Genomic DNA, 54166 nt, shown 5'->3' with positions numbered 1-54166 from the left:
CGCAACGAAGCCTTTTCAAAACGGATGCGCGTCATCCGGTGGCGGAGGTTTGCCCGGAGAAAAAGCACTGGCAACGCGGCGCTCGTTTGCAGGAGCCGCGCGGCGGGAGGAGACACCCAATGCGCAGCTTCGAAGGTCGGATGTTCCTGATGACTCGCACAAACACAAAGCAAAGGAATTTGACATGACGAACCCCTTCAACCGCCGCCAGATCGTGAAGACCGGCGGCTCGCTGATCGTGCTGGGCGCCGCGGGCGGCGTTGCCAGGCTGGCCGCCGCGCAGGACGGCAACACCGTGAAGCTCGGGCTGCTGCATTCGCTCTCGGGCACCATCGCCATCGCCGAGGCCTCGCTGGTCGATGCCGAAAAGCTGGCCATCGAAGAGATCAACGCCGCCGGCGGCGTGCTGGGCAAGAAGATCGAAGCGGTGGTCGAAGACGGCGCCAGCGAGAACCCGGTGTTCGCCGAGAAGGCGCGCAAGCTGCTCGAGCGCGACAAGGTCGCGGCCATCATCGGCTGCTACACCTCGGCCTCGCGCAAGGCACTGCTGCCAGTGCTCAACCAGGCCAAGGGCCTGCTGTTCTACCCGACCTACTACGAAGGCCAGGAGCAGGACAAGCGCGTGTTCTATCCCTCGCAGGAAGCCACGCAGTCGGTCATTGCGGCGGTCGAGTGGATGGCGCGCGAGAAGGGCAAGAGCTTCTTCCTCGTGGGCTCGGACTACATCTATCCGCGCACCTGCAACAAGATCGCCAAGCCGGCCATCGCCAAGGCCGGCGGCAAGGTGGTGGGCGAGGAATACGCGCCGCTGGGCCACACCGAGTTCTCGTCGATCATCAACAAGATCAAGGCCGCCAAGCCCGACTGCATCTACAGCACGGTGGTGGGCGGCTCCAACGTGGCGCTCTACAAGCAGTTGCGCGCGGCCGGTCTCGATGGCGCCAAGCAGGTGCTGCTGTCCACCGTGGTGTCGGAAAACGAGATCGAAGGCATCGGCAAGGACAACGCCGCCGGCTACTACGCCTGCATGGGCTACTTCCAGAGCATCAAGTCGCCGGCCAACGAGAAGTTCGTGAAAGCCTTCAAGGCCAAGTACGGCCAGGACCGCGTGATCGGCGATCCGATGGAGGTGGCCTACAACTGCGTGTACCTGTGGAAGGCGGCGGTGGAGAAGGCCAAGTCCTTCGAGGTCGACAAGGTCACGGCCGCCGCGGCTGGCGTGGAACTCGACGCGCCCGAAGGCACGGTGCGCGTGCACGCTACCAACCACCACGTGTGGAAGAAGGTGCGCGTGGGCCGCGCACGGCCCGACGGCCAGTTCGACATCGTGTGGGAATCGCCGCAGTTGGTCGAGCCCAACCCTTTCCCCAAGGTCTGAGCCGGACGCCGACATGAACTTCGACATCGCGGTGATGCAGGTCTTCAACGGCGTGAGCCTGTTCACCATCCTGCTGCTGATGGCCATCGGGCTGGCCATCGTGTTCGGCCTGATGGGCGTCATCAACATGGCGCACGGCGAGCTGATGGCGCTGGGCGCCTACATGACCTACCTGGCGGCGCGCTTCTTCGAGCATTTCGCGCCGGGCTGGATGGACCTGTACCTGTTCGCCGCGATTCCGTTCGCGTTTGCCGTGACCTTCGCGTTCGGCTATGTGCTGGAGCGCGGCTTCATCCGCTTCTTCTACGACCGGCCGCTCGACACCCTGCTCGCCACCTGGGGCCTGAGCCTGATGCTGCAGCAGGCCTACCGCTCCATCTTCGGCGCACAGGAAGTGAGCGTGCCGCTGCCCTCGTGGCTCGCGGGAGCGTGGGAGCCGACGGCGGGCATCCAGCTGCCGCTCACGCGCATCTTCATCGTGGGGCTGACGGCCATCGTCGCGGTGGGCGTGTACCTTTTGCTCTATCGAACGCCGTGGGGGCTGAAGGTGCGCGCGGTGACGCAGAACCGCGCGATTGCCGGCGCGGTAGGCATCGACACCCACCGCGTCGACGCGATGACCTTCGCGCTGGGCTCCGGGCTTGCGGGCATCGCGGGTGCGGTGTTCACGATGATCGGCTCGACCAACCCCGGCACCGGCCAGCTCTACATCGTCGACTCGTTCATCGTGGTGGTGTTCGGTGGCGTGCAGAGCCTGATCGGCACCGCGCTCTCGGGCTTTGCCATCGCGCAGTCGCAGACCTGGCTCGAATACCTGATGAGCGGCTCGATGGCCAAGGCCACGATCCTGCTGCTGGTGATCGCGGTGCTGTACTTCCGGCCCAACGGGCTGTTCGCAACGCGGTCGAGGAGCTGACGGCATGGGCATGAAGCTTTCTCCCCAACGCAAGAGCGACCTCGTCGGCATGGCGGCCGTGTTGCTGCTGCTGGCCGTGGTGTTGCCGCTCACGCTCGACCCGTTTCGCCTGAACCTCGTGAGCAAGTACCTGGCCTTCGCATTCGTCGCGGTCGGCGTGGTGCTCACCTGGGGCTACGGCGGCGTGCTGAGCCTGGGCCAGGGCATGTTCTTCGGCCTCGGCGGCTACATGATGGCGATGTTCCTCAAGCTCGAAGCCTCCGCGCCCGAGCTGCCGGACTTCATGGTGTGGAGCAGCGTCGACCAGTTGCCTTCGTGGTGGATTCCCTTCCACTCGCTGGGCTGGACCGTCGTGGGCGTGCTCGCAATTCCGGCGGTGCTGGCGTATGTGTTCTCGTACGCGATCTTCAAGCGGCGCGTGAGCGGCGTGTACTTCGCCATCGTCACGCTCTCGCTGGCGCTCACGCTCACCGTGGTGGTGATCGGCCAGCAGGGCGACACCGGCGGTGCCAACGGCATCACCGATTTCCGCACGCTGCTGGGCTGGGACATCACGGGCGACGATGCCAAGCGCGTCATGTACTTCGTCGAGGTTCTGGCCATCGCGCTGGTGATGGCGGTGTCGCTGCTGATCGTGCGCAGCCGCTTCGGCAAGATCCTGATCGCCATCCGCGACCGCGAAGACCGCGTGCGCTTCAGCGGCTACAACACGGCGCACATGAAGGCCTTCGTGTTCGCGGTGGCTGCGGTGCTGTCGTCCATCGGCGGCGCGTTCTACAGCCTGCAGGTGGGGCTGATCGCACCGGGCGTGATCGGCGTGGTGGCCTCGGTCGAGATGGTGATCTACGCGGCGGTCGGCGGGCGGTTGTCGATTCCGGGCGCGGTGATCGGCGCGCTGCTCATCGGCTTTCTCAAGTCGTACCTGTCGGAGACCTTTCCCGAAGGCTGGCTGTACTTCCTCGGCGCCGTCTTCATCCTCGTGGTCTGGGCCATGCCCAACGGCCTGGCGGGCCTGGGTCAGAAGCTGCTGGCGCGCCGGCGCGGTGCGGAGGCTGTGCCATGAACGCCACGATGACCCTGCCCCACACCAGCATGCCGCAGGCAGCCACCGGGTTCTCGCACTCGAACGAGCAGATCCTGCGCGTGGAAGACCTCACCGTGTCCTTCGATGGCTTCAAGGCGGTGGATGGCCTGAGCCTCTCCGTCGAGCGCAACGAGCTGCGCGTGATCATCGGGCCGAACGGCGCGGGCAAGACCACGCTGCTCGACATGATCTGCGGCAAGACGAAGCCGAGCGCGGGCCGTGTGCTGTTCAACGGCCAGGACCTGGGCCGCCTGAACGAATACGAGATCGTGCGGGCCGGCGTGGGCCGCAAGTTCCAGACGCCCTCGGTCTACGAAGACCTGACGGTGCTGGAGAACTTCGAGATCTCGCTGCCGCGCATGCACGGCCTGCTGCAGTCGCTGAGCTTTCGCCGCACGCCCGCGCTGCGCGAGCGCATCGACGCGATGGCCGAGCAGGTCTTCCTGAGCGAACGCATCGGCCACCGCGCGGGGCAGCTCAGCCACGGGCAAAAGCAGTGGCTGGAGATCGGCATGCTGCTGATGCAGGAGCCCGAGCTGCTGCTGCTCGACGAACCCGTGGCCGGCATGAGCCCGCGCGAGCGCGAGCAGACCGGCGACCTGCTGCGGCGCATCTCGGCGGGCAAGTCGGTGGTGGTGATCGAGCACGACATGGACTTCGTCAAGCGCATCGCCCACCGCGTGACGGTGCTGCACCAGGGGCGCGTGCTGAGCGAAGGCACCGCCGCCCAGGTGCAGGCCGACCCGCGCGTGATCGATGTGTACCTCGGCCATTGAGAGAAGGAGAAAACACATGCTCGAAGTCTCCGAACTCAACGTGGCCTACGGCGAGTCGCAGGTCATCCGCGATGTGTCGCTGCGCGTCGCGCCCGACGAAGCGGTGGCCATCATGGGCCGCAACGGCATGGGCAAGACCACGCTGTTGAAATCGCTCATCGGCCTGTTGCCCGCGCGCGGCGGCAGCATCCGCCTGGGCGGTGCCGACATCACGAAGCTGCCGAGCTACCAGCGCGTGGCACACGGGCTGGCCTTCGTGCCGCAGGGGCGCATGGTGTTTCCGTTTCTCACGGTGGAGCAGAACATCCTGTCGGGCGCCGCGAAGTCGGGCCACCGCACGGTGCCCGACTACCTCTACCAGTTCTTCCCGGTGCTCAAGGACATGAAGCAGCGCCGCGCCGGCAACCTCTCGGGCGGGCAGCAGCAGATGTTGGCGATTGCGCGTGCGCTGATCTCCGAGCCGAAGGTGCTGATCCTCGACGAGCCCACCGAAGGCATCCAGCCTTCGATCATCAAGGAGATCGCGCAGACGCTGAACGTGCTGCGCGCCGAGCGCGGCTTCGCCATCGTGGTGTCGGAGCAGGTGCTGAGCTTCGCGCTCGACCTGGCCGACCGCTTTCTCGTCATCGACCGCGGGCGCCTCGTGCACGACGAAGCGCGCGCCACGCTCGACCAGGACAAGGTCAGGTCTTTCCTGACTGTGTGAGTCGTTTTCCCCTCTTCCCTTCAACCACCCTTCAGGAGCAGCGTCATGAGACATGGTGATATTTCGAGCAGCAACGATTGCGTTGGCGTCGCGGTCGTCAACTACAAGATGCCCCGCCTGCACACCAAGGCCGAGGTGCTGGACAACGCCCGCAAGATCGGCGAGATGCTGGTCGGCATGAAGCGGGGCCTGCCGGGCATGGACCTGGTGGTCTTCCCCGAGTACTCCACGCACGGGATCATGTACGACACCAAGGAGATGTACGACACCGCCGCCACCGTGCCCGGCGAAGAGACCGAGATCTTCGCGGACGCCTGCCGTCGCGCCAACGTGTGGGGCGTGTTCTCGCTGACCGGCGAGCGCCATGAGGAACATCCGAACAAGGCGCCCTACAACACGCTGATCCTCATGAACAACAAGGGCGAGATCGTCCAGAAGTACCGCAAGATCATGCCGTGGGTGCCCATCGAGGGCTGGTATCCGGGCGACTGCACCTATGTGAGCGAAGGCCCCAAGGGCATGAAGATGAGCCTGATCATCTGCGACGACGGCAACTACCCCGAGATCTGGCGCGACTGCGCGATGCGCGGCGCCGAACTCATCATCCGCTGCCAGGGCTACATGTACCCGGCCAAGGAGCAGCAGATTTTGGTGTCGAAGGCCATGGCCTTCATGAACAACACCTACGTGGCGGTGGCCAACGCGGCGGGCTTCGACGGCGTGTATTCGTACTTCGGCCACTCGGCACTCATCGGCTTCGACGGCCGCACGCTGGGCGAATGCGGCGAGGAAGAGATGGGCATCAACTATGCCGAGCTGTCGATGGGCCTGATCCGCGATGCGCGCAAGAACGGCCAGTCGCAGAACCACCTGTTCAAGCTGGTGCACCGTGGCTACACCGGCACCATCAATTCGGGCGACGGCGACAAGGGCGTGGCAGCCTGCCCGTTCAACTTCTACACGCAGTGGATCAACGACCCCGAAGGCACCCGCGAGAGGGTGGAGTCGTTCACGCGCACCACCGTCGGCACGCCCGAGTGTCCGATCGAGGGCATTCCGAACGAGCCCGCGAAGCATCGCTGAGCAAGCGAGCGCGCAACCCATGGACTGCGAAATCTTCGACCTCGGCGACGTCGTGCTGCAGCGGGGCGCGACCCTGCGCAATGCGAAGCTGGCCTACAAGACCTACGGCACGCTCGACGCTGACAAGAGCAACGTGATCGTCTACCCGACCTGGTACTCGGGTCAGCACTACGACAACGAATGGCTGATCGGCCCCGGCATGGCGCTGGACCCGCAGAAGTATTTCATCATCGTGCCGAACATGCTGGGCAACGGCCTCTCATCGTCGCCCAGCAATGCGCCGGAGCCCTACAACCTGGCGCGCTTTCCGAACATCACGCTCTACGACAACGTGACGCTTCAGCACCGGCTGGTGACCGAGAAATTCGGCATCGAGCGCATCACGCTGGTGGTGGGCTGGTCGATGGGCGCGCAACAGACCAACCAGTGGGGCTGCCTGTACCCGGACATGGTGCAGCGCATCGCGCCCTTCTGCGGCTCGGCGAAAACGGCGCCGCACAACTTCGTGTTTCTCGAAGGCGTGAAGGCGGCGCTCACGGCCGATGCGGCGTGGAACAGCGGCTGGTACACCACGCCACCGAGCAAGGGACTGCGTGCGGTGGGCCGCGTGTACGCGGGCTGGGGCCTGTCGCAGCCCTTCTACATGCAGGAACTGTGGCGCGAGCTGGGCTTCAGCTCGCTCGAAGACTTTCTGGTCGGCTACTGGGAAGGCTTCTTCCTGCAGAAGGACGCGAACAACCTGCTCGCGATGCTGTGGTCCTGGCAGAACGGCGACATCAGCGACAACCCGGTGTTCAGCGGCGACTTCAAGAAGGCGCTGGGCGCCATCAAGGCGCGCGCGATCGTGATGCCCGCCGAGCGCGACCTGTACTTTCCCGTGGCCGACAACGAATGGGAGGTGTCTCACATGCCGAACGCCGAGTGCCGTCCGATCCCGGGCGTGTGGGGGCACTTTGCCGGCGGCGGCAGCAGCCCGGTCGACACCCGCTTCATCGACACCGCCCTCAAGGAACTGCTCGCCACGCCATGAACGCCGCCGTCCCAGATCCGCTTGCCAGCTACCGCATCGAGACCGAGCCCTTCTACCGGCCCGCCGGCAATGAAGTGGCGCTCTACCAGCAGGCCTACCGCCACCGCATGCCGTTGATCCTCAAGGGCCCGACCGGCTGCGGCAAGACCCGTTTCGTGGAGCACATGGCGTGGTCGCTCGGGCGGCCGCTGGTCACGCTGGCGTGCAACGAGGACATGACGGCGTCGGACCTCGTCGGGCGCTACCTGCTCGATGCGAACGGCACGGCCTGGCACGACGGGCCGCTGACGCTGGCCGTGCGCCACGGCGGCATCTGCTACCTCGACGAGGTGGTGGAGGCGCGGCAGGACACGACGGTGGTGATCCACCCGCTGACGGATGCGCGCCGCATCCTGCCGCTCGACAAGAAGGGCGAACTGGTGCGCGCGCACCCCGACTTCCAGCTCGTGGTGTCGTACAACCCCGGCTACCAGAGCAGCGCGAAGGACATGAAGCCGTCGACGCGGCAGCGCTTCGCGGCCCTGGAATTCGACTACCCCGACAGCGGACTCGAAGCGGAGATCGTCGCGCACGAGGCCGGCGTCGGGCTCGATCTGGCCGCGAAGCTGGTGGCGATTGCGCGCTGCTCGCGCGAGCTGAAGCACCGCGGGCTCGACGAAGGCGTGTCGACGCGCATGCTGATCTACGCCGGCGTGCTGATCCGCGACGGCGTGTCGCCGCGCGACAGTTGCGACATGACGATGACCCGTGCGCTCACCGATGACCCCGACATGGCGAGCGCGCTGCAGGGCTTCGTGGCCGCGCAGTTCGGATGAGCGACGGGCACGCGCTCACGTTCGAGGCGCTGGGCCTGCTTGCGCGCGGGCTGGCCGGTGTCGATGTGGAGGTGCAGCCGCTGAGCGCTGCATCGCCTGCGCGGGCCGTGCTCACGCCGAAGCAACTGCTGTTGCCCGAAGGCAGCGATGCCCGCCTGCGCCGTGCAATGGTCGCGCATGCGGTGGCGCATCTGCGGCACTCCGTGCCCGCGCGGCCGACGCGCACGCTCAAGCCCATGGGTATCGCGGTGGTGTCGGCCATCGAGGATGCGCGCGTCGAACATCTGCTGCGCCGAGATTTCCCCGGCGTGCATGGCTGGTTCGTCGAAGCGCTCGCGCCGGTGCCCGATGCATCGGACCTGAGCTTTGCCGCGCTCATCGCGCGCATGGACCGCCTGCTGATGCTGCCCGCGTGGCAGGACGACAACCACTGGGTCAACAAGGCACGCCGCCTGTTCGACAAGACCGTGGCCTCCGCAGGGCTGGAAGACTACGACGCCTTCCGCGCCATCGCATCGATCCTGGCCAACGATCTCGGCCAGATGCGCGTGCGCTTCGATCCGCAGCACTACGCGGTGCCGGCGCCCTGGCGCGACGACAACAGTTATCTGTGGGACTTCGGCGAGACCGAAACGCCGCCGGACGACGCCGTCGCATTGCAGCAGTCAGGCGCGCGACCGCCCCCACCTTCCAATGCCACCGGCGACAACGCCGGCCCACCACCCGAAGGCGGTGCCGAACTGGAACTGGGCCGCTACAGCTACCCCGAATGGGACCGCAAGCAGGAGCGCCTGCGGCCCGACTGGTGCACGGTGATCGAGAAGCTGCCGGCGTGGCAGGGCCTGTCGTCGATGCGCGAACAGCCTGCCACCAACAACGAGCGCCTGACCCCGCTCACCCTGCCCCGCGCGCGCCATCTCGACCGCACCCATCGCCTGCGCCGACAGTGGGAAGGCGACGACGTCGACCTGAACGCCGCCATCGAGGTGCTGGTCGATCGTCGCCTGCGGCTGCGGCCCGATCCGCGCCTGTTCATGCGCCCCGGCAAGGCGCCGCGCGCGACCAGCGTGCTGGTGCTGCTCGACCTGTCGGAATCGGTGAACGACGCGGGGCAGGGCCAGTCGCGCTCGCTGCTCGACATCGAGAAGCAGGCCGCGCTGCTGCTGGCCGCGGCATCGAATGCGCGACAAGGCGCCGACCGGCTGGCGATCCATGGTTTTTCATCCAACACACGCGACGAGGTTTATTACTACCGTTTGCTCGAATTCGGCAAACCGCTCGAAGCCCCCTCGCGCGCCATGATCGGCGCGGTGCGCGGGCGCTATTCCACGCGCATGGGCGCCGCGCTGCGCCATGCCGCCGCGCACCTGCACACGGAGCCGGTCGGGCAACGCGCGATATTGCTGGTGACCGATGGCGCGCCCTCCGACATCGACGTGCACGACCCGCAATACCTGATCGAAGACGCCCGCATGGCCGTGGCCGAAGCGCGCGAGGCCGGCGTGCGCACCGCCTGCATCGCGGTCGACGGTGCGGCCGATGCGTACGTGCGCCGCATCTTCGGCTGGCGCAACTATTGCATCGCCGACGACGCGCGCAGCCTGCCGGTGCGGCTGGCGCGCATGAGCGCACGACTGGCCGCCGCAAACTGAGGAGAATGATGCTTCACACATCCAGGAGACACCCCAGTGGCTGACAAGGACCCCATTCGCGTCGGCATCCTTTACTCGGAAACCGGCGTCACCTCGACCATCGGGTTGTCGCAGTTGCAAGGCGCGCTGCTCGCCATCGAGGAAATCAACGAGGCCGGCGGCGTCGACGGCCGCGAGATCGTGGCCGTGCGCCACGACCCGCAATCGAACCCCGCGCGCTACGCCCAGTTGGCCGAAAAGCTGATCGTGCAGGACCGCGTCAACGTGATCTTCGGCTGCTACATGTCGAGCAGCCGCAAGGCGGTGATTCCGGTGATCGAGAAGTGGAACAAGCTGCTGTTCTATCCCACGCTCTACGAGGGCTTCGAGTACTCGGGCAACGTGATCTACACCGGCGCCGCGCCCAACCAGAACAGCGTACAACTGGCGGAGTTCATGACCACCAACTTCGGCGCGCGCGTGTACCTGATCGGCTCCGACTACATCTACCCCTACGAGTCGAACCGCATCATGGGCGAGCTGGTGATGCAGCGCCCCGGCAGCGAGAAGCTGGGCGAGCGCTATGTGGCGCTGGACGCCACCGAGAAGGACTACCGCGCAATCATGGACGACATCCGCGACAAGCGGCCGGACTTCATCTTCTCGACCGTGGTGGGCGATTCCACCGCGAGCCTGTACCGCGCGTACGCCGAGGCCGGCTTCGACCCGAAGGCGATGCCGATCGCGAGCCTCACGACCTCGGAGGCGGAGATTTCGCAGATGGGCCATGGCGTGGCGACAGGGCACTTCACGGCGGCGCCGTATTTCCAGTCGATCGACTCGCCCGCCAACCGGCGTTGCCTGACGCGGTTGCGCGAGCGTTTCGGCGACGGCTGTGTGCCCAACCTGTGCTGGGAGGCGTCGTACTTCCAGATGCACATCTTCGCCAATGCCTACCGGCAGTCGGGCAGCGATGGCATCGCGGAGATATTGCCGCACATCCTGGGCAGCGAGTTCGATGCGCCGCAGGGCCGCGTGAAGATCGATCCGGCGAACCATCACACCTGTCTCTACCCACGCATCGGACGGGTGGACGCACACGGGCAGTTCACCATCGTGCGGCAGGCCACGCGCGCGGTGTACCCCGACCCTTACCTTGTCACCCATTCGCTGGGCGACTGGACGGCCAAGCTCGACACGCTGGAAGCCTAGGATGAAACCTTGTTCTTCCGTTCTTCGCGTTGTGTTTGGAGTGCGTCGTTCAGGGCGCTGCTGTTCAGGGCGACACTCACGCCGACACGGTGCTCTTTTTCGCGAATGTCCCCCGCTTCGCTCCTCCTTTATTTCGCGAAAAAGAGCCCCGTATCGACGTGAGCGTTGGACAGAGTGGTTGTTGATCAGCGATACACCAGCAGCGTGCCCTGTGCGAATGACGCCAGGTGCTCCCCGCAGCGAAATAAAGGAGGAGCGAAGCGGGGGACATTCGCGGAGGGGAGCACCTGGTGTCATTCGCACTCGCCCCGAATGTCCCCGCATTGCGGCCCCGTGGGAGGCTTGAACGTGGACGGCACAGCGCCCAAAAGGCACACCCTCAGGGTGACACCGCCGCAGTTGAAAGAACTGCGGCTGCTGAAGATCGCCGTGATCCACCCCGACGACGCGGACGGCCGCCAACTCACGCAGCAGCTGCAACGCATCGGCTGCCAGGTGCAAGCCTTCTGGCCACCAGTGCAGGTGCTGCCCGAAGGCATCGATGTCGCCTTCATGGCGGTGCAGCCCGACTTCATCAACCTGCGCTTCGAGTGGACCCAGAGCGAGGATGCGCCCGCAATCATCGCCGTGGTGACCTACGAGAACCCGACCATCGTCGAGGCCGTGCTGGAGATTGGCGCCAAGGCCGTTCTGCCCTCGCCGGTGCGCTCGTTCGGGTTGCTCTCAGCGCTGGTGGTCGCGCGCGAGGCGCACAAGGAAAGTCGCTCGCTCGCGCGGCGCCTGCGCAAGATCGAGGCCAAGCTGCTCGGCGTGCGGCAACTCGCCGAAGCCAAGGCCGTGCTGATGAAGACGCACAACGTGTCCGAAGGACAGGCTTACGACCTGATCCGCGAACAGGCCATGAGCAAGCGCACCACCATGGAAGAGATTGCCGCAGCCATCGTCAACGCCAGCGAGATCCTCTCGCTGGGCGTGCGCAAGCCCGGCCAGGGCTGAAGACTCCGGACCGGCATCAGAGCTGGCGAAAAGTCGTCAGCACCTTCAGCACACTCTGCGTGGCGCCGTCGAGCGTGGCGCGCTGGCGGTGCGCAATACCCAGACGGCGTGTGAGCTTCGGCGTGATCGGCAGCACCTGCACGCGTTCGTTGAGCGCCGCGTCGGCCGCCTTCTGTAGCGGCAGCAGCGCGGCGCCGTAGCCGGCGGCCACCAGACTCTGGATGGCGGCGTCGTAGTTCAGCTCGATGCGGGCGCGCGGAGCGAAACCGGCCGCGGCGAACCACTCCATCGACAGCCGGTACATGTGGGTGGTCGCATCGTTGAAGATCAGCGGCTGCGCCGCCAGCCACGCCGGCGTGACGCGCTTCGGCGCCTTCCAGCGCTGCGGCACGAAAGCCATCATGGCCTGGTCGCGCCACGGCGTGACGACCAGGTCGCGCTGCGGCGGCTGCGGCATCGCGACCAGCCCGATGTCCAGCGTGCCGGCCGCCAGCCGCGCCATCGCATCGTTGGAGCCGAGGATGCTGACCTCGACGTCGATGCCCGCATGCACCACGCCCAGCGCTTCGAGCACCTGCGGCAGCAGGTCGACCACCACACCCGTCGAAGTACCCAGCCGCACGCGGCCGGTGCGGCCTTCGGCCTGGCGCTTGACGGCATCGACCGCCTCGTCGGTATCGCGCAGCAGCTTGCGCCCGCGCTCTACCAATGCTGCGCCGGCCGCGGTGGGCGTGACGCGGCGGTTGCCGCGCACCACCAACGGTGCGCCCAGGCGCGATTCGAGTTCGCTGATGTGCGGGCTCACCGTAGGCTGCGCGAGGTGCAGCGCCTTCGCTGCCGCCGAGAAAGTGCCCAGGTCGGCAATGGCGATGAGCGTGCGCAGCTGGTCGAGGTTGAGTTGTCGCATCAGGAATGCTGATTGAAGGGTTCAGAAATCTCAACTTCCACAATAGCATGCAGCGCCGGAAGATGAGCGCTCCCCAACCAGGAGCCCATCGTGACCGCGCCGACGCACTCGCCTTTCCCTCAACGCCTGATGCACGCCCTGCGCCGCTGGCGCCGTCGCATGGTGGAGCGCCGGCGCCGTCGGTCGGACTCCGGATACCTGGCCGGCATGAGCGACCACGAGCTGCGCGATCTGGGCATCGGGCGCAGCGAAGTGCAGGAGCTGCTGGACCGCCACCGTTGACGAAATCCGGCGCACTCCTTCAGGCAGCGCGCCAAATTTGAGGTTCAATCCGGGGCGTGCCCAAATCCGCAGCCCCCGCCCTTCTTTCCATCGAACTCACATCGCCGCAATCGGTCAACGGCCGGCGCGCGGCGTTCCAGTCGCTCTGGCTGCTGGTGCGCATGCAGCATGCGCACGACGCCGAAGGCGGCCTCGTGCGGCTGGCCGACCTGCGCGGCGAAGTCTCCGACGCGAGCACCCTGCGCATGGTCGTGAGCCGCGCGTTCCGCGACTTCAAGACCTGGGACATCGAGGTCGGCTGGGGCGAGGACACACAGCGCGAACCGCGCTTCCTGAACGCCGAGCGGCGCAGCCAGGGCCCCTTCTGGCTGCCGGCCGCCGAGGCAAAACGCGTGCGCATGCTGGTCGGTGGCCGTGCGGCCACGGCGGCCGAGGTTGCATCCTTTCTCGGGCTGCGTTCCCGCAAGGCCCGTGCGGCTTCGCCCGGCTCGCCGCCGCCCGACGCGGTGCACCTGCAGGACGCCGCCTTCTGGAAGCAATTGGTCGCCTCGCAGCAGGCGGCGCGGCAAGGCCGGCTCATGGCGCCCGTAGCAGGCGGCGACGCGAGTGGCCAGCCGGCGAGTGCGCTGGAGTCGATCCGCCTGGCCGGCACGCTGGCCGCCACCGACTTCCAGCGCGCGCTGGTCACGCTCAACGAGGCGATGCTGTGGCGCCGCCTCGGCGACAACGAGCAGGCGCGGCGCCGCCTGCAGGCGCTCAAGAAGCAACGCCTTGCGCACCATGTGGCGGGCAACGATTACCTGGGTGCGATGGAATGCATCGTCTCGGCCTGGTGCGCCTACACGGCGCGCGACCTGCCGCTGGCGCAATCGCTGCTGAGCGGCATGGCCGAAGATGCCGCGCGCGGGCTCGTGCTGCGGCATCACCCCGACGTGCGCTTCGAGTGGTGCAACCTGTGGGCGCTGGTGTGCCGCTCGCGCGCGCTGGGGCTGTCCGCCGACGACAAGCCGATGGCCGCCACGCTCGCCGAAGAGTCGCTGCGCCGTTTCGGCGAAGCGCTGGCGGCGGCTTTCGAGTCGCACTCCTTCGATGCAGCGCAGCACGTGGCCGCCAACATGGGCATGGCCGCATGGCTGTTCGATCGCGTCGGGCTGAGTGACCTGCCCACGCTCGCGCACGACGGCAATGCCGACACCACGCGCCGCGCGGTGCAGTGGATCGCCTTCAGCGAATGGCTGTGCGGCCACACCGACGGACAGGGCCGCTCGGCCTGGAACGCGATCTACCTGATGCGCATCGCGCGCGGCCACTGCCGGCCCGAATCGCAGCCGACGCTCGCGCAGTTCCGCGTGCAGAAGCCGCTGGACCCGGGCGCGATCTCCAAGCTCGCCGGCCCGCTGGCCGATGCCTTCGATGCCGCGCACTGGCCCGCGCGCTGGGTCGATGTGGCGCAGGCGCGGCTGGCCGACCATCAGGCGGGGCGTCGCCGCTATCCGGGCCTTCAGCATTGCAGCCTGCTGTTCGAGCACGCCTGGTATGCGGCGCATGCGGGCGAGCTGAAGGCGGCAGAGCAGTCATTGGATTTGTTGCGCGACGCATTGCCCGGTTTGGTGCCGAGCGATCGCGCCTACTTCACCGAATCGTGGAACGACACGCTGCCGGCCGAACTGGTGCTCGAAGCCAAGCCGCCGCGCCGACCGCCAGCGCGTAAAAAGACCGCACCACGCGCACGCCAGACCTGATTTTCAGCCGCATGCCCAACAACAACCCCAACGATCCCATCGACCTGGCCGCTCACCGCGAACGCCGGGCCCGTCAGCAGCAGCGGCGCGCTTCGGAGCAGGCAGCGCGCGACGCTAACTCACCCGCAACAGAGCCGGGGCCCGGCGAAGTGCCCTGTATCCGTTGCAAGGAACCGGTCTACGGCCATGCGCTGCGCTGTCCTCACTGCGGCGTGCATTTCAGCGGCGGCGCCGAAGCCTTCGCGCCCAAGGAAGGGCTCTCGCTGCGCACGAAGATGCTCGTCGCGCTGGTCGCCGTGGCGCTTCTTCTTGCGGGCCTGAGCGACGACATCGCGGCCTGGTGGTAGGGGCTGCCGCCGGTCAGCGCGCTGCAGCCGGCGCACCGGTCGACTTGCGCACCACCAGCTCTGGCCGCAGCACCACGGTCGATGCGGACATCGAGCGCCCGTCGATCTCCTCGAACAGCATCTCTGCCGCGCGCCAACCCAGCTCGCGGTGCGGCAGGCGGATGGTGGTGAGCGGCGGATCGACCATGTCGACCAGCGGCATGTCGTTGTGGCCCGTCACCGAGATGTCCTTCGGCACACGCAGGCCCGCCGCGCGCAGCGCGTCGTAGGCGCCGAGCGCCACGAGGTCGTTGCAGCACACCACCGCCTGCGGCGCCGGCCCCGCTTCGAGCATCTGCTGCATGGCAACGGCACCGGCTTCGCGGCTGTAGCTCGCGCACTCGACGACTCGGAAAGGCTTCATGCGGTGGTCGCGCAGCGCCTGCTCCACGCCCAGGCGGCGGCCTACGCCGGTCGGAATGTTCTGCGGCCCCGCCAGGTGCGCGATGCGCTTGTGGCCCAGCCCCACGAGGTGATCGACCGCGAGCTTCATCGCGAGCCGGTCGTCGCTCACCACGGCGGGCAGGCGGCCGGTTTCGTCGGCGCGGTTGACCAGCACGGTGGTCATGCCGGCTTGGGTGACGAAGTCGACCAGCGGATCGTCGCGCGTGGCGGTGGCGAGGATCACGCCGTCGACGCGCTGCGCCAGCATGCGTTCGAGCACCGGGCGCGCGAGCGCATGGTCGACCACGTTGGTCACGAAGACGAAGTAGCCACGCGCCGCCGCGCTGGCCTCGATGCCTTGCAGGATCGGCGGGAACACCGCGTTCGTGATGTCGGGCACCAGCACGCCGATGGTGTGGGTGCGCCCGGTGCGCAGAGCCGAGGCCGCGCGGTTGGGCCGGTAGCCCAGTCGCTGCGCCGCTTCTTCGACCACGCGCAGCACTTCTTCGCTGATCAATGACCGCTTCCCGGGGCTGAGCGCCCGCGAGACGGTCGACACATGCACGCCGGCGGCACGGGCGACGTCGCGGATGGTGACGGGAGCGGAGGGACCGGCGGGGGTGGAAAGCGGGTTGGGGCTCATTGGTGCAAACGATTGTCGCCGAGACGGGTGGCTGAAGGCGGCCTCCCGTCATTCAGGGGCTAGCGGACACCTCCATTTTACTTTTCGATGATTTGGACTAACATTGTGCAAACGATTGCACAAACCTTCCCATGAACATCGCCACCTCCCCCGACTCGGTGCTGGGCTTTGCGCTCGACGCCATGAAGCGCACGCCCGACCCGCGGCTGCGCACCGTGATGGAAGCGCTCGCGCGCCACCTGCATGCCTTCGTCCAGGAGGTGAAGCTGACCGAGGAAGAGTTCGAGCAGGCGCTCGAATTCATCGTCGCCATCGGCCACGCCACCGGCGAGACCAAGAACGAAGTGGTGCTGGCGGCCGACATCCTCGGCGTATCCACCGTGGTGGCGCTGCAGAACAACCAGGACCCACACGGCGAATCGCCGGCCGCGCTGCTGGGCCCCTTCTGGCGCGCGAACTCGCCGGCCTGCGCGGCGGGCGACAACATCGCGCGCTCGGGCACGCCGGGCATTCCGCTGGAAGTGACGGGCACGGTGCGTGACGGCCAAGGCCAGCCGGTGGCCGGTGCCACGGTCGACGTGTGGCAGGCCTCGCCCGTGGGCCTCTACGAGAACCAGGACCCGTCGCAGGACGACATGAACCTGCGCGGCCGCTTCACGACCGATGCCCAGGGGCGCTTTCACTTTTTCAGCGTGCGGCCAGCCGGCTACCCGGTGCCGACCGACGGCCCCTGCGGCGTGCTGCTGCGCGCGCAACTGCGCCACCCCAACCGGCCTGCGCACCTGCACTTCATGGTGAGCAAGCCGGGGCACAAGGTGCTGATCACGCAGGTGTTCGCCGATGACGACGAGAACCTGGAGAGCGACCCGACCTTCGGCGTGACGCGGCGGCTGATCGGCCGCTTCGCGCTGGCGCCGGATGGCAAGACCGCCACGCTGCAGTACGACTTCCAGCTCGAACCAGGCGAGATGAAGTTCCCCCGCCCACCGATCCCCTGATTTCCCAACTCCACGTCATCCCATGAGCTTCGATCCTGTCTCCCGACTCGACGGCAAGGTCGCCGTCATCACCGGTGGCCTTGGCGCCATTGGCTACGCCACGGCCACGCGCCTGGCCGCACTCGGCGCCATCTGCGTGCTGCTGCACCGCAAGGGCGACGATGCCGCCGCGCGCGCCTCTGCCCTGCCCTCTGCCCACGGACAGCGCCACAGTGCGATCCGCGCCGACATCGTCGACACGCCCAGCCTGCAGGCGGCCGCCGCCGAGGTGAAAGCCACGCACGGGCGCTGCGACATCCTGGTCAACAGCGCGGGGCACACGCAGCCCGTTCCGGCCGGCGACCTCGACGCGCTGACCGACGACCTCATCGACGACATCGTGCGCGCCAACTTCCGCGGCGTGTTCGCAACCATCCGCGCCTTCGCGCCGCTGCTCAAGGCCAGCGGCGACGGGCTCGTGGTCAACATCTCATCGATCGCGGGCTTCACGGGCGTGGGCAGCAACCTCGCCTATGTCGCGGCCAAGGCCGGCCTCGACGTGGTGGGCGATGCGCTGGCCAAGGCGCTTGCGCCGGCCGTGCGCGTGGTGTCGGTATCGCCGGGCGCGGTCGAGTCGGGCTTCGTGCCGGGCCGCGGCGCGGAGTTCGCCAGCAAGATGGCGAGCACCACGCCGCTGGGTCGCATCGGCAAACCCGACGACGTGGCCGCCACGGTCGAAGCGCTCGCGACGACGATGCGCTTCGTCACCGGCACACGCATCGTGGTCGATGGAGGGCGCCACCTGTGAGCACCGGCAAAACCCTCATCACCTGCGCCGTCACGGGCAACCTCGTGAAGCCCGAGCAGACGCCGCACCTGCCGATCACGCCGATGCAGATCGCCGACGAATGCCTGGCCGCCGCCGAAGCCGGTGCGGCGCAGGTGCACATCCACGTGCGCCACCCCGAGACCGGCAAGCCTTCGATGGAAATCGATCTGTACCGCGAGGTGGTCGAGCGCATCCGCCGCGAAAACCGCGAGCTGATCATCAACCTCACGACCGGCCCCGGCGGGCGCTTCATTCCAAGCGAGGACGACCCGAAGATCGCCGCACCCGGCACCACGCTGCTGCCGCCCGAGAAGCGCGTGGAACACATCGCGCTCATCCGGCCCGACGTGTGCTCGCTCGACCTCAACACCATGAACTCCGGCCCCGACGTGGTGATGAACACGCCGAAGAATGTGCGCCGCATGGCGAAGGTGATCCGCGAAGCGGGCGTGAAGCCCGAGTTGGAGATCTTCGACTCGGGCGACATCAACCTCGCGCTCGACCTGATCGCGGACGGCACGCTCGACGGCCCCGCGATGTGGACCTTCGTGCTCGGCGTGAAGTACGGCTTTGCGCCGACGCCCGAGACGCTGCTCTACGCCCGCAACATGCTGCCGCGCGGCGCCTTCTGGAGCGCCTTCGGCATCGGCCGCATGGAGTTTCCGATCGTCGCGCAGGCGTGGCTGCTGGGTGGGCATGTGCGCGTGGGAATGGAAGACAACATCTACCTTGAAAAAGGTGTTCTGGCCCAGAGCAATGCGCAGCTCGTGGCAAAGGCGCGCGACATCCTGCTGAGCCTGGGCGGCGAGATCGCCAACCCGCGCGAGGCGCGCGCGATGTTGGGGCTGTCGGATGCGAGGAGCTAGCGTGACGTCCTGCTTTTCTCTTTGTCGCGTTGTGTTTGAGGTTCGTTGTTCTTCAGGGCGCGCTCACGCCGACGGTGTGCCCTGTTCCGCGAATGTCCCCCGCTTCGCTCCTCCTTTATTTCGCGGAACAGGGCACACCGCCAGCGTGAGCGTTATCAGAGCACTGGTTGATCGGCGATCACCAGCGGCGTGCCCCTGTGCGAATGACACCGGGTGCTCCCCGCAGCGAAATAAAGGAGGAGCGAAGCGGGGGACATTCGCACAGGGGAGCACCCGGCGTCATTCGCACATACCCCGGACAGCAGCGCACAGAACAACAACCCTCGAAACACAAGCCCCAAAACACAACGCAAGGCAGGAACAGAGATGAGCGTCGCAGCCATGCACACAACCCACACTTCTCGCGCACTGCGAGTGCACGAGAAGGCCGCCAACCTTGATGCACTGAGGCTCGAAGCCGCCCCTCAGGCCGAACCGACACCCCCACCCGGCCACGCCGTAGTGCGCATCGCCGCCGCCGCGGTCAACCCGAGCGACGTGAAGGCGACGCTGGGCATCATGCCGCAGGCCGTCTGGCCGCGCACCCCTGGCCGCGACTTTGCGGGCACGGTGGTGAGTGGCTCGACCGAATGGGTGGGCCGCGAGGTCTACGGCTCCGGTGGCGACATCGGCATCACGCGCGACGGCTCGCATGCGCGCTATCTGGTGCTGCCTGAAGAGGCGCTGCGCGCCAAACCGCAGGGCATCTCGATGGACGAGGCGGGCGCGGTGGGCGTGCCCTTCGTCACCGCGTACGAAGGCTTCAGACGCAGCGGCATGCCGCAGGCGGGGCAAACGGTGCTGGTGCTCGGTGCCAACGGCAAGGTCGGACAGGCTGCCGTGCAGCTGGCGTCGCAGGCCGGCGCGCGCGTGATCGCGGTGCAGCGCCATGCCGGGCCCTACGCGGGCTTTGCGAGCGGGCCGGTCGACGTGATCGACGCACGCCATCACACCGACGTGGCCGCGCGGGTGCGCGAACTGACGGACGGGCGCGGCGCGCACATCGTCTACAACACCGTGGGCAGCGCCTACTTCGAGGCCGCCAACAAGGCGATGGCCAAGGGCGCGACGCAGATCTTCATTGCCACGCACGACCGCGCGGTGCCCTTCGACATCTTCGCGTTCTACCGCGGCATGCACACCTTCGTGGGCATCGATTCGCTCGCGATGGACTGCGTGGCCTCGACCGCCCAGCTCGACGCGATGCGCGAGGGCTTCGAGCGCGGCACGCTGAAACCCTTTCCGGTCGCGCGCCACTTCACGCTCGACGAAGCCATGGATGCCTACCGGCTGGTGCTGTCGGGCAGCACCGACCGCGTCGTGTTGCGGCCCTGAACGCACAAGGAACACCGCCATGCACGTGACCCGTTTCAACGAAGCGCCGCACTACGAGGCACCCAACCACTTCGACATGCGCTGCCTGCGCCTGCAGGGCAAGGAAGCCGGCCCCTCGACGCAGATGTGGATGGGCATGAGCCAGCTCCTGCCCGGCGGCCACACCGGACTCGACGGCTCGCCGATGGAAAAGCTCTACCTCGTGCTCGAAGGCCAGCTCCATGTGGTCGGCGAGATCGACGGCGCGCATGAAGAAGAAGTGCTCGAGCCATACGACAGCTGCCGCTTCGCGCCCGGCGAGAAACGCCGGTTGGAGAACCGAAGCAACCGGCCGGTGCTGGTGGCGCTGGTGATGCCGAACGCGCCGCCGCCGCCGGGTTAGCAACACCCCTTTCAGTCATTCATCGCTCATCGAAATAAATCAACGGAGACAAGACGCATGAAGAAGACTTTCACCTGGAACCGCAGGCAGACGCTCGCCGTGGCCGCGGCGTTCGTCGCCGCATCCACGCTCGGCGGCGCGCATGCGCAGGGCAATTGGCCGGGCACGCAGCCGATCAAGCTGGTCGTTCCTTTCACGGCGGGCAGCGGCACCGACATCGTCGCGCGGCTGGTGGCCGAAAAGCTCGGCCCGGTGCTGGGCACCAGCGTGATCGTGGACAACCGGCCCGGTGCGGGCGGCACGCTCGGTGCGGCCCTCACGGCCAAGTCGCCGGCCGATGGCTACACGCTGCTCGTGCACTCGGCCGGCCACCTCGTGAACCCGTGGATCTACAAGGGCCTGTCGTACGACACGCTCAAGGACTTCACCGGCATCACGCCAATGGCCAGCCTGCCCAACGTGCTGGTCACCGCGCCCTCGCACTTCGCGAACGTGAAAGACCTCGTGGCGCAGGTCAAGGCCAAGCCGGGCCACTTCAACTACGGCTCCGCCGGCAACGGCTCGGCCACGCACATGAACGCCGAGGTGTTCCGCCTCGCGGCCGGCATCGATGCGCAGCACGTGCCCTTTCGCGGCACGCCCGAGGCGATGACCGAGGTGATGGCCGGGCGCGTCGACTGGTTCTTCGCACCGATGGTATCGGCCCTGCCGCTCATCAAGACCGGCAAGCTGCAAGCGCTGGCTGTCGGCACGGCCAAACGCTCGTCGGCGTTGCCGGATGCGCCGACGACGGTGGAGGCCGGCGTGCCGGGCTCGGAATACCTGTTCTGGGTCGGGCTCTTCGCACCCGCGAAGACGCCGCAGCCGGTGGTCGACCGCCTGCAGGCGGAGGTCGCGAAGATCATGGCGTCGCCCGAGCTGAAGGAGCGGCTGGAAAAACTCGGCGCCGAGCCTTTCACCATGCCCTCGGCGCAGTTCAACAAGTTCATCGTCGATGAGACCGGCAAGGCGCAGCAAGTGGTCAAGGCCGCGAACATCAGGGTCGACTGAACCCCTCCGGGGCCAGCGCCAGGCGGACTCGCTCGCGCAGCACCGGCAGCACGTCGCGCTCGAACCACGGGTGGTGCTTGAACCAGCCCGTGTTGCGCGGCGAAGGATGCGGCAGCGGCACGGTGCGCGGGCCGTAGTCCGCGAAGGCCTCGACCGTCTCGGTGACGCTGCCGCGCGCGGTCTTGCCCAGGAAGTGGCGCTGCGCGTACTGGCCGATGAGCAGCGTCAGTTCGACATCTTTCATTTGCGCCAGCAGCCGTGCGTGCCACAGCGGTGCGCACTCCTTGCGCGGCGGCAGGTCGCCGCTCTTGCCACGGCCCGGGTAGCAGTAGCCCATCGGCACGATGGCGACCCGCGCCGCGTCGTAGAACACGTCGCGATCGATGCCGAGCCAGCGGCGCAGCTGATCGCCGCTCCTGTCGTTCCACGGCACGCCGGTCTGGTGCACGGTCAGGCTCGGGGCCTGTCCGACGATCAGCAACCGGGCCGTGCGGCTCGCCTGCACGATGGGCCGGGGGCCCAGCGGCAGATGCTCGGCGCAGGCGCGGCAGGCGCGAATCTCGGCAAGAAGAAGATCCACCGGGGCCTCTTCGGCGTGGGCGGCTACTGCGCGAACGGACGGAAGAACGCGTTGAGTTCGGCGCCCGGCGCGGCGTCCGCGAAGCCGTCGAAGCGGCCTTCTTCAGACAGCGTGCGCGCGGCGCGCATGAAGCCGCCCCATGCCGCGCGCGCAAGCCCGCCGCCGACGCTGACGCGCCGCACGCCCAGCTCGGCGATGTCTTTCATCGTCAGCTCGCTGGTCGCGCCAACCAGCAGGTTGACTGGCTTGCCTCCTGCGGCAGCCACCACGGCGGCGATCTGCTCGCGCGTCTTGATGCCGGGTGCGTAGAGACAATCGGCGCCCGCATTTGAATAGGCCTTGAGCCGGGCGATGGTGTCGTCGAGATCGGGGCGGCCAGCGAAGAAGTTCTCGGCACGCCCGACCAGCAGCACGTCGCTGCCACTCGCATCGATGGCCTTGCGCGCAGCGCGCATGCGCTCGACCGCGACGTCGATGGCAAAAAGCGGATCGGCTGCGTTGCCCGTCGAGTCCTCGATCGACAGGCCCGCCACGCCGGTCTCGACCGCGAGCCGCACGCTGTCGGCCACGCCCGGCGCGTCGGCGGCGAAGCCGTTCTCGAAGTCCGCGTTCACGGGCAGGTCGGTGGCGGCCACAAGTTCGCGCAGATGGTCGAGGATGAGGTCGCGCGACAGCGCCCCATCGGCATGACCTCGCGACCACGCAAAGCCCGAACTGGTGGTGGCCAGTGCCTTGAAGCCCAGGCCTTCGAGGTAGCGCGCGCTGCCCGTGTCCCAGGGGTTCGGGATGATGAAGCAGCCTTGTGCATGGAGGGCGCGAAAGTCGGCGCGTTTCTGCGCGATGGTGCGGGTCATGGGAGCCTCATCTTTCTGTGTCGTGGGCAACGAGCCTCGCATTCTGACGCAGCGGTGCAAAGCCGCACGAGGCCGCGGCGTTCAGGGCCAAGCGTTGCGCGCCGGGGCCTTTCGGTGTTCTGATCGGCCCCCATGTCCTACGTCATTCCGCTTTTCGTTCACCTGCTCTGCGCCACCTTCTGGGTCGGCGGCATGGCGACCATGCATTTCGCGGTGCGCCCCGCCGCCGTCGCCACGCTGGAGCCGCCCTTTCGCCTGCGCATGATGACCGCGACGCTGCGGCGCTTCTTCGTCGGCGTGGACGCATCCGTCACGCTGCTGTTCCTGAGCGGCGTGGGGATGATCATGGCGACTGGCGGCTTCCGCTCGGTGCACTGGCGCGTCGAGGCGATGATGAGCATCGCGATCGTGATGGCCGCCATCTATGTCTACATCCGCGCCTCGGTGTTCCGGGCGCTGCGGCGCGCGGTGGAAGAAAGCGCGTGGCCCAAGGCGGCCTCGCTGCTGAACACGGTGCGCCAACTGGTCGGCATGAACCTCGTGCTGGGCGTGGTGGTGTTCGGGGTGGCGATCATCGGACGGGCCGGCTGAGCCCCGCCGCCCCGGTCTACCTCACGAAGCGGTAATCGAGGTGCGTCACCAGCTTCGAGCTGGTGGCGCTCACCGTCTCGAGCTTCAGCACATTCGGCGCCAACTGGTCCAGCAGCCGCAAGCCGGCACCGAGCAAGACAGGTGCGACATGGATCGTGCATTCGTCGAGCAGCCCAGCCTTGATGTACTGACGGATGGTGTGGACGCCGCCCGAGATGCGCACGTCCTTCCCACCTGCTGCGGCCTTGGCCTGTGCCAGCGCACTCTCGATGCCGTCGGTCACGAAGTGAAAGGTGGTGCCGCCCTGCCGCACCCACGGTTCGCGTGGCGAATGCGTGAGCACGTAGACGGGCGCACGGAACGGCGCGTTCTCGGGCCAGCTGACCTCGCCCTCGTCGAACATGCGGCGCCCCAGCACATAGGCACCGGCACGCGCGAACACGCGCTTGACCAGGGCATCGTCGGACGTGTCTTGTTCGCCGCCGGGGATGCCGAGGATTTCGCGGAAGGTGGCGGTCTGGAAAACCCAGCCGTGCATCGCCGAGGCGCCATCACCCATCGGGTTGTCCGGGCCGGCATTCGGGCCGGCCATGTAGCCGTCGAGCGAGATGCCGACGTCGAAGAAGACCTTGCTGCTCATACGTCGTGTTCCGGCGTAGGGCCGGCCTGAGTTGCAGAGAAGTCGGAGTCTATGCCTGGGCCTGTTCGATGGGAACGGGCTCGGGTTCATTCGGGGTGCGTGCGAATGACACCAGGTGCTCCCCTCCGCGAATGTCCCCCGGGGCGCTGCGCGCCCCTCCTCCTTTATTTCGCTGCGGGGAGTACCTGGCGTCATTCGCACAGGACACGCTGCTGGTGATCGCTGATCAACGACTGCCCTGAGCGCTCACGTCGATACGGGGCTCTTTTTCGCGAAATAAAGGAGGAGCGAAGCGGGGGACATTCGCGAAAAAGAGCACCGTGTCGGCGTGTGCGACGCCCTGGACAACAGCACTTAAAACACCCCGCAAAGCGCGTCATGCAGGAAACACGAACTCAGCCAGCCGGCCCTTTGAGCTCGACGCTGTTGCCGTCCGGATCGGTGATGTACATCGAAGGGCCATTGCCTTCGGCGCCGAAGTTGTTCTGCACCTCGCCATGCACCGGCACGCCGTGCTGCGCCATCAGCGTACGAAGCGCCGCCTCGTCGAAAGGCTCGATGCGCAGGCAAAGGTGATCGACATTGCGGCCTTCTGCACCTGCCAATGCGCCGCCCTGCTTTCCCAGCGGCCCATCGGGCGTGACAAGGTCGATCAGGCTCGACCCCGCACGCAGGTGCACGAGCCCCAGGTCATCGCGGCGCTTCTCGACTTCGCAGCCCAGCACGTCGCGGTAGAAGGCGATCGCGCGTTCGATGTCCTTCACGCGCAGCACGACATGGTCGATGCGCAACACCAAGAACGGCGGGCGCATCGGGCTTGTCATGCCGGCCTCTTCAGACCACGCCGGCCGAACGCAGGGCGTCGAAGCGTGCGGCGTCGATGCCCATTTCCGCCAACACCTCTTGCGTGTGCTGGCCGAGGGCCGGCGGTGCATGGCGCAACACCGGTGGCGTGGCCGTCAGGCGCAGCGGGCTCGCCACGCCGGTGATGCTGGCAATGCCATCACCCGCATCGCGCGGCAGCGTCACCGCCAAGCCGCGCGACTTGACCTGCGCATCGTCGAAGGCCTGCGCGATGTCGTTGATGGGACCGCAGGGCACGGCCTTGTCTTCGAGCAGCGTGACCCATGCGGCGGTGGTGCGCGTGCGCGTGACCTCCTGCATCAGGGGGATCAGCACTTCGCGGTGCTTCACGCGCAGCGTGTTGGTTGCAAAGCGCGCGTCGGCGGCCCATTCGGCGTGGCCGGCCGCTTCGCAGAAACGCGCGAACTGGCCGTTGTTGCCGATGGCCAGCAGCATCGAGCCGTCTTGCGTCTGGAAGTCCTGGTACGGCGCCAGGCTCGGGTGGCTGTTGCCCTGGCGCTGCGGCGCCTTGCCGGTGTTGAGAAATGCGCTCGCCTGGTTGGCGAGGATGGCCATGCCCACGTCGAGCAGCGCCATGTCGATGTGCTGGCCTTCGCCGGTGCGGTCGCGCACCTGCAGCGCGGCAAGGATCGCGGTGCTCGCATAGACGCCGGTGAACAGATCGGTCAGCGCCACGCCCACGCGCAGCGGGCCACCGCCGGGCACGTCGTCGGGGCGACCGGTGATGCTCATCATGCCGGTCATGGCCTGGATCATCAGGTCGTAGCCCGCGCGCTCGGCATACGGGCCGTCGTGGCCGAAGCCGGTCACGCTGCAGTAGATGAGGCGCGGGTGGGCCGCGCGCAGGCTTTCCTGGTCGAGGCCGTATTGCTTGAGGCCGCCGGTCTTGAAGTTCTCCACCACGATGTCGGCCTGCGCCGCCATCTGCTTCAAGAGCGCCTGCCCTTCGGGCGTGGCCATGTCGATGGTGACCGAGCGCTTGTTGCGGTTGCAGGCGGTGAAGTAACTGGCCTGGTCGGTGTCGTTGCCGTTCGCGTCCTTGATGAACGGCGGGCCCCAGGTGCGCGTGTCGTCACCGACGCCGGGGCGTTCGATCTTGACGACATCGGCGCCCAGGTCCGCGAGGATCTGCGTGCACCACGGGCCCGCGAGCACGCGGGACAGATCGAGGACCTTGATGCCGTCGAGTGCTGCGGGCTTGTTGGTCATTCGAGCTTAGTTCGCGAAAGCTGCGATGCCCGTGATGGCACGGCCCAGGATCAGCGCATGGATGTCGTGCGTGCCTTCGTAGGTGTTGACCACTTCGAGGTTCACCAGATGTCGCGCCACGCCGAATTCGTCGCTGATGCCGTTGCCGCCCATCATGTCGCGCGCCAGGCGGGCGATGTCCAGGGCCTTGCCGCAGTTGTTGCGCTTCATGATCGAGGTGATCTCGACCGAGGCCGTGCCTTCGTCCTTCATGCGGCCCAGGCGCAGGCTGCCTTGCAGGCCCAGCGTGATCTCGGTCTGCATGTCGGCCAGCTTCTTCTGGATGAGCTGGTTGGCGGCGAGCGGGCGGCCGAACTGCTTGCGGTCCAGCGTGTACTGGCGGGCACGGTGCCAGCAGTCTTCGGCGGCACCGATGGCGCCCCACGAGATGCCGTAGCGGGCGCTGTTCAGGCAGGTGAACGGGCCCTTCAGGCCTTGCACTTCGGGGAAGGCGTTTTCTTCAGGGCAGAACACGCCGTCCATCACGATTTCGCCAGTGATGCTGGCGCGCAGGCCGACCTTGCCGTGGATGGCCGGGGCGCTCAGGCCCTTCATGCCCTTCTCGAGCACGAAGCCGCGGATCGGGCCGACAGTGCCGGTTTCGCTGACTTCCTTGGCCCACACCACGAACACGTCGGCGATGGGCGAATTGCTGATCCACATCTTGGCGCCGCTGAGCGAATAGCCGCCCGGCACCTTCTTGGCGCGCGTGACCATGCTGCCGGGGTCGGAGCCGTGGTCGGGTTCGGTCAGGCCGAAGCAGCCGATCCATTCACCGGTGGCGAGCTTGGGCAGGTACTTCTGCTTTTGCGCTTCGGTGCCGAATTCGAAGATCGGCACCATCACCAGCGAGCTTTGCACGCTGGCCATCGAACGGTAGCCCGAATCGACGCGCTCGACTTCGCGGGCGATCAGGCCGTAGGCCACGTAGTTGAGGCCGGGGCCGCCGTACTGCTCGGGGATCGTGGGGCCGAGCAGGCCGAGTGCGCCCATTTCACGAAAGATCGCCGGGTCGGTTTCACCGCTGCGGAAGCCCTCGATGACGCGGGGCGCCAGTCGCTCCTGGCAGTAGGCATTGGCCGCGTCGCGGATCATGCGTTCTTCGTCGGTCAGTTGCTGGTCGAGAAGAAGGGGATCGTCCCAGTGGAATTGCGCTTTGGCGGCCATGTGCTGTCTCCGGAATGAGGGGAAAAGAGAAAAGAGGGGGATGGCCTCGATCCTAGCCACGCGGGGAGCCGGGCGCAAACGATGAATCCGCACCCAGATATGCATTTGTAGAATGTCTTGCAGGATGTTCGAGCGGCGTCTTCATTGGTGAGGCCCCTCCTCCATACATACACCCGAGGCATACATGCGCCGCAAGATCCCACCCCTGCAAACCCTCGTGTGCTTCGACGCCGCCGCGCGCCACGAGAGCTACACCCGCGCCGCGCAGGAACTGGCACTCACGCAGAGCGCGGTGTCGCGCCAGATCGGCACGCTCGAAGCCTTTCTGGGCGTGGTGCTGTTTCGCCGCACGCGGCACGGCGTGGCGCTCACCGCGAGCGGCGCGGCCTATGCGCGCCAGATCACCAAGCGACTCGAAGCGATGGAGCGCGACACGCTCGACGCGATGGCGCACCAGGGCGAAGGCGGCTCGCTGTCGCTGGCTGCAGTGCCCACCTTCGCCACGCGCTGGCTGATGCCGCGACTGAAGGGTTTTGCGGCGCTGCAGCCCGACGTGGTGGTGCACATCGAGACGCGCACCCGCCCCTTTCTCTTCGCCGACGCGGAGTTCGATGCCGCGCTCTATGCCGGCACGCCCGCGCAGGTCGAGAACTGGGCCGGCACGCATGCGCTGCTGCTGATGCATGAAGACGTGGTGCCGGTGTGCAGCCCCTCGCTGCTGCCGCGCGGCAAGGCCGTGGCGCCCGCCGCCATCGCGAAGTTGCCGCTGCTGCAGCAGAGCACGCGGCCCGATGGCTGGCGCCAGTGGTTCGACGCCCAGCAGATCGATGCGCCCAATGCGCGCGGTGGCCCGCGCTACGAGCTGTTCTCGATCCTGGCCGCCGCTGCCTCGCACGGCCTGGGCGTGGCGCTGATGCCGACGATGCTGGTGGCCGACGAACTGGCACGCGGCGAGTTGGTGGTGGCGTGCCCACGGCCGCTGTCAGGCGAGCGCAACTACTACCTCGTGACGCCGGAGCGTGCCGATCAGCGGCCACTGCTGAAGTTCTTCAGCGACTGGCTGCTGGCGCAGGCGCGCCAGGGGTGAATCAGGCGGGGCGTCCGGGCCGCGCGCCCTGCTGCGCGTAGGCCTGGATCAGCGCAGGAAAGGCCGCCATATCGGGCAACGCGCCGAAGCTGTGCACCGCAGGCGTCGTCGCCCAGGGCAGCTTCTCGTCGGTCCAGGTCTCGACGAACGGCACCACCCATTCGTGCCGGTCGAGCATGGAAGGCCGCAGGTTGACGAACTGGTCCATGCCTTCGGTGCGGGTGAACATCCAGCTCTTGCAGTGCGGGCAGAAGAAATGATGCGAGTCGCCATGCAACCCGCCGATCACGGGCTCGCCCGACAGCACTTCGAAGCCCGGCGTCGGGATTGCCAATGACAGCGAGAAGGCGCTGGCACTCATGCGCTGGCAGCCGGTGCAATGGCAGGCCATGGCCAGCAGCGGCGGTGCGGTGATGCGCAGTCGCACCTGGCCGCAGCGGCAGCCGCCTTCCCAGGGGAGTTGCCAGCCGTTGGCGGTGTCTTGGCGATCGCTTTGCGAAGTGCTCATGAGGTGCTTTCCGGCGCGCGGTTCGCGGGCCTAGGTCAACGTGGGTGCTGTCTTCTTTTTCCGAGAGGCGCGCCGTGGCTTGAAAGGACCGGCGACTTTCTCAAGCCAGGGATCGCATACGGCCCGCAGCTCCGGGTCCGCATCGAACTGCGGATCGCGCGCGTCGAACAGGACCGATCGTTTCGCCTGTGCCCGCACCAGCGCGAAGGCGTTCTTCTCGGAGCGGCTGTTGTCGAACATGAGCGTCATGTTCGCGATTTGCGCCGCATGCCCGACCGCCGCCTGTGTGCGGGGAAAGCGCTCGATCAGTTTCTTGTGCTCCACATCGTGACCGCCTTGCTGCTTGCGGGTGCTCACGCGAAAAACGGACATGTCCACCGAGACGAGCCCCACGAACAGCAGGACGACGAAGTACCCGGCCTCCTGCATGGCACGGATGTCGTCGACCTTCGACGCATGGCCGCCACCGGGCAGCGGCTTCCAGTGAGAGAAGACCGTCTCGAATGCGAAAGGCATGCGCTGGTCCATCACGAGGCTCTTGAAGGCGCGCACGCCTTCCTGGGACAGGATCTGCCATTTCTCGTCGTCATCGCGCAGACGCTGGGCCCAGACGGGGATGTGCCCCGTGCGAGGGTCTGCGTCCGGCAGGATGGACATCATCATCCGGTCTGCATTGACCAGCGGCAACTGGAGCGATGCCGCCAGCCGCGAGTACCAGAGGGTGGATTTTCCGGACCCGTTGTGGCCGGCCAGAACAAACGCCACCGGACGCGGGCCTTGCGTCTGTTCGAGGAGCTTCTCGAGCTTGGGAGGACGGCGGCTCACGCCTTGCTCGCGCGAAACCTGCCTTCGACCAGCCGGCCGACGACCTTGGTGCCGTCGGCCGCCTCACGAACGACCTGGGTGGGATCTTGCGGGTAGGCGTAATAGGCGAATATCTTGGCTGCGTTGGGTCCGCGAAAAACGACCGCCCGGTCGATACCGGGCTTGTTCAGCGCGCGGGCTGCCTTCTTCAGCAGCACCGTCGTGTTGTCCTCCGGGCGGACAACAGCGCGAGGCGCCTTGCCGACCTTGACCAGTTCCATGCCGCGCCCCAGCGTCGCAACCGATCGGCCCTGGACCAGTTGTCCTTTCGAGCTTTCGCGCGCGGTGGTTTTTGCTTGTGCCATGGTCGAATGATCGCTCAAAACCGCGGACAGGACGAAGGCGCCCGGGAGCATCCCGAAACCCGCGTCCGGAAACGGCGAGCCGCACACGCGCGAAGACGAGACACTGCCGCCATGACATCCCCCGCTTCCCACATCGAGGCCCTCGACTGGCCCCGCATCGAGACCGAACTCGCCACCCGTGGCTGCGCCACCACCGGCCGGCTGTTCACGCCGAAGGAATGCGCCGCGCTCGCGGCGATGTACGACCAGCCCACGCACTTTCGCAGCCGTGTGGTCATGCAGCGCCACGGCTTCGGCCAGGGCGAGTACCAGTACTTCGCGAACCCGCTGCCGCCGCTGCTCGCCGGATGGCGCGGTGCCTTGTACGAACGGCTCGCGCCGCTGGCCAACGCCTGGGCGACGGCGATGGGCCAGCCAGCCGACTTCCCGCCGGACCACGCCGCGTACCTCGCGCGCTGCCATGCGGCAGGCCAGTTGCGCCCCACCCCGCTGCTGCTGCGCTACGACGAGGGCGACTACAACTGCCTGCACCAGGATCTGTACGGCGACCTGCAGTTTCCGCTGCAGCTCACCGTGCTGCTGAGCGATCCGCGCGAGGACTTCACGGGCGGCGAATTCGTGCTGACCGAGCAGCGGCCGCGCATGCAGTCGCGCGCGGAGGTGGTGTCGCTCGCGCAGGGCGAGGCGGTGATCTTCGCGGTCAACCAGCGGCCGGTGGCGGGCACGCGCGGCAGCTACCGCGTGACGATGCGCCACGGCGTGAGCCGCCTGCGCTCGGGACGCAGGCACACGCTGGGCATCATCTTTCACGACGCGCGCTGAACGCCTTCGTCGGAGCGGTCAAGGCTTGGCTCGCGGCGCAGTCACATGGAAGGGCCCCTGCAGCCCGGGCAGTGCCTGCGCAAAGCTCTCGCGGTCCGCTGGCGGCAGCGTGGCCGCGTAGGCCATCACGTAGGCCTCGATCCGTTCGCGCTGCTCGATGTCGGCGGCGCGGGTGCGCGCCAGCGCGCCATCGATCGCCGCGCGGTCGAGCACGGGCGCAGCCAGCAGGCGCGCGGCCTCCAGCCGACCTTCATGGCTGGACCGTGTCAGCCCGGCGTTGTCGCGCAGCACTTCATGCAAGCCGCTTCGGAATGCCTGGCGCTGCGCGGGCGACAGGTTGTCGGCGGCGGCCGGCAGGCTGCGCGGCTTGACCGGCCCCGTGCCGCCCGCCGTCGCCTGCGCGGCCGGCCTGTCATGGTGCTGCGCGTGCTGGCTGCTGCTCCACAGATACCAGGCACTGCTTGCGATGCCGCCGGCAAGGAATACGTTGAGCAGGACGGACATCAACGTCCAGTTGATCCCGCGCTTGGGTCGTTCGTCGTTCACTCGTCGCTCCAGTCTGCCGTGTTGCCGGCATCGAAAGTCGTGGCGGCCCAGTCCCTGTCCATTCCCGTCGATCGCCCCGGGGGCACGATGACCGACAGGGCCAGGCCGAACACCAGCGCGCCGGCGGCGGCGGCGCCGACAAGGCCGACACCCGCGGCCCATGTGCCGGGCCACCACCATCCGGTACGGCGCTGGCCGGTGCGCCCGCGCTTCACGCCCTGACCGGGCGCGCCGGCCAGCGCGGCCTGGATCAGCGCAGCAGCAGGCGATGCGACGACGCTGGCGTCCAGCATCGAATCGAGTTCGGCGGCGCGCGCAAGGACCACCCTGGCCGAGGCGTCGCGTTCGAGCAGCGCCTGCGCATCCGCACGCTCGGCGTCGGGCCAGCGGCGTAGCTCGGCACCCCAGGCGTCGGCAAGTTCTTCAAAGCGTTCGGGTGTCATGGCTGGGCCTCCATCAGTTCTGCGCGCAGGTTGCGGCGCGCACGCGCGAGCAGGCTCTCGAGCGCATCGATAGAAATGCACATGAGCTTGCAGATGTCCGCATGAGACAGTTCCTGGTAGTACTGAAGCACGATGGCTTCGCGTTGGCGGGCAGGCAGCCGCGCCAGCGCGGATGCGACACGCTGGTCGCGCTGCGCATGGCCCCAGTGCTGTTCCGGCGTGGGCGCTGCGTCTGCATGGTCTGGCGGCTCATCCACGGCCTGCTCGTGGCGGGCAGCGCCTGTGCGCAACCGGTCGTAGCAGAGGTTGAGCACGACGCGATGCAGCCAGGTATCGAAGTGGGCTTCCCCGCGGCGCCACTTGGGGGCCTGCTTCCAGATGCGCACGAACGCCTCCTGCGTCACCTCTTCGGCTTCGCCGCGCCGTCCGAGCAGACGCTGGGCCAGCGCCAGCAGGCGCGGCAACTTGCGGATGACCAGCTCGCGCGCCGCCTGCGGCTCGTTGCGGCCGAGGCGCTGCAGCAAATCCTCGTCGAGGTCGTCTGGGTCTGAATCAGCCACTGGACAAAGCCGGTTGTGGGTCGGAACGCTCCGCGGCGGTTGCCGGTTTCAATGCTGAAGCTCCTGCTGCCCGCGAAGGAGATTCTGTGCCTTCGCCTCGCGTTGTCCCTGCGTGCGACCGGCGGCGGCGGCCCGCAAGGTCGGCAGCGGCTGGAGGGCGATGCCAGGCGCGACATACGCGAACGCCGGTGCGGGCAGCGGCCCGACCGACGCCAGCCAGGCAAGGCCGAGCACAAGAATGACGGATCTCGGGTCCATGTGTGTCTCTGTCGACAGGAAGACAGGCGCGCAATGGATCAGTGCCAGCCGCGATGCCAGCCGTAGTGGGGGTGATACCAGCCCCAGCCGTGGTGGACGTGGTAGTGCCACACATAGCCTGGCCCCGGAATCACATAGGTCGGCCGGACATAGACGACGCCCGGCGGCGCGACATAGACGGGTCGCGCAACGACCACCGGCGGCGGAACGACGATGACTGGCTGGGCCTGCGCGGACACCGTCGTCACGAGAGCGCCGATCAGGGCCAGGAGGCCAGCGCCGAGGGCTGAGAGCACGTTTTTTGATTTCACGAAAGAACCCGGTTGGACATGGAGGACGAACGCAAGGCGGGACGGCTCAGACATCAGTACCACCCGCGATGCCAGCCATACACCGAGTGATGCCAACCCCAGCCGTAGTGGGAGTGATAGCGCCACACATAGCCCGGGGCGGGCATCGCGTAGGTCGGCGCGACATAGGCCACGCCGGCGGGCGCGATGTAGGCCGGGCGGATGGTCGCGGGCGCCACCACGCAACCGGTCAATGCAAGCGCGCAGACAGCCGCGACGACAAGAGACGAGCGAAGGAACATCAAGAAACTCCCTGAAGCGCAAAAGCAGCGCGATGGTTGAACGGAGCCAGCCGCCGGAATCCGTCGCTCGATCTGCAAATATTTTTTTGGAACGGCGATCCGATCGCATGCACCGGATGCCGCCAGCGCGGTGCGCGGAGAGATCGGCGAGCACCACCGCTTCCGTTCGGTCGACGCAAGCCCCGAACCTCTTCTGCCCGTGCAATAACGCACACAAAGCCGAAGTCGAGCGAAAATCGCGCCCGCATCCGGCGCACACCAGGATCTCCGACAACAACGATCGGGGCCGTGAGCTCACCGGATGTCGACCCGCGGCCTCACCGCTGCGGGTGCGCTCGAGTGGTCGTCAGGGAGCTGTATGAACATGAACTCGTCCGGGAATCCGGGTGTGGCGGGAAAGCCGCCGTTTGAATTTGCCGCCACGGCGGCACCGTCACCCCATACGGCGCTTGTCGCGCCACCCGGGCGATCTCGCCGCTTCAGGGTGGACGTGGGCACCATCGTCAGTGCCGTGGCCCTGGCCCAGTCGCTGATGCTGGTCTCGCTGGGCTACTGGGGGTCCCAACGGCTGGTGTCCCGCATCGGGGTCTCCGCGCACAAGGCCAACCACGACCGCACCGAAGACAAGGTACGGGCCTTCCTCAAGAAGGCCGAGTCGGTCGTCGATGCGGTGGCCAGCGCCCCCAGCCTGCGCCCTGCGGGCGACCATGCCGACCGGACGTCGGAGCTTCTGTGGACGCTGCTGGAGCAGTCGCCCGAACTCGACAGCATCTATGTGACCAACGAAGTGGGCCAGATGCTGATGGCCCTGCGCTACCCCACGCCCGCCATGCGGCACATTGCGCGCGGCCCCGGCTTCACCACCGAGACCTGGCAGTACAAGCTGCCGCTGGAGGCCGAATCCGATGTGCAGAACCGCTACGCCACGCAGCGCATCGAGGCCTACCGCAGCGACTACGACCCGACAAGGCGCAGCTGGTATCTGCAGGCCCGCACGGCGCAAGGCCCGGTATGGACCAAGCCCTATGTGTTCGCCGCCGCGCAAGAGCTGGGCGTGACCTACGCGCTGCCCAGCCGTCGCCGCTATGCCGAAGGCAGCTCGCAGGCACTGGTGGTGGCCGGCGACGTGTCGCTGGGCCGGCTGTCGGAGTTCGTGCGCCTTTTCAGCAGCGACGGCTATGGCGACAGCGCCCTGCTGAGCGCCGACTTCCAGGTGCTCGCGCGCAGCGACATGCCCGGCATCCTGCATCGCCTGGGGCCGCCCTCGGGCGTACTCGGCGCGCTGCACGACCACATGGTGGCCGCGGGCACGGCGGGCAGCGGCACCGACACGGACTTCGCCTTCGCCTACGAAGGCCGCAGCTACCTGGTGCAGACCTCGCAGATCCAGGCCACCGGCTGGCAACTGGTGAGCTGGGTGCCCGAAGACATGCTGCTGGGCGGCCTGCGGCGCGCAGTGCTGTGGTCGCTGCTGCTGGCGCTGGCCTTCCTGGGGATCGCGCTGTTCCTGTCGCTGAAGCTGTCGAAGCTGGTGACCTCGCCGGTCGAGAACCTCTCACGCATCGCGCGCCGCATCGGCCTGCTGGAGCTGGACAACCTGCCGCGCGAACCCAGCCGCGTGCTCGAAATCCAGCACCTGGACCAGGCGCTCGACGACTCCGCGCGCAGCCTCAAGGCCTTCAGCAAGTTCGTGCCGGTGGACGTGATCAACCAGCTCATCGACGAAGGGCATGCGCTCGCGCCGAGCGGTTCGCCACGGCGCATCACCGTGATGTTCACCGACGTGGAGGGCTTCACCTCGATCTCTGAATCGCTGGACACCGACGTGCTGGTCGGCATGCTGACCGAATACTTCAACCTCGCGGCGGGCGTATTCACGCGGCACGGCGGCGTCATCGACAAGTTCATCGGCGACGGCATCATGGTGCTGTGGGGTGCGCCCGCAGACCTGAGAGACGCGGAGTACAAGGCCTGCCTTGCCGCGCTCGAACTGCATGTGGAGATGACCGAACTCAACCGGAAATGGCACGCCGACGGGCTGCCCGAATTCCGCACGCGCATCGGCATTCACACGGGCGTGGTGATCGCGGGCATTCTGGGCTCGAACGACCGGCTGTCTTACACGGCGTTCGGCGACGTGGTGAACGTGGCGAGCCGCATCGAGGGCATCAACAAGCAGTTGGGCACGCAGATGCTGATGTCGGAAGTCACCTTCGAGGCGCTGAAGGGCCGGCTGTGCACGCGCCGCATCGAAGAGCTGGTAGAGCTGCGCGGCCGGCAGACGCGCATGGTGCTCTACGAACTGCGAACTTCCTAGGGACCGTCAGCGAGGCGCTTGCGTGACGCGCACGAGCATCAGGTTGGCGGTGGTGCCGTTGCCTTGCGTGAGCACCGAATACTGCGTGTCGTTGATGAACAGCAGCTGGTCGCCGCGCGAGATGCGCGCCGACACCGCGTAGCGCATGCGGGGGTCGATGCGTGCGGGGTCCACGCTCAGCTCATAGGCAATGGGTGGCTGCTTGCCGTTGGCCTTGAAGCGCTGCTCGGCAAGGGTCACCGAGGGTGCGTCCATGCGCGACACGTCGAGCAGTTGCACCACGACCTCGGCCGAGGGATCGAGCGCGATGCGCTCGCGGTAGGCCACCGTGCCGGTCACGCGCAGCGGCGCGGCGCCACCGCCCGATGGCGATGGTGTGGAAGAAGGCGATGCGCAGGCGCTCAACAAGGAAGCGCCGGCAACGGCGGAAAGCAGGAGGAGGCTGGTGCGTCTTTTCATGCGCCCCATTATGCGGAGGCACGTTGCGCGGCGAAAGCCACATACCAATCCAGGCTTCCAGGGTTTGCCATGGCCTCGCGATTGACCACCTTCTCGATCGGCTGGCCCAGCAGCAGCTTCTTGATCGGCAGCTCCTGCTTCTTGCCCGAGAGCGTGCGCGGAATCTCGGCCACCTGGAAGATGTCGTTGGGCACGAAGCGCGGCGACAGCGAGGTCTTGATCGCGTTGTTCAGCCGCGTGCGCATCGCGTCGTCGAGCGCCACGCCAGGGCGCAGCACCACGAACAGCGGCATGTAGCTGTCGCGGCCCAGGTATTCGAGATCGACCACCATCGAGTCGAGCACTTCGGGCAGCCCCTCGACCGCGCTGTAGATCTCGCTGGTGCCCATGCGCAGGCCCTGGCGGTTGATGGTGGCGTCGCTGCGGCCGTAGATGATGCAGCCGCCGTCTTCGCCGATCTTGATCCAGTCGCCGTGGCGCCACACACCGGGGTAGGTGTCGAAGTAGCTCGACAGGTAGCGCGCATTGCCTTCGTCGCCCCAGAAGTACAGCGGCATCGACGGAATGGCTTGGGTGCACACCAGTTCGCCGACCTCGCCGATGACCGGCTGGCCCTGCTCGTTCCAGGCTTCGACCGCGTGGCCGAGTTCGCGGCACTGCATCTGGCCCGGCACTTCGGGCAGGTCGCGGTTGCCGCCGACGAAGGCGCCGCAGAAGTCGGTGCCGCCTGAGATGTTGCACCACCACACCTCCTTCGAGCCGGCAGACAGGATCTGTTGCGAACCCCAGCGCTGCACCTCTTCGGGCAACGGCGAGCCGGTGCTGCCGAGGGCGCGCACGCGCGAAAGGTCGCCGCAGTCCTTGGCGACGAGGCCCGCCTTCATGCAGTTGGTGAAGTAGGCCGCGCCCGCGCCGAAGAAGGTGACCTTGTGCCGCGCGACGAAGCGCCACAACACGCTCCAGTCGGGCTTCTCCTTGCTGCCCGCCGGGTTGCCGTCGTAGATGCAGATGGTCGCGCCGAAGGCCATGCCCGAGAGCTGCGAGTTCCACATCACCCAGCCGGTGGAGCTGTACCAGTGGTAGCGCTCGCCGAAGTTGTTGGCGCCGTAGCTCGCGCCCACGTCGTTGTGCAGGCCGCAGGCGTGCATGGTGAGGATGATGCCGCCCTGCCCGTGCACGATGGGCTTGGGCAGGCCGGTGGTGCCGCTCGAATAGACGATCCAGATCGGGTGGTCGAAGGGCAGCCACTCGGGCTCGAAGGCGGCGACTTCGGCGTCGTCGCGCGCAATGGCCTGGGTCCACTCGACATCGTGTGCCACCGCGCTCGCGGCGAACGGCGACTTCACGAGCAGCAGTTTCTGCACGCTGGGCAACTGGCCGCGCAGCTCCTGCAGCACCGCGCTGCGGTCGAGCGGCTTGCCACCGTAGTGCACGCCATCGACGGCGATCAGCACCTTGGGCTCGATCTGGCGGAAGCGGTCGGTGACGGCGGCGGTGCCCATGTCGGGCGCGCACACGCTCCAGATGGCGCCGATGCTGGAACACGCCAGGAATGCAACCATGGTCTCTGGCACGTTGGGCATGTAGGCCGCAACGCGGTCACCGCGCTGCACGCCGAGCGACTTGAGCGTGAGCGCCACGGCGGCCACCTGGCGGCGCAGTTCGGGCCACGACAGCTCGCGCACTTCGCCAAGTTCGTTGTCGCTCACGATGGCCGGCATGCCGGCCGCGTGGGCAGCATCCGCGTGGCGCAGCACCTCGCGCGCGTAGTTGACCTGGGCACCGGGAAACCAGCGCGCGGTGGGCATGCGCGGCTGCGCGAGCACGGCGGTGTGCGGCGTGGGCGAGCGCAGGCCGGCGTAGTCCCAGATGCTCTGCCAGAAGGCATCGAGCTCGGTGGTGGACCAGCGCCACAGCGCGTCGTAGCTGTCGAACGAGAGGCCGCGTGTCTCGCGCAGCCAGTTTTGATAGAGACGGATCTGGGGAATATTGGGAGCGGGCATGCCCCAAGCGTAGCGCTGCGAACGACCGTGCTCAATCGGGGTTGACCTCAGGGTTTGTACGCGTGTTCAACATTTTTGTACAAGCGTTCAATACGCCTCCATGAACGCCCGCATTCCATCCGTCAAACGCAGCGCCCCAAGGGCTGCCGCCATCACCGCCGAGGCCACGCGGCCCGACCGCAAGCAGGCCATCCTGCTGGCGGCCGAGAAGCTCTTCGCGCAGCACGGCTACCACGTGGTGACGATCCGCCAGATCGCTGAAGAGGCTGGCGTGCCCCTGGCACTGGTGGGCTACTACTACGGCCAGAAGCACGAGCTGTTTCACGCGATCTTCGAGCACTGGGCGCACTCCATCGAGGCGCGGCTTGCGGGGCTGGCCGCGGTGAGCATCGACCCCGACGACACGCGCACGCTGCCGCGCATCATCGAAGCCTTCACCGCGCCCGTGCTGGCGCTGCGCGCAAGTTCCGAGGGCGAGTACTACGCACTGCTGGTGGCGCGCGAGCTGTATCACGCCACCGAGGAAGCCGACCGCGTGCTGCGCGCCTACTTCGACCCGCTGGCCGAGGCGTACATCGATGCGCTGCACATCGCGCTGCCGCACGCCACGCGCGGCCAGGCCGCCTGGGGCTACCAGTTCGCACTGGGCTCACTGCTGCACCACCTGAACGACAGCCGCATCGAACGGCTCTCGCGCGGCGAGAACACACGCGCCGACCCCGCCGTGGCGCCGATGCTGGTGAACTTCATCGTCGGCGGCCTGCGCGCCGCGCTGCCGCGGCCCAAGACCCCACGCACGAACAAAACCACCCCCAGGAGACAAAAGCCATGATGAATCGACGCACCCTGCTGTCTGCGCTGGCAGCGGCATCGGCCACCGCCGCGCTGCCTTCGCACGCGCAACAGTCGACCCCGAAGATCGTGTTCGGGTACACGGCCGTGACGGACTTCGCCTCAGTCTTCGTGGCGGCCGAAGAGGGCTACTTCAAGAAGCGCAACCTCGACGTCGAACTCAAGTTCATTCCGCTCAACTCCACGATCCCGGCGGCGCTGCAATCCGATTCGCTACAGATCGGAGGCCCCACGCCTTCGGTCTTCCTGCAGGCGGTGGATGGCGGCCTCGACCTGGTGCTGGTGGCCGGCGGCGGGCTCACCTCGAAGACGATCACCGGCTTCGGCTTGGTGGCGCGCGCGGGCTCGGGCATCAAGGGCCCGCAGGATTGCATCGGCAAGAAGATCGGCGTGCCGGGCCTGGGCGCCTTCCTGCACGTGACCTTCCGCGCATGGCTGAAGGACAGCGGCGTGGACTACCGCAAGGTCAACTTCGTCGAAGCCGCGTTCCCGCAGCATGCCGACCTGCTGCGTGGTGGCTCGGTTGACGCGGTGGTGTCGGCCGACCCGTTCATGAGCCGCATCACCGAGAGCGGCGCGGGCTATGTGGCCTCGTACTACTCGACCTTCCTGCCCGAGAACAACCAGACGATCGTGCATGCGGCCAAGCGCGAATGGGTGGCGAAGAACCCGGCGACGGCGCGCGCCTTCCGCGAGTCGCTGGTCGAATCGGCTGCCTTCATGCAGCAGCCGAAGAACGACGCGAAGGTGCGCGCGAGCATCGGCAAATACATCAAGCTGCCACCCGAGGTACTGGCCAAGGTGCAGATCTCGCCGCCCGGCCCCATGGTCAGCGAAAAGCAGCTCGGCTACTGGACCGGGCTGATGAAGGAGCAGGACATGCTCAAGACGAACATCGATGTTGCGAAGCTGATCGCCAAGTGATTTCCGCTCCCGCCCCGATCACCGCGCGCGCCACGCTTTCCGCGAGCGTTGCACGTTCGCCGACGAGTTTCCCGATGCAAGCCACACCCTTCCTGCGCTTCGACGGCGTCGCCATCCGCCTGGGCGGTCGCGAGATTCTGTCGCCCACTTCCTTCGACGTGGCGCGCGGCGAGTTCGTCTGCATCGTCGGCCCCAGCGGCTGCGGCAAGACCACGCTGCTGCGCGCAGCCAGCGGCCTCGTCACGGCCAGCGCGGGCGAGGTGCGGCGCAACGGCGTGAAGATGACCGAGCCCTCGCGCGAAGTGGCCTTCGTGTTCCAGGACTACGGCCGTGCACTGCTGCCCTGGCGCACGGTGGAAGGCAATGTGAGCCTGGCGCTCGAAGCCGCCGGCGTGCCCGCGGCGGAACGCGCGTCGCGCATCGCCGATGTGCTCGGCAAGGTCGGCCTTGCCAAACATGCGCAGAAGTTTCCGGTGCAACTGTCCGGCGGCATGCAGCAGCGTGTGCAGATCGCCCGCTGCCTCGCGCAGCAGCCCGAGCTGATGATGATGGACGAGCCCTTCGGCGCGCTCGATGCGCTCACGCGCCAGAGCCTGCAGGACGAACTGGCGCGGCTGGTGCGCGAGACCGGGCTCACGGTGCTGTTCGTCACGCACGACCTGGAAGAAGCCATCTACCTGGGTGACCGCGTGATCGCGCTGCAGGCCAACCCCGGTCCGGGACGGCCCAGCCTCGCGCGAATGATCGACGTGAAGATCCCGCGTCCGCGCGACCAGCTCACGACCAAGGAGCATCCGGAATACCTGCAGTTGCGGCGTGAGCTGTTCGCTTTCATCGAGCAGGGCCATGACTGAGAGCCGCCTCTTGCGCTGGCTGCGGCCATGGGTGTTCCCTGCCCTGCTGGTCGGTGCCCTCGAGTGGTACGCGCGGCGCGCGGCTGCATTGGGCAGCGATGCGATTGCACCGCCGAGTGCGGCGGCCAAGGCGTTTGTAGGTGCAGCGATGGACGGCTCGCTGTGGCAGGCGACGGGCTTCACGCTCGGCACGGCGGCGCTCGGCCTGCTGCTGGGCGCGGTGCTCGGCATCGCGCTGGGGTTGCTGCTCGGCCTCTCGCGTCGCGCGGCACAACTTGGCTCGATGTCGATCGAAGTGCTGCGCCCCGTGCCCTCCGTCGCGCTGATTCCGCTCGCGATGCTGGGCTTCGGTTTCGGTGTGCGCATGGAACTGGCCATCGTCGCCTTTGCCACCTTCTGGCCATTGCTGGTGCTGGTGCAGTCGGCCGTGCAGCAGATCGAGCCCCGGCTGCTCGAAGTCAGCCGCGTGCTGGGTTTGTCGGCGCGCGAGCGGGCCTTCAAGATCGTGCTGCCGGCCATCGTGCCGCGCCTGTTCGTCGCGCTGCGGCTCGGCGTGGCGGTGGCGCTGGTGGTGGCCGTCACGGTGGAGATCGCCGCCAACCCCAACGGCATGGGCTACGCGATGATGATTGCGCAGCAGAGCTTCGACCCCGCGCTGATGCTCGCGTGGCTGGGCTGGATCGGCGTGGTGGGCTTCGCGGTCAACGCGGGCATGTTGCTGCTGCAGCGCGTGGTCGCACGGCGCATGGGGGTGTTGTCATGAACGGCGACAACCGCAACCGCGCCTGCGCGAACTGGCTCGGCTCGCTCGCCGTGCTGTGCGCGCTGATTGCGCTCTGGTGGGTCGCGAGCAATACCGGTTGGGTCAGCCGCGTGTTCCTGCCGACGCCGCAAGCCACCTTCGCCAGCCTGCTCGAAGGCCTCAACCTCTCCGGCGATTCGGGCAACGGCGAACTGCTCGCCTTCACGCAGGCGACGGTCGGCCGCATGGTCGAAGGCTGGCTGCTGGCTTCGCTGTTCGGCGTGGTGCTGGGCGCGGCCATCGGCACGTCGCCGGTGGTGCGCGCATGGGTGCAGCCAACGCTTGAATTCATCCGTCCGCTGCCCGCATCGGCGCTGCTGCCGCTCGCCATTTCGATCTTCGGACTGAACCCCGGCATGGTGCTGTTCGTGGTCGCCTTCGGCGCGATGTGGCCGGTGCTGCTGGCCACGGTGCACGGCTTCGCGGCCGTGGAGCCGCGGCTGTCGGAAGTGGCGCGCTGCCTGCAGATGTCGCGCGCCGCGTACATCTGGAAGATGGGCCTGCCCAACGCCATGCCCGACGTCCTGGCCGGCATGCGCCTGGCGCTGACCATTGCACTGATCGTCGCAGTGGTGGGCGAAATGATCGCATCGCAAAACGGCCTGGGCCAGGCCATTCTTCTGGCGGCGCGTGCCTTCCGCGCCAGCGATCTCTTCGCCGGCATCGTGCTGCTCGGGCTCATCGGCTTCGCGAGCAATGCACTGCTGGCCTTTGCAGAGAAGCGCCTGCTGCGCTGGCAGCAGCCCTGATCGATCCGCTCGCTCATTCATTCCGTCCTTCCTTCACGCCAACAACCACACCCCCACAAGGAGTCCCGCCATGCCACGCAAGTTTGTCGACCTCTCGATCTTTCTGGAAAACGATGTGCTGTCCGATCCGCCTGCCTTCGCGCCGAAGATCCAGTACTTCACGCACGAGCAGACCTACGAGCAGATCGAGCCTTTCTTTCCCGGCTTGAAGAAAGAGGACCTGCCGGACGGCGAAGGCTGGGCGGTGGAGCTGGTGCAACTGTCCACGCACAACGGCACGCACCTCGATGCGCCCTATCACTTTCACTCGACCATGGACAAGGCGCTGGGCGAGAAGAAGCCCGCCATTGCGATCCACGACGTGCCGCTCGAATGGTGCTTCCAGCCGGGCGTGAAGCTGGACTTTCGTCATTTCGCCGATGGCTATGTGGTTACGGCTGACGACGTCGAGTCCGAACTCAAGCGCATCGGCCACACGCTGAGCCCGCTGGAGATCGTGGTGATCAACACGCGCGCCGGCTCGCGCTATGGCAACAACGACTATGTGTCGGCCGGCGCCGGCATGGGCTACGAAGCCACCATGTATCTGCTGGAGCGCGGCGTGCGGCTCACGGGCACCGATGCATGGAGCTGGGACGCGCCCTTCGTGCACACCGCCAAGAAGTACGGCGAGACGCAAGACGCCTCGCTGATCTGGGAAGGCCACAAGGCCGGCCGCGACATCGGCTACTGCCACATCGAGAAGCTGCACAACCTTGAGGTGCTGCCGCCCACGGGCTTCTTCATCAGCTGCTTTCCGCACAAGATTCGCGGCGCATCGGCGGGCTGGACGCGCGCGGTCGCGATCTTCGACGATGCGCTGATGGCATCGGTTTGAACGAGCAGCGAAGGACGAACCCCATCATGATCGCGCTCAACCACACGCACGACGCCAACGCCCGCAGCTGGGTCGAATCGGCGAATGTCGCTGGCACCGACTTTCCGATCCAGAACCTGCCGTATGCGATGTTCCGCCGCATCGGCAGTCCCAAGCCCTTTCGCGGCGGCGTGGCCATCGGCGACCAGGTGCTCGACCTGGCGGCGCTGGCCGCAGGCTCGCATGTCGACGGACTCGCGCTCGATGCGGCACGTGCCGCCGCATTGCCCGCGCTGAACGACTTCTTCGCGCTCGGCGCCCCCGCATGGCAGGCGCTGCGTCATGCGCTCTTCGCGCTGCTGCAAAGCGATGCGCCGGCGGCCACGGTGCAAGACCTGCGCAAGTGCCTCGTGTCGCAGGCCGAGGTCGAGTACACCGTGCCCGCGCGCATCGGCGATTACACCGACTTCTACACATCGATCGACCATGCGCTGAACATCACGCGCCTGTTCAACCCCGAGGGCGACGTGACGCCGAACTTCCGCTGGATTCCGACCGCGTACCACGGGCGCGTGTCGACCATCGGCGTCAGCGGCCAGCGCTTTCACCGGCCGATGGGGCAGACGATGGCACCCGGCGCCAAGGCGCCGACGTACCACCCCTGCGCGCGGCTCGACTACGAGCTCGAACTCGGCGTGTGGATCGGCGAAGGCAATGCGGCCGGCGAGCCGATTCCGCTCGAACATGCGGAGGAACACATCTTCGGCATCTGCCTGCTCAACGACTGGTCGGCGCGCGACATCCAGTTCTGGGAGATGGCGCCGCTCGGGCCGTTTCTTGCGAAGAACTTCGCGACCACGATCTCGCCGTGGATCGTGACGATGGAGGCGCTCGCGCCCTACCGCCAGGCCTGGATGCGGCCGGCCGACGAACCCCAGCCGCTCGGCTACCTGGAAAGCCAGGCGAACCGCGACGGTGGTGCGATCGACATCAGCCTGGAGGTCTGGCTCGAAAGCGACAAGGCGCGCGAGGACAAGAGCGGACCGTCGCGCCTGTCGGGCACCAGCTTCAGGCACCAGTACTGGAGCGTGGCGCAGATGGTGGCGCACCACACGATGGGCGGCTGCAAGCTGAATGCGGGCGACCTGTTCGGCAGCGGCACGATTTCGGGCCCGGGGCCCGGCGAAGCCGGCGCAATCATCGAACTGGCGCGCGGCGGACAAAGCCCGGTGACGCTGGCCAACGGCGAGCAGCGCGCCTTTCTGGAAGACGGCGATGCGGTGCTGCTGCGCGGCTGGTGCGAAAAACCCGGGCATGCGCGCATCGGGTTCGGGGAGAGCCGGGGGACGGTGTTGCCGGCGAAGGGCTGACTTGACCGGGGCTCGGTTCAAACCGAGCACCCAAAGAAAAAGGCCACCGGTAAGGTGGCCTTTTTCATGCGATCTGGAGCGGGAAAAGAGTCTCGAACTCTCGACCTCAACCTTGGCAAGGTTGCGCTCTACCAACTGAGCTATTCCCGCGTGACAAGTCTCGAATTATAGGGGGATTTTTGGCCTGTTTTGCCGACCCCGCTCATCAAAGTCGTTTTGCGGTCGTCTCCCGCCTGTCTTGCTGACCTGCGAACCCGGTCGCGCCTTCAAAAAATCAGGCATCGAACACCAGCGAACGATGCACCGCCACGCCCGCGAACACACCATCGGCCGAAGCCAGCGTGGCGTTCTGGAACGGGGTCGCGATGTCCCCGGCGGCGTACACGCCACGCACCGTGGTCGCCTTGAACATGTCCGTGCGGATCATCGGTGCGACCGGACCGTCGTCGATGGCGCAGCCGAGTTGCTCCGCCAGCGGGCTGCCCATGCGCGGGCGCGGCGCCACGTACAGTGCATCGATGGGCACCAGGCGGCCATCGTCGATGCGAAGGCCCGCGAGGTCGGGCGCCGCGCCTTCCAGACCGACGACGCGCCCCGGCTCGATGGTCACGCCGCGCGCCTGCAGCTTCTGGCGCACCTCGTCGTCCAGCGCGTCGGCGTTATTGCCATTCAGGAAGAGCGTGGTCGGTCCCCATTCGGCGATGAGCAGCGCATGGTCGGGCGGCATCGGGGCTGCGAAGAGCACACCCAGGCGCCGGTCGCTGAACTCGTAACCATGGCAATAGGGACAGTGCAGCACGCTGGTGCCCCAGCGCTCGCGCAGCCCGTCGATGTCGGGCAGGCCGTCCTGCACGCCGAAGGCCAGCAGAATACGGTCGGCCGACAGCGGTACGTCGCGGCCCTGCAGCAACACAGTGAAGCCGCCCGCGCCGTCAGCCTGGGCCGCGGTGACATGGCCTTCGATGAAGGTGACGCTCGGGTAGGCCAGCACCTTGGCGCGCGCGTCGGCAATCATCTTCAGCGGCGGTACGCCGTCCTGTCCGAAGAAGCCGTGCGACTGCGCGGTGAAACGGTTGCGCGGCGCGCCCGCATCCACCACGCACACCTTCCTGCGTGCGCGGGCGAGCTGCATTGCAGCAGAAAGGCCGGCAAAGCTGCCGCCCACGACAAGAGCGTCATAGCGCATGTTCAATGTCCTTCAAGGTGAGGCCGCCGCCTGTCATGCGGCGATGGAAGTCTTTGGAGAGGTCGGCCAGCGTGATGCTGTTGAAGCGCTTGAGCAGCAGGGCCTCGGCTTCTTCGCAGACACCGTCGAGCGCCGCGTTCACGGCCTGCTCGACCGCGCAGCCTGGGCTTTCGGTGCGGTTGCCCATGGCCAGCAGCGCGGGCGCGCCGACCGCGTTGTGGATGTCGCCCAAAGTCACACAGGACAAGGTGCACGACAGCACCCAGCCGCCGCCGTGGCCCTTGGCAGAACTCACGAACCCGGCCTGCCGCAGGCCGGCCATGACTCGCCGCACGACGACCGGGTTGGTTTGCATCGCCTTGCCCAAGGACTCGGAGGTGACGGGTCCGTCCATCTCGGCCATGTGCAGCAGCACGTGGAGGACGCCTGAAAGCTTGCCGTCTCGTTTCATGCAACATTATTAGTTGCATATGTTTGGTGTGGCGGGGCGTGGGGTCTTTCGGCTTTTTGGGTCGCCGATCGGGGGGTTGTTGTTCAGGGCGTCGCTCACGCCGACACGGTGCTCTTTTTCGCGAATGTCCCCCGCTTCGCTCCTCCTTTATTTCGCGAAAAAGAGCCCCGTATCAGCGTGAGCGTTGGACAGAGCGGTGGTTGATCGCAGGATCACCAGCAGCGTGCCCATGTGCGAATGACGCCGGGTGCTCCCCGCAGCGAAATAAAGGAGGAGCGAAGCGGGGGACATTCGCACAGGGGAGCACCTGGCGTCATTCGCACCCGCCCTGAAAAGACCACCACAAACGCGCAACCCCGCACTACGGACGACGGACACCTCCCACAAGCGAGAGCGAATGAACCGCACACGGCGACAGGGTCCGCAGTGGTCACGGTAGCGACCGAACTGGCCTCAAAGCCGGTTCTTGTCAGTCAGTGACCATTCAAACGAAAGGAACAGTCACCCATGAAGCAACAACACAACAAGTCCATCGTCGTCGGCGCCCTGCTCGCAGGCCTTCTTGCCGTGAGCGGATTCGCACAGGCACAGAACGTCGGTGTGGGCGTGAACGCCGATGTCAATGCATCCGGCGCCGTCAAGACCGCACCGGCACCCGTAGAGGCACAAGGCAACACAGGCGCCAGAGCCGGTACCGCCGCGAATGCGGGCACATCGACCCATGGCAATGCGGCGAGCGGATTGGGCAGCACGGTGGGCGGTGTGGTCGGCGGTGCGACAGGTGCCGTTGGTAACGCCACCAGCACGGTCGGCGGTGCCACCGGGGCCGTGAGCGGCGCAACGGGTGCCGTAGGTGGCGCGACCGGTGCAGCCAGCGGCCTCACGAACACCGTGGGCGGCACGCTGAACAGCGCGACAGGCGCCGTGGGCTCTGCCGGCGGCGCAGTGAAGCCATCAGGCACCGGCATTGGCGCCAAGGCCAATGGCAAGGCCAAGGGTTCGAGCGCCGTGGACATCACGAAGTAATCTTCAGCGGCAAAAAAAGAAACCCGCAGCGCTCGCCGTTGCGGGTTTTCTGCTTTGCGTCAGCCTGCGGCCTGCAGCCTGAAAAGACTGGTGACTTCCACATCCAGCACCATCGACTCACGCTGGTTGAAGAGTCGCCAGCGCCAGCGCAATATGCCCAGCGTGGGTCGCTTCTCGGAACGCCGCACCTCGATGACATCGGCCACCAGCCGCAGTGCGTCGCCGGGCCGCACGGGGTTCGGCCAGCGCACATGCTCGAGCCCCGGCGACGCAAAAGACTCCGAGCCCGCGAGTGCCGCCTCGACCACGAGCCGCATTGCGATCGAACAGGTGTGCCAGCCGCTGGCAATCAGGCCGCCGAAGGGGCTTTCGGCCGCGGCTTCGGGATCGGTGTGAAACCACTGCGGGTCGTAGGCCCGCGCGAACTGCAGGAGCTCGGCTTCGGTCAGCACGTAGGGGCCGGCCTCGATGACCTGGCCCGCATGGAAGTCGGCGAACTTCATCCGCCGCAGCTTAGTACGTTTCGAGGTGCAGGCGGCCTTCGCGTTTCAGCGCAGCGCCCACGGTGTCCCAGTCAAGTCCCACGTCCTTCGCCACGTCGCGTAGCGCGAGCACCACGCCCTCTTCCATGCTCTTGAGGCCGCACACATAGAAGTGGCTGCTGCCGTCCTTCAGCAACGCGGCCAGATCGGCGGCGCGCTCGCGCATCAGGTCCTGCACGTAGCGCTTGGGCTGGCCCGGCGTGCGCGAGAACGCGAGGTTGATGTCGATGAAGTCTTTCGGCAGCGACTGCAGCGGGCCGAAGTACGGCAGCTCCTGCTGGGTCCGCGCGCCGAAGAACAGCATCAGCTTGCCGCCTTCGAACTTGCCGCTCTTGCGCAGGCGCCGGCGCCATTCGGTCATCGCCCGCATGGGGGCGCTGCCGGTGCCGGTGCAGATCATCACGATGTGCGACTTGGGATGGTTCGGCATCAGGAACGAGGCGCCGAAGGGGCCCACGACGTGCACCGTGTCGCCGACCTTCAGGTCGCAGACGTAGTTCGAGCAAACGCCGCGCACGGGGTCGCCTTCGTGGTCTTCGGTCACGCGCTTCACGGTGAGCGAGACGTTGTTGTAGCCAGGCCGCTCGCCATTGCGCGGGCTGGCCACCGAGTACTGGCGCGCATGGTGGCGCTTGCCGATGGCGTCGACGCCCGGCGGCACGATGCCGATGGACTGGCCTTCGAGCACCGGGAACGGCACCACGCCGAAGTCGAGCACGATGTGGTGCGTCTCGCTGTCGAAGCCGGCCTCGGTGCAGTTGAAATTGCCGACCACGGTGGCGGTCGTCGGGGTCTTCGGCGGAAACAGGTTGGTGTACGCGTGTGCGGCCGACCATGGTGGCACTGTGGCGCCGTACTGCGCGGAGTTGAAGGCGGGCTCGATGGCGGCCTGTGCTTGCGCCTGCGTCAGCGCGGGCGCAGCAGCGGCCGGGTCGCCCGCAGCCTCGGCGGAAACGCCCGCGGCTTCAAGCTGCTCAGGCGTCAGCTCCGCAGGCAGTTCTTCCCACGTGAGCTGTTCTTCGATGGTGTACGCACGCACCAGCGGCATGGTGCGCCAGTTGTCGATCGAGCCCGTCGGGCACGGCGAAATGCAGGCCATGCAGCCGTTGCAGATGTCGGCACGCACAACATAGTTGTTGTCGTCGTGCGTGATCGCGTTGACGGGGCAGATGGCCTCGCAGGTGTTGCAGCGGATGCAGATCTCGGGGTCGATCAGGTGCTGCTTGATGACTCCGGCTTCAACGGCCATGTCCATGTTTTTTCTCCTGGAGCCCTCCCCTTTCGGGGGAGGGTTGGGTGGGGGCACGCGGCGCTTGTCGTGGTCACGCCGTTGTGCCCCCATCCCAGCCTTCCCCCAGAGGGGGAAGGAGCAATACCGAAATACCTCGATCAGCCGAAACGCACGTATTCGAAATCGACCGGCTGGCGATTGATGCCCATCACCGGCGGCGAAATCCAGCCGGCGAACTTGCCCGGTTCCACCACGCGGCCCATCAACGATGCCACGAAAGCGAAGTCTTCGGAACTCGGCAGCCATTCATCGCGCTTGGCGGCCCATTCGATCTCGTTCACCACACGGCCTTCGGGCGACATCTTGATGCCGGCGAGCGCGCCGATCTGGCGGTTGAAGGCCTTGTGCGGAACCACCAGGCGGGTGGGGATGCCGGCCTTTTCCAGCACCTTGTTCCAGCGGCCGACGCCGGCCACCGAGTCCTTGATGAAGTCGTCGCGCAGCACTTCGTTGAGCGCGTTGAGCATCGGCACGTCTTTCTCGACGAGCTGGCCCTCCTTCACCTCGAGCACCTTGTAGGTCTGGCCCTTGAGGATGTGGTCGTCCGTGCGCTTGCCTTCTTCGTAACGGCCCTTCAGGCCCGAGCTGTAGAAGATGGCGGCATTGCTCGACTGGTCGGCGCCGAACAGGTCGATGGTCACGCTGTAGTGGAAGTTCAGATAGCGCTGGATGGTGCCCAGGTCGATGCAGCCTGCCGCGCGGATCTTCTGCGCGTCGTCGGTCTTCAGCTCGTTCATCACCTGCGCGGTGCGCGCGATGACACGCGACACGCCGCTCTCGCCCACGAACATGTGGTGCGCCTCTTCGGTCAGCATGAACTTCGTGGTGCGCGCCAGCGGATCGAACGCGCTTTCGGCCAGTGCGGCGAGCTGGAACTTGCCGTCGCGGTCGGTGAAGTAGGTGAACATGAAGAACGCGAGCCAGTCGGGCGTCTTCTCGTTGAAGGCACCCAGGATGCGCGGGTTGTTCTCATCGCCCGAAGTGCGCTGCAGCAGCGCGTCGGCTTCTTCACGGCCGTCGCGGCCGAAGTGCTTTTGCAGCAGGTAGACCATGGCCCACAGGTGGCGGCCTTCTTCCACGTTGATCTGGAACAGGTTGCGCAGGTCGTACATCGACGGCGCGGTCAGGCCCAGGTGGCGTTGCTGCTCGACCGATGCGGGCTCGGTGTCGCCCTGCGTCACGATGATGCGGCGCAGGTTGGCGCGGTGTTCGCCGGGCACGTCCTGCCAGGCCTTCTCGCCCTTGTGGTCGCCGAAGTGAATCTCGCGGTTGGCATCGCCCGGGTTCAGGAAGATGCCCCAGCGGTAGTCGCGCATCTTCACGTGGCCGAACTGCGCCCAGCCTTGTGGGTCGACGCTCACTGCGGTGCGCAGGTACACGTCGTGGTTGGTCGAGCCTTCGGGGCCCACGTCGTCCCACCAGTTGATGAAGTTGGGCTGCCAGCCTTCGAGCGCGCGCTGCAGCGTGCGGTCTTCGCCGAGGTTGACGTTGTTGGGGATCTTCTCGCCGTAGTTGATCGTGCTCATCGCTGTTCCTTGGGTTGTGCGGACTGTTGGCTCAAACGCGGTTCATGTCGAAGCCGGCTTTCTGGCCGGTGCCGTAGACCTTGAGCGCGCCCTTTTCGCCGACGGCGTTGGGGCGGTTGAAGATCCAGTTCTGCCAGGCGGTGAGCCGGCCGAAGATGCGGGTGGCCATGTTCTCCTTGCTGGCGAAGCGCAGGTTGGCTTCGAGCCCGGTGAGCGCGTCGGGCGACATGGCGGCGCGCTCTTCGATGGCGATGCGGATCTCGTCGCCCCAGTCGATGTCGTCCGGTGCGGCTGTGACAAGGCCGAGCTTCAGCGCCTCATCGGCGTCGAGCGGCTTGCCGGCTGCGGCGCGGGCGGCTTCGAGCGGCGCGGCTTCTTCATAGAAGCGGCGCTGCAGGCGGCTCTGGTCGTTCACCATCGGAAAGAAGCCGAAGTTGAATTCGTTGAGCGTGAGCTTGGGTGCGCGGTCGGCGTCATCAGGCAGCGCGAGCATGTACGTGCGGTCGGCGGCGAAGGCCAGCTCGGCCAGCGTGCCGGCAAAGCACGAACCCGCTTCGACCAGCGCGAACAGGCTGCGCGACGACACATCCAGGCGCGCCAGCGTGCGGCGCAGCGCGCCGATGGTTTCGCGCACCAGCCAGTGGTCTTTGTTGGCGAACATCACGGCGTCGGATGCGAGCACTGCGGCCGCATCGCCTTCGGTCTTGAGCAGCCAGGTGCCGACGTCGAGTTCGTTGGTGCGCAGGTTGAGGATCGCGTCGTCGAGTTCGCGGCACATCGCGAGCGGCCACCATGCGGCGCCGGCGGCTTCGATGGCGGCAATGTCTGCGGGCTGCGTGCCGGTCGGCGCCTTGACGGTGATCGTGGCGGTGCGCTTGCTGCGGTCGATCTGAATATCGACATGCGGATAGCTGATGCCATCGGCGCTGTCGGTGCGTTCGAGGCGGGTCAGGGCCACGCCCTTGCCGTTGGCCGGGCGGTCGCTGCCGGCGGCCAGTTGCGAGGCACGGTCCTGCACGGCGGCGGCGAACTGCGCGGGCTTGGCCACCGCATCGACCAGGCGCCAGTCAACCGCGCGCTGGCCGCGCACGCCTTCGACGCTGGTGCAGAAGATGTCGGCGAGGTCATGGCGCACGTGGCGCTTGTCGGTCACGCGGGTCAGGCCGCCGGTGCCGGGCAGCACGCCGAGCAGTGGCACTTCGGGCAGCGAGACGGCGGAGGAGCGGTCGTCCACCAGCAGGATCTCGTCGCAGGCCAGCGCCAGTTCGTAGCCGCCGCCGGCGCAGGCGCCGTTCACGGCCGCGAGGAACTTCAGGCCCGAGTATTTGGACGTGTCTTCAATGCCGTTGCGGGTTTCGTTGGTGAACTTGCAGAAGTTGACCTTCCAGGCGTGGCCGGAGACGCCGAGCATGAAGATGTTGGCGCCCGAACAGAAGATGCGGTCTTTGCCGCTGGTGACGATCACGCTGCGCACTTCGGGGTGCTCGAAGCGCACGCGGTTGAGCGCGTCGTTCAGTTCGATGTCCACGCCCAGGTCGTAGCTGTTGAGCTTGAGCTTGTAGCCGGGGCGAATGCCGCCGTCTTCCGCGATGTCGAGCACGAGGCGTGCGATGGCGCCGTCGAAGCTCAGGGACCAGTGGCGGTATTGGCCGGGTTCAGTGCGGTAGTCGACGCGCGGGGGCGCCTGGAGCGTGGTGGTGTCTGTCATGCGGAAGTCTCCTGTGGGGCTGTGTTCGGAAACCGTGAACAGGAAAGATAATGCACTTTCTTGCTCCGATGACATGCATCATGCTGCATGCAAACAGGCAAGTCAATGCCTGTAGCGCTTTTTTTCAGGTCTGGACGCTGGCTGCTGTTTGGTGCGGGGTCATTCAGGGCGAGTGCGAATGGCACCAGGTGCTCCCCTCCGCGAATGTCCCCCGCTTCGCTCCTCCTTTATTTCGCTGCGGGGAGCACCTGGTGTCATTCGCACATGGGCACGCTGCTGGTGTACCGCTGATCAACGACCGCTCTGTCCAACGCTCGCGCCGATACGGGGCTCTTTTTCGCGAAATAAAGGAGGAGCGAAGCGGGGGACATTCGCGAAAAAGAGCACCGTGTCGGCGCGAGCGACGCCCTGAAGGACTTCAACCCCGAGCCGCAAAAAACTCAGCCGTCGAGAAGACCCATCGATTGGCGAGTAGCAGCGCGCAACGCCTGGAAGCTCTGCGCCAGCGTCCTGCCGCTCGTGTCCACCGACAGATCGGCTTTTGAATAGAAGGCGGCCCGCCCATTCAGGATGCGACGCAGGTCTTCCATCGCCTCTTTGCTGGCCGCCATCGGACGCGTGTCGCCCTGCGCGGCCACCCGGCCCATGTGCTCTTCGGGCGCGGCCTGCAGCCACACGGTTGTGCAGTGGGCCAGCAGCTCGTTGAAGGTGGCCGGGTCGGAGACGATGCCGCCGGGCGTGGCGATCACCACCTCGCTGTAGATCTGCACGGCTTCTTCGAGCGCGCGGCGCTCGTAACGGCGATAGGCGTTGGTGCCATACAGGTCGTGAATCTCGCGAACGCTGCAACCGGCGAGCTTCTCGATCTCGCGGCTCAGTTCGATGAACGGCAGTTCGAGGTCCTCGGCCAGCATCTGCCCCAGCGTCGACTTGCCCGCGCCACGCAACCCCACGAGCGCGATGCGGCGGTGCCGCGCCGGATCGACCGAGGCCGTGCCCAGCAGTTCACCCAGCGCCACGCGCACGCGGCGCAGGTCGGTCTCGCTGCGGTTCTCAAGCAGCTCACGAATCAGCAGCCACTCGGGCGAACTGGTCGTGATGTCGCCCACCAGCTCGGCCAGCGAGCAATGCAGCGCGCCGGCCACCTGCTGCAGCACCAGGATGGAGGCGTTGCCGATGCCGTACTCGAGGTTGGCCAGGTGCCGCTCCGACACGTCGGCTGCAATGGCCACCGCCTTGCGCGTGAGGCCTCGCTGCGCGCGCAGGTTGCGCACGCGATCGCCCAGCGCCGCAAGCAGCGGATTGCGGGCCTCCCCGGCCGGTGCGGCAGCGCCAGCGTTGCTGCCGTTGCCGTTTTCTGGCGCGGTGGCCAGCACCGCGTCTACATGCTCATTCATGCAATTCCTCGTTCTTCGCCGGGATTGTGCGCGCTCAGGGTAAACACCATAGATGCACTATATTGCTTGACACTGATTGTCTCGCTGCTTATTGTTCGACCACAAGCAAGATACTGCACGCGCAGAGATCCTGCAAGGTAGTTCATAAGTTCATGGCCCTTCGCACGGCCCTGGATGTTCGCCCAGCCAGCCTCCACCAAGAAGCCCGCCACGATGTCCGACAGCAGCAGCCCCACCGCCGCCACGAACGGCAAGCCCGCATTTCACCAGCTGATGGCCGGCCTGACCGCCGAGATCGCCGGCAAGCCGCTGGACGGCGCGCTCGACCAGTGGCTCAACGTCACCCACGGCGCTGGCAGCGCGCGCTTCGAGCAATTGCGCCAGGCCTGCATCGGCGGCGTGGCCGAAGGCTGGCTCTGTGAGCGCGAAGGCGGCGGCATCAAGTACGGCCGGGTCTTCAAGGCCGAAGACGCGC

Annotated in this window: 59 protein-coding genes and 1 tRNA gene (1 of these 60 running past the window's edge); 33 read left to right on the top strand and 27 right to left on the bottom strand. The window is 66.9% G+C overall.

Translation table 11 applies throughout. From position 1 onward, the window contains the following. Window positions 1–184: 184 nt before the first annotated feature. The 11 genes from urtA to H7F35_RS12655 all read left to right on the top strand — a co-directional run bounded on the left by urtA (window position 185) and on the right by H7F35_RS12655 (window position 11627). Window positions 185–1378, top strand: coding sequence for an urea ABC transporter substrate-binding protein (gene urtA, locus H7F35_RS12705; protein WP_187113206.1), 1194 nt, complete (start codon window positions 185–187; stop codon window positions 1376–1378). Between the two features lie 13 nt (window positions 1379–1391). After that, window positions 1392–2294 (top strand): urea ABC transporter permease subunit UrtB, encoded by a 903-nt coding sequence (urtB, locus tag H7F35_RS12700; protein WP_187113205.1) that lies wholly within the window; start codon window positions 1392–1394, stop codon window positions 2292–2294. 10 nt (window positions 2295–2304) lie between these two features. Further along, window positions 2305–3357: an urea ABC transporter permease subunit UrtC gene (gene urtC / locus H7F35_RS12695; RefSeq protein WP_187113204.1), complete on the top strand. Its 1053-nt coding sequence runs from the start codon at window positions 2305–2307 to the stop codon at window positions 3355–3357. 29 nt (window positions 3358–3386) lie between these two features. Beyond that, entirely contained in the window at window positions 3387–4154 is a 768-nt protein-coding gene (gene urtD, locus H7F35_RS12690) for an urea ABC transporter ATP-binding protein UrtD (RefSeq protein WP_187114255.1), read from the top strand. A gap of 16 nt (window positions 4155–4170) precedes the next feature. After that, entirely contained in the window at window positions 4171–4860 is a 690-nt protein-coding gene (gene urtE / locus H7F35_RS12685; protein ID WP_187113203.1) for an urea ABC transporter ATP-binding subunit UrtE, read from the top strand. A 45-nt stretch (window positions 4861–4905) separates the two neighbouring features. Beyond that, complete coding sequence (locus H7F35_RS12680; RefSeq protein WP_187113202.1) at window positions 4906–5943, top strand: aliphatic amidase; 1038 nt, start codon at window positions 4906–4908, stop codon at window positions 5941–5943. Window positions 5944–5962: 19 nt separating this feature from the next. Next, on the top strand, window positions 5963–6973 hold the full coding sequence (locus tag H7F35_RS12675) for an alpha/beta fold hydrolase (RefSeq protein ID WP_187113201.1): 1011 nt from the start codon (window positions 5963–5965) through the stop codon (window positions 6971–6973). Next, the gene (locus H7F35_RS12670; protein WP_187113200.1) at window positions 6970–7788 is read left to right on the top strand and encodes a CbbQ/NirQ/NorQ/GpvN family protein; all 819 of its coding nucleotides are present in this window, start codon (window positions 6970–6972) and stop codon (window positions 7786–7788) included. The genes H7F35_RS12675 and H7F35_RS12670 overlap by 4 nt, the downstream gene beginning before the upstream one ends. Continuing rightward, on the top strand, window positions 7785–9440 hold the full coding sequence (locus H7F35_RS12665; protein ID WP_187113199.1) for a nitric oxide reductase activation protein NorD: 1656 nt from the start codon (window positions 7785–7787) through the stop codon (window positions 9438–9440). The genes H7F35_RS12670 and H7F35_RS12665 overlap by 4 nt, the downstream gene beginning before the upstream one ends. Before the next feature lie 36 nt (window positions 9441–9476). Then, a complete protein-coding gene (locus H7F35_RS12660) occupies window positions 9477–10631 on the top strand; it encodes a transporter substrate-binding domain-containing protein (RefSeq protein WP_187113198.1) in 1155 nt (384 codons plus the stop codon). 312 nt (window positions 10632–10943) lie between these two features. Then, window positions 10944–11627, top strand: coding sequence for an ANTAR domain-containing response regulator (locus H7F35_RS12655; protein ID WP_187113197.1), 684 nt, complete (start codon window positions 10944–10946; stop codon window positions 11625–11627). Between the two features lie 16 nt (window positions 11628–11643). Here the strand turns inward: H7F35_RS12655 and H7F35_RS12650 are convergent, their stop codons facing one another. Continuing rightward, on the bottom strand, window positions 11644–12534 hold the full coding sequence (locus H7F35_RS12650) for a LysR family transcriptional regulator (RefSeq protein WP_187113196.1): 891 nt from the start codon (window positions 12532–12534) through the stop codon (window positions 11644–11646). A 90-nt stretch (window positions 12535–12624) separates the two neighbouring features. On the opposite strand from H7F35_RS12650, the gene H7F35_RS12645 reads away from it, so the two are divergent. Genes H7F35_RS12645 through H7F35_RS12635 form a run of 3 tightly spaced genes read left to right on the top strand, consistent with a single transcriptional unit; the run spans window position 12625 to window position 14905 of the window. Further along, window positions 12625–12816 (top strand): DUF1127 domain-containing protein, encoded by a 192-nt coding sequence (locus H7F35_RS12645; protein WP_187113195.1) that lies wholly within the window; start codon window positions 12625–12627, stop codon window positions 12814–12816. Between the two features lie 56 nt (window positions 12817–12872). Beyond that, a complete protein-coding gene (locus H7F35_RS12640) occupies window positions 12873–14558 on the top strand; it encodes a hypothetical protein (protein WP_187113194.1) in 1686 nt (561 codons plus the stop codon). Between the two features lie 11 nt (window positions 14559–14569). Further along, a complete protein-coding gene (locus H7F35_RS12635) occupies window positions 14570–14905 on the top strand; it encodes a hypothetical protein (protein ID WP_187113193.1) in 336 nt (111 codons plus the stop codon). A gap of 13 nt (window positions 14906–14918) precedes the next feature. Here H7F35_RS12635 and H7F35_RS12630 read toward each other — a convergent pair whose 3' ends face one another. Beyond that, on the bottom strand, window positions 14919–15971 hold the full coding sequence (locus tag H7F35_RS12630) for a LacI family DNA-binding transcriptional regulator (protein WP_187113192.1): 1053 nt from the start codon (window positions 15969–15971) through the stop codon (window positions 14919–14921). A gap of 131 nt (window positions 15972–16102) precedes the next feature. Between H7F35_RS12630 and H7F35_RS12625 the strand changes: the two genes are divergently transcribed. The 6 genes from H7F35_RS12625 to H7F35_RS12600 all read left to right on the top strand — a co-directional run bounded on the left by H7F35_RS12625 (window position 16103) and on the right by H7F35_RS12600 (window position 21449). Beyond that, complete coding sequence (locus H7F35_RS12625; protein WP_187113191.1) at window positions 16103–16969, top strand: dioxygenase; 867 nt, start codon at window positions 16103–16105, stop codon at window positions 16967–16969. A 22-nt stretch (window positions 16970–16991) separates the two neighbouring features. Further along, on the top strand, window positions 16992–17756 hold the full coding sequence (locus tag H7F35_RS12620; RefSeq protein WP_187113190.1) for an SDR family NAD(P)-dependent oxidoreductase: 765 nt from the start codon (window positions 16992–16994) through the stop codon (window positions 17754–17756). Then, entirely contained in the window at window positions 17753–18643 is an 891-nt protein-coding gene (locus tag H7F35_RS12615) for a 3-keto-5-aminohexanoate cleavage protein (protein ID WP_187113189.1), read from the top strand. Before H7F35_RS12620 ends, H7F35_RS12615 begins: the two co-directional genes overlap by 4 nt. Before the next feature lie 381 nt (window positions 18644–19024). After that, the gene (locus tag H7F35_RS12610; protein WP_187113188.1) at window positions 19025–20017 is read left to right on the top strand and encodes a zinc-binding alcohol dehydrogenase family protein; all 993 of its coding nucleotides are present in this window, start codon (window positions 19025–19027) and stop codon (window positions 20015–20017) included. Between the two features lie 19 nt (window positions 20018–20036). Further along, window positions 20037–20399 carry a cupin domain-containing protein gene (locus tag H7F35_RS12605; protein WP_187113187.1) on the top strand — a complete coding sequence of 121 codons (363 nt, stop codon included), beginning with the start codon at window positions 20037–20039 and terminating at the stop codon, window positions 20397–20399. Window positions 20400–20456: 57 nt separating this feature from the next. Beyond that, a complete protein-coding gene (locus tag H7F35_RS12600; RefSeq protein ID WP_187113186.1) occupies window positions 20457–21449 on the top strand; it encodes a Bug family tripartite tricarboxylate transporter substrate binding protein in 993 nt (330 codons plus the stop codon). Here the strand turns inward: H7F35_RS12600 and H7F35_RS12595 are convergent. Beyond that, a complete protein-coding gene (locus H7F35_RS12595; protein ID WP_187113185.1) occupies window positions 21436–22029 on the bottom strand; it encodes a uracil-DNA glycosylase family protein in 594 nt (197 codons plus the stop codon). The two genes, H7F35_RS12600 and H7F35_RS12595, sit on opposite strands and share 14 nt — an antisense overlap. Window positions 22030–22052: 23 nt before the next feature. Then, window positions 22053–22883 carry an oxaloacetate decarboxylase gene (locus H7F35_RS12590; protein WP_187113184.1) on the bottom strand — a complete coding sequence of 277 codons (831 nt, stop codon included), beginning with the start codon at window positions 22881–22883 and terminating at the stop codon, window positions 22053–22055. Between the two features lie 132 nt (window positions 22884–23015). Between H7F35_RS12590 and H7F35_RS12585 the strand changes: the two genes are divergently transcribed. After that, a complete protein-coding gene (locus tag H7F35_RS12585) occupies window positions 23016–23474 on the top strand; it encodes a CopD family protein (protein ID WP_187113183.1) in 459 nt (152 codons plus the stop codon). 16 nt (window positions 23475–23490) lie between these two features. On the opposite strand, the gene H7F35_RS12580 is transcribed toward H7F35_RS12585, so the two are convergent. The 4 genes from H7F35_RS12580 to H7F35_RS12565 form a co-directional block, all read right to left on the bottom strand. Continuing rightward, entirely contained in the window at window positions 23491–24114 is a 624-nt protein-coding gene (locus tag H7F35_RS12580) for a dihydrofolate reductase family protein (RefSeq protein ID WP_187113182.1), read from the bottom strand. A gap of 395 nt (window positions 24115–24509) precedes the next feature. Further along, window positions 24510–24938, bottom strand: a complete 429-nt coding sequence (locus H7F35_RS12575; protein WP_187113181.1) for a VOC family protein — start codon at window positions 24936–24938, stop codon at window positions 24510–24512. A 10-nt stretch (window positions 24939–24948) separates the two neighbouring features. Beyond that, complete coding sequence (locus H7F35_RS12570) at window positions 24949–26187, bottom strand: CaiB/BaiF CoA transferase family protein (RefSeq protein ID WP_187113180.1); 1239 nt, start codon at window positions 26185–26187, stop codon at window positions 24949–24951. Between the two features lie 6 nt (window positions 26188–26193). Next, the gene (locus H7F35_RS12565; protein ID WP_187113179.1) at window positions 26194–27393 is read right to left on the bottom strand and encodes an acyl-CoA dehydrogenase; all 1200 of its coding nucleotides are present in this window, start codon (window positions 27391–27393) and stop codon (window positions 26194–26196) included. Window positions 27394–27577: 184 nt separating this feature from the next. On the opposite strand from H7F35_RS12565, the gene H7F35_RS12560 reads away from it, so the two are divergent. Next, the gene (locus tag H7F35_RS12560; RefSeq protein ID WP_187113178.1) at window positions 27578–28480 is read left to right on the top strand and encodes a LysR substrate-binding domain-containing protein; all 903 of its coding nucleotides are present in this window, start codon (window positions 27578–27580) and stop codon (window positions 28478–28480) included. A 1-nt stretch (window position 28481) separates the two neighbouring features. Here the strand turns inward: H7F35_RS12560 and H7F35_RS12555 are convergent, their stop codons facing one another. The 3 genes from H7F35_RS12555 to H7F35_RS12545 are packed head-to-tail and all read right to left on the bottom strand — an operon-like array spanning window position 28482 to window position 30157. After that, window positions 28482–28988, bottom strand: a complete 507-nt coding sequence (locus H7F35_RS12555) for a GFA family protein (protein WP_187113177.1) — start codon at window positions 28986–28988, stop codon at window positions 28482–28484. 30 nt (window positions 28989–29018) lie between these two features. Next, complete coding sequence (locus tag H7F35_RS12550; RefSeq protein ID WP_261803681.1) at window positions 29019–29753, bottom strand: toxin; 735 nt, start codon at window positions 29751–29753, stop codon at window positions 29019–29021. Window positions 29754–29809: 56 nt separating this feature from the next. Further along, a complete protein-coding gene (locus tag H7F35_RS12545; RefSeq protein ID WP_261803612.1) occupies window positions 29810–30157 on the bottom strand; it encodes a hypothetical protein in 348 nt (115 codons plus the stop codon). Window positions 30158–30268: 111 nt separating this feature from the next. Between H7F35_RS12545 and H7F35_RS12540 the strand changes: the two genes are divergently transcribed. Beyond that, window positions 30269–30979 carry a 2OG-Fe(II) oxygenase gene (locus H7F35_RS12540; RefSeq protein WP_187113175.1) on the top strand — a complete coding sequence of 237 codons (711 nt, stop codon included), beginning with the start codon at window positions 30269–30271 and terminating at the stop codon, window positions 30977–30979. Between the two features lie 18 nt (window positions 30980–30997). On the opposite strand, the gene H7F35_RS12535 is transcribed toward H7F35_RS12540, so the two are convergent. From H7F35_RS12535 to H7F35_RS12510, 6 genes are read right to left on the bottom strand one after another with little or no spacing between them, the layout of a single operon-like run. After that, the gene (locus H7F35_RS12535; RefSeq protein ID WP_187113174.1) at window positions 30998–31525 is read right to left on the bottom strand and encodes a periplasmic heavy metal sensor; all 528 of its coding nucleotides are present in this window, start codon (window positions 31523–31525) and stop codon (window positions 30998–31000) included. Further along, on the bottom strand, window positions 31522–31968 hold the full coding sequence (locus H7F35_RS12530) for a hypothetical protein (RefSeq protein ID WP_187113173.1): 447 nt from the start codon (window positions 31966–31968) through the stop codon (window positions 31522–31524). Before H7F35_RS12530 ends, H7F35_RS12535 begins: the two co-directional genes overlap by 4 nt. Beyond that, window positions 31965–32528: an RNA polymerase sigma factor gene (locus H7F35_RS12525; RefSeq protein ID WP_187113172.1), complete on the bottom strand. Its 564-nt coding sequence runs from the start codon at window positions 32526–32528 to the stop codon at window positions 31965–31967. Before H7F35_RS12525 ends, H7F35_RS12530 begins: the two co-directional genes overlap by 4 nt. Window positions 32529–32576: 48 nt before the next feature. Further along, window positions 32577–32786, bottom strand: coding sequence for a hypothetical protein (locus tag H7F35_RS12520; RefSeq protein ID WP_187113171.1), 210 nt, complete (start codon window positions 32784–32786; stop codon window positions 32577–32579). A gap of 38 nt (window positions 32787–32824) precedes the next feature. Further along, complete coding sequence (locus H7F35_RS12515; protein ID WP_410010776.1) at window positions 32825–33097, bottom strand: hypothetical protein; 273 nt, start codon at window positions 33095–33097, stop codon at window positions 32825–32827. Window positions 33098–33150: 53 nt separating this feature from the next. After that, on the bottom strand, window positions 33151–33378 hold the full coding sequence (locus H7F35_RS12510; protein WP_187113170.1) for a hypothetical protein: 228 nt from the start codon (window positions 33376–33378) through the stop codon (window positions 33151–33153). 358 nt (window positions 33379–33736) lie between these two features. On the opposite strand from H7F35_RS12510, the gene H7F35_RS12505 reads away from it, so the two are divergent. Further along, a complete protein-coding gene (locus tag H7F35_RS12505; RefSeq protein WP_187113169.1) occupies window positions 33737–35695 on the top strand; it encodes an adenylate/guanylate cyclase domain-containing protein in 1959 nt (652 codons plus the stop codon). A 6-nt stretch (window positions 35696–35701) separates the two neighbouring features. On the opposite strand, the gene H7F35_RS12500 is transcribed toward H7F35_RS12505, so the two are convergent. Together H7F35_RS12500 and H7F35_RS12495 are read right to left on the bottom strand one after the other, a co-directional pair. Beyond that, complete coding sequence (locus H7F35_RS12500) at window positions 35702–36154, bottom strand: YbaY family lipoprotein (RefSeq protein WP_261803611.1); 453 nt, start codon at window positions 36152–36154, stop codon at window positions 35702–35704. An 8-nt stretch (window positions 36155–36162) separates the two neighbouring features. After that, entirely contained in the window at window positions 36163–38157 is a 1995-nt protein-coding gene (locus tag H7F35_RS12495) for an acetoacetate--CoA ligase (RefSeq protein WP_187113167.1), read from the bottom strand. Between the two features lie 100 nt (window positions 38158–38257). On the opposite strand from H7F35_RS12495, the gene H7F35_RS12490 reads away from it, so the two are divergent. The 7 genes from H7F35_RS12490 to fahA all read left to right on the top strand — a co-directional run bounded on the left by H7F35_RS12490 (window position 38258) and on the right by fahA (window position 44564). Continuing rightward, window positions 38258–38989 carry a TetR/AcrR family transcriptional regulator gene (locus H7F35_RS12490; RefSeq protein WP_187113166.1) on the top strand — a complete coding sequence of 244 codons (732 nt, stop codon included), beginning with the start codon at window positions 38258–38260 and terminating at the stop codon, window positions 38987–38989. Beyond that, window positions 38986–39933: an ABC transporter substrate-binding protein gene (locus H7F35_RS12485; protein WP_187113165.1), complete on the top strand. Its 948-nt coding sequence runs from the start codon at window positions 38986–38988 to the stop codon at window positions 39931–39933. The genes H7F35_RS12490 and H7F35_RS12485 overlap by 4 nt, the downstream gene beginning before the upstream one ends. Beyond that, window positions 39930–40787: an ABC transporter ATP-binding protein gene (locus H7F35_RS12480; RefSeq protein WP_222622020.1), complete on the top strand. Its 858-nt coding sequence runs from the start codon at window positions 39930–39932 to the stop codon at window positions 40785–40787. The genes H7F35_RS12485 and H7F35_RS12480 overlap by 4 nt, the downstream gene beginning before the upstream one ends. After that, window positions 40780–41550 carry an ABC transporter permease gene (locus H7F35_RS12475; protein WP_187113163.1) on the top strand — a complete coding sequence of 257 codons (771 nt, stop codon included), beginning with the start codon at window positions 40780–40782 and terminating at the stop codon, window positions 41548–41550. Before H7F35_RS12480 ends, H7F35_RS12475 begins: the two co-directional genes overlap by 8 nt. Beyond that, window positions 41547–42338 carry an ABC transporter permease gene (locus H7F35_RS12470; RefSeq protein ID WP_187113162.1) on the top strand — a complete coding sequence of 264 codons (792 nt, stop codon included), beginning with the start codon at window positions 41547–41549 and terminating at the stop codon, window positions 42336–42338. Before H7F35_RS12475 ends, H7F35_RS12470 begins: the two co-directional genes overlap by 4 nt. A gap of 70 nt (window positions 42339–42408) precedes the next feature. Beyond that, complete coding sequence (locus H7F35_RS12465; RefSeq protein WP_187113161.1) at window positions 42409–43215, top strand: cyclase family protein; 807 nt, start codon at window positions 42409–42411, stop codon at window positions 43213–43215. 26 nt (window positions 43216–43241) lie between these two features. Beyond that, window positions 43242–44564 (top strand): fumarylacetoacetase, encoded by a 1323-nt coding sequence (fahA, locus tag H7F35_RS12460; protein WP_410010775.1) that lies wholly within the window; start codon window positions 43242–43244, stop codon window positions 44562–44564. 74 nt (window positions 44565–44638) lie between these two features. On the opposite strand, the gene H7F35_RS12455 is transcribed toward fahA, so the two are convergent. The 3 genes from H7F35_RS12455 to H7F35_RS12445 form a co-directional block, all read right to left on the bottom strand. Continuing rightward, a tRNA-Gly gene (locus H7F35_RS12455) sits at window positions 44639–44714 on the bottom strand. A 124-nt stretch (window positions 44715–44838) separates the two neighbouring features. Then, a complete protein-coding gene (locus H7F35_RS12450; RefSeq protein WP_187113160.1) occupies window positions 44839–45750 on the bottom strand; it encodes an NAD(P)/FAD-dependent oxidoreductase in 912 nt (303 codons plus the stop codon). Next, window positions 45740–46201: an Rrf2 family transcriptional regulator gene (locus H7F35_RS12445; RefSeq protein ID WP_187113159.1), complete on the bottom strand. Its 462-nt coding sequence runs from the start codon at window positions 46199–46201 to the stop codon at window positions 45740–45742. Before H7F35_RS12445 ends, H7F35_RS12450 begins: the two co-directional genes overlap by 11 nt. 507 nt (window positions 46202–46708) lie before the next feature. On the opposite strand from H7F35_RS12445, the gene H7F35_RS12440 reads away from it, so the two are divergent. Next, complete coding sequence (locus H7F35_RS12440; protein WP_187113158.1) at window positions 46709–47227, top strand: adhesin; 519 nt, start codon at window positions 46709–46711, stop codon at window positions 47225–47227. A 59-nt stretch (window positions 47228–47286) separates the two neighbouring features. Here H7F35_RS12440 and H7F35_RS12435 read toward each other — a convergent pair whose 3' ends face one another. The 5 genes from H7F35_RS12435 to H7F35_RS12415 form a co-directional block, all read right to left on the bottom strand. Next, entirely contained in the window at window positions 47287–47730 is a 444-nt protein-coding gene (locus H7F35_RS12435; protein ID WP_187113157.1) for a MaoC family dehydratase, read from the bottom strand. A 10-nt stretch (window positions 47731–47740) separates the two neighbouring features. Continuing rightward, the gene (boxA, locus tag H7F35_RS12430; protein WP_187113156.1) at window positions 47741–49024 is read right to left on the bottom strand and encodes a benzoyl-CoA 2,3-epoxidase subunit BoxA; all 1284 of its coding nucleotides are present in this window, start codon (window positions 49022–49024) and stop codon (window positions 47741–47743) included. Window positions 49025–49158: 134 nt separating this feature from the next. Continuing rightward, the gene (gene boxB, locus H7F35_RS12425; RefSeq protein WP_187113155.1) at window positions 49159–50586 is read right to left on the bottom strand and encodes a benzoyl-CoA 2,3-epoxidase subunit BoxB; all 1428 of its coding nucleotides are present in this window, start codon (window positions 50584–50586) and stop codon (window positions 49159–49161) included. 31 nt (window positions 50587–50617) lie between these two features. After that, window positions 50618–52294 carry a 2,3-epoxybenzoyl-CoA dihydrolase gene (gene boxC, locus H7F35_RS12420; RefSeq protein ID WP_187113154.1) on the bottom strand — a complete coding sequence of 559 codons (1677 nt, stop codon included), beginning with the start codon at window positions 52292–52294 and terminating at the stop codon, window positions 50618–50620. Window positions 52295–52734: 440 nt separating this feature from the next. Then, the gene (locus H7F35_RS12415) at window positions 52735–53691 is read right to left on the bottom strand and encodes a helix-turn-helix transcriptional regulator (RefSeq protein WP_187113153.1); all 957 of its coding nucleotides are present in this window, start codon (window positions 53689–53691) and stop codon (window positions 52735–52737) included. 273 nt (window positions 53692–53964) lie between these two features. Here H7F35_RS12415 and H7F35_RS12410 point away from each other — a divergent pair, with 273 nt between their 5' ends. After that, window positions 53965–54166, top strand: partial view of a DUF4863 family protein gene (locus H7F35_RS12410; protein WP_410010788.1) — the start only. The gene runs 242 nt beyond the window's last position; only the first 202 of its 444 coding nucleotides appear in the window; the start codon lies at window positions 53965–53967; its stop codon lies beyond the right edge, outside the window.

Source organism: Variovorax sp. PAMC26660, assembly GCF_014302995.1.
Taxonomy (GTDB): Bacteria; Pseudomonadota; Gammaproteobacteria; order Burkholderiales; family Burkholderiaceae_C; genus Variovorax.
This window is presented reverse-complemented; position numbering and strand designations above follow the sequence as displayed.

What these genes read in the sequence shown, in the direction of transcription:
- urtA (WP_187113206.1), top strand. Translation starts at nt 185, where the DNA reads ATGACGAACCCCTTCAACCGCCGCCAGATCGTGAAGACCGGCGGCTCG.
- urtB (WP_187113205.1), top strand. Translation starts at nt 1,392, where the DNA reads ATGAACTTCGACATCGCGGTGATGCAGGTCTTCAACGGCGTGAGCCTG.
- urtC (WP_187113204.1), top strand. Translation starts at nt 2,305, where the DNA reads ATGAAGCTTTCTCCCCAACGCAAGAGCGACCTCGTCGGCATGGCGGCC.
- urtD (WP_187114255.1), top strand. Translation starts at nt 3,387, where the DNA reads ATGCCGCAGGCAGCCACCGGGTTCTCGCACTCGAACGAGCAGATCCTG.
- urtE (WP_187113203.1), top strand. Translation starts at nt 4,171, where the DNA reads ATGCTCGAAGTCTCCGAACTCAACGTGGCCTACGGCGAGTCGCAGGTC.
- H7F35_RS12680 (WP_187113202.1), top strand. Translation starts at nt 4,906, where the DNA reads ATGAGACATGGTGATATTTCGAGCAGCAACGATTGCGTTGGCGTCGCG.
- H7F35_RS12675 (WP_187113201.1), top strand. Translation starts at nt 5,963, where the DNA reads ATGGACTGCGAAATCTTCGACCTCGGCGACGTCGTGCTGCAGCGGGGC.
- H7F35_RS12670 (WP_187113200.1), top strand. Translation starts at nt 6,970, where the DNA reads ATGAACGCCGCCGTCCCAGATCCGCTTGCCAGCTACCGCATCGAGACC.
- H7F35_RS12665 (WP_187113199.1), top strand. Translation starts at nt 7,785, where the DNA reads ATGAGCGACGGGCACGCGCTCACGTTCGAGGCGCTGGGCCTGCTTGCG.
- H7F35_RS12655 (WP_187113197.1), top strand. Translation starts at nt 10,944, where the DNA reads ATGTCCCCGCATTGCGGCCCCGTGGGAGGCTTGAACGTGGACGGCACA.
- H7F35_RS12650 (WP_187113196.1), bottom strand. Translation starts at nt 12,534, where the DNA reads ATGCGACAACTCAACCTCGACCAGCTGCGCACGCTCATCGCCATTGCC.
- H7F35_RS12635 (WP_187113193.1), top strand. Translation starts at nt 14,570, where the DNA reads ATGCCCAACAACAACCCCAACGATCCCATCGACCTGGCCGCTCACCGC.
- H7F35_RS12630 (WP_187113192.1), bottom strand. Translation starts at nt 15,971, where the DNA reads ATGAGCCCCAACCCGCTTTCCACCCCCGCCGGTCCCTCCGCTCCCGTC.
- H7F35_RS12625 (WP_187113191.1), top strand. Translation starts at nt 16,103, where the DNA reads ATGAACATCGCCACCTCCCCCGACTCGGTGCTGGGCTTTGCGCTCGAC.
- H7F35_RS12620 (WP_187113190.1), top strand. Translation starts at nt 16,992, where the DNA reads ATGAGCTTCGATCCTGTCTCCCGACTCGACGGCAAGGTCGCCGTCATC.
- H7F35_RS12610 (WP_187113188.1), top strand. Translation starts at nt 19,025, where the DNA reads ATGCACACAACCCACACTTCTCGCGCACTGCGAGTGCACGAGAAGGCC.
- H7F35_RS12605 (WP_187113187.1), top strand. Translation starts at nt 20,037, where the DNA reads ATGCACGTGACCCGTTTCAACGAAGCGCCGCACTACGAGGCACCCAAC.
- H7F35_RS12600 (WP_187113186.1), top strand. Translation starts at nt 20,457, where the DNA reads ATGAAGAAGACTTTCACCTGGAACCGCAGGCAGACGCTCGCCGTGGCC.
- H7F35_RS12590 (WP_187113184.1), bottom strand. Translation starts at nt 22,883, where the DNA reads ATGACCCGCACCATCGCGCAGAAACGCGCCGACTTTCGCGCCCTCCAT.
- H7F35_RS12585 (WP_187113183.1), top strand. Translation starts at nt 23,016, where the DNA reads ATGTCCTACGTCATTCCGCTTTTCGTTCACCTGCTCTGCGCCACCTTC.
- H7F35_RS12580 (WP_187113182.1), bottom strand. Translation starts at nt 24,114, where the DNA reads ATGAGCAGCAAGGTCTTCTTCGACGTCGGCATCTCGCTCGACGGCTAC.
- H7F35_RS12575 (WP_187113181.1), bottom strand. Translation starts at nt 24,938, where the DNA reads ATGACAAGCCCGATGCGCCCGCCGTTCTTGGTGTTGCGCATCGACCAT.
- H7F35_RS12570 (WP_187113180.1), bottom strand. Translation starts at nt 26,187, where the DNA reads ATGACCAACAAGCCCGCAGCACTCGACGGCATCAAGGTCCTCGATCTG.
- H7F35_RS12565 (WP_187113179.1), bottom strand. Translation starts at nt 27,393, where the DNA reads ATGGCCGCCAAAGCGCAATTCCACTGGGACGATCCCCTTCTTCTCGAC.
- H7F35_RS12560 (WP_187113178.1), top strand. Translation starts at nt 27,578, where the DNA reads ATGCGCCGCAAGATCCCACCCCTGCAAACCCTCGTGTGCTTCGACGCC.
- H7F35_RS12555 (WP_187113177.1), bottom strand. Translation starts at nt 28,988, where the DNA reads ATGAGCACTTCGCAAAGCGATCGCCAAGACACCGCCAACGGCTGGCAA.
- H7F35_RS12545 (WP_261803612.1), bottom strand. Translation starts at nt 30,157, where the DNA reads ATGGCACAAGCAAAAACCACCGCGCGCGAAAGCTCGAAAGGACAACTG.
- H7F35_RS12540 (WP_187113175.1), top strand. Translation starts at nt 30,269, where the DNA reads ATGACATCCCCCGCTTCCCACATCGAGGCCCTCGACTGGCCCCGCATC.
- H7F35_RS12530 (WP_187113173.1), bottom strand. Translation starts at nt 31,968, where the DNA reads ATGACACCCGAACGCTTTGAAGAACTTGCCGACGCCTGGGGTGCCGAG.
- H7F35_RS12520 (WP_187113171.1), bottom strand. Translation starts at nt 32,786, where the DNA reads ATGGACCCGAGATCCGTCATTCTTGTGCTCGGCCTTGCCTGGCTGGCG.
- H7F35_RS12510 (WP_187113170.1), bottom strand. Translation starts at nt 33,378, where the DNA reads ATGTTCCTTCGCTCGTCTCTTGTCGTCGCGGCTGTCTGCGCGCTTGCA.
- H7F35_RS12505 (WP_187113169.1), top strand. Translation starts at nt 33,737, where the DNA reads ATGAACATGAACTCGTCCGGGAATCCGGGTGTGGCGGGAAAGCCGCCG.
- H7F35_RS12500 (WP_261803611.1), bottom strand. Translation starts at nt 36,154, where the DNA reads ATGAAAAGACGCACCAGCCTCCTCCTGCTTTCCGCCGTTGCCGGCGCT.
- H7F35_RS12495 (WP_187113167.1), bottom strand. Translation starts at nt 38,157, where the DNA reads ATGCCCGCTCCCAATATTCCCCAGATCCGTCTCTATCAAAACTGGCTG.
- H7F35_RS12490 (WP_187113166.1), top strand. Translation starts at nt 38,258, where the DNA reads ATGAACGCCCGCATTCCATCCGTCAAACGCAGCGCCCCAAGGGCTGCC.
- H7F35_RS12485 (WP_187113165.1), top strand. Translation starts at nt 38,986, where the DNA reads ATGATGAATCGACGCACCCTGCTGTCTGCGCTGGCAGCGGCATCGGCC.
- H7F35_RS12475 (WP_187113163.1), top strand. Translation starts at nt 40,780, where the DNA reads ATGACTGAGAGCCGCCTCTTGCGCTGGCTGCGGCCATGGGTGTTCCCT.
- H7F35_RS12470 (WP_187113162.1), top strand. Translation starts at nt 41,547, where the DNA reads ATGAACGGCGACAACCGCAACCGCGCCTGCGCGAACTGGCTCGGCTCG.
- H7F35_RS12465 (WP_187113161.1), top strand. Translation starts at nt 42,409, where the DNA reads ATGCCACGCAAGTTTGTCGACCTCTCGATCTTTCTGGAAAACGATGTG.
- fahA (WP_410010775.1), top strand. Translation starts at nt 43,242, where the DNA reads ATGATCGCGCTCAACCACACGCACGACGCCAACGCCCGCAGCTGGGTC.
- H7F35_RS12450 (WP_187113160.1), bottom strand. Translation starts at nt 45,750, where the DNA reads ATGCGCTATGACGCTCTTGTCGTGGGCGGCAGCTTTGCCGGCCTTTCT.
- H7F35_RS12445 (WP_187113159.1), bottom strand. Translation starts at nt 46,201, where the DNA reads ATGAAACGAGACGGCAAGCTTTCAGGCGTCCTCCACGTGCTGCTGCAC.
- H7F35_RS12440 (WP_187113158.1), top strand. Translation starts at nt 46,709, where the DNA reads ATGAAGCAACAACACAACAAGTCCATCGTCGTCGGCGCCCTGCTCGCA.
- H7F35_RS12435 (WP_187113157.1), bottom strand. Translation starts at nt 47,730, where the DNA reads ATGAAGTTCGCCGACTTCCATGCGGGCCAGGTCATCGAGGCCGGCCCC.
- boxA (WP_187113156.1), bottom strand. Translation starts at nt 49,024, where the DNA reads ATGGACATGGCCGTTGAAGCCGGAGTCATCAAGCAGCACCTGATCGAC.
- boxB (WP_187113155.1), bottom strand. Translation starts at nt 50,586, where the DNA reads ATGAGCACGATCAACTACGGCGAGAAGATCCCCAACAACGTCAACCTC.
- boxC (WP_187113154.1), bottom strand. Translation starts at nt 52,294, where the DNA reads ATGACAGACACCACCACGCTCCAGGCGCCCCCGCGCGTCGACTACCGC.
- H7F35_RS12415 (WP_187113153.1), bottom strand. Translation starts at nt 53,691, where the DNA reads ATGAATGAGCATGTAGACGCGGTGCTGGCCACCGCGCCAGAAAACGGC.